Source organism: Pseudanabaena sp. UWO310, assembly GCF_006861605.1.
In the GTDB taxonomy this organism is placed as follows: domain Bacteria; phylum Cyanobacteriota; class Cyanobacteriia; order Pseudanabaenales; family Pseudanabaenaceae; genus Pseudanabaena.
In genome coordinates this window covers 57672-115342 of the sequence record NZ_SELU01000003.1, presented here as the reverse complement: position 1 = coordinate 115342, position 57671 = coordinate 57672, and the positions used below count along the sequence as shown (strand labels likewise).

53 protein-coding genes, 2 tRNA genes and 2 pseudogenes (2 of these 57 cut by a window edge) are annotated in these 57671 nt (G+C 43.3%); 26 read left to right on the top strand and 31 right to left on the bottom strand.

Annotated features, from left to right (window positions below; all coding sequences use genetic code 11):
- Positions 1-725: the 5' portion of a zinc-dependent alcohol dehydrogenase family protein gene (locus tag PseudUWO310_RS02235; RefSeq protein WP_142598636.1), read on the bottom strand. 280 nt of this gene lie to the left of the window's left edge; 725 of the gene's 1005 nt are visible here — the first part of the coding sequence; the start codon lies at positions 723-725; its stop codon lies off the left edge, out of view.
- Between the two features lie 317 nt (positions 726-1042).
- Positions 1043-1630: a hypothetical protein gene (locus tag PseudUWO310_RS02230; protein WP_142598633.1), complete on the bottom strand. Its 588-nt coding sequence runs from the start codon at positions 1628-1630 to the stop codon at positions 1043-1045.
- Between the two features lie 189 nt (positions 1631-1819).
- Between PseudUWO310_RS02230 and PseudUWO310_RS02225 the strand changes: the two genes are divergently transcribed.
- Complete coding sequence (locus PseudUWO310_RS02225; protein WP_223805500.1) at positions 1820-2272, top strand: single-stranded DNA-binding protein; 453 nt, start codon at positions 1820-1822, stop codon at positions 2270-2272.
- Positions 2273-2335: 63 nt separating this feature from the next.
- Here PseudUWO310_RS02225 and PseudUWO310_RS02220 read toward each other — a convergent pair.
- Positions 2336-2407: transfer RNA gene (locus PseudUWO310_RS02220), tRNA-Thr, on the bottom strand.
- Between the two features lie 107 nt (positions 2408-2514).
- On the opposite strand from PseudUWO310_RS02220, the gene PseudUWO310_RS02215 reads away from it, so the two are divergent.
- The gene (locus PseudUWO310_RS02215) at positions 2515-4191 is read left to right on the top strand and encodes an alpha/beta hydrolase (RefSeq protein WP_142598630.1); all 1677 of its coding nucleotides are present in this window, start codon (positions 2515-2517) and stop codon (positions 4189-4191) included.
- 143 nt (positions 4192-4334) lie between these two features.
- Here the strand turns inward: PseudUWO310_RS02215 and PseudUWO310_RS02210 are convergent, their stop codons facing one another.
- The 4 genes from PseudUWO310_RS02210 to PseudUWO310_RS02195 form a co-directional block, all read right to left on the bottom strand.
- Positions 4335-4709 carry a phasin family protein gene (locus tag PseudUWO310_RS02210; RefSeq protein ID WP_142598628.1) on the bottom strand — a complete coding sequence of 125 codons (375 nt, stop codon included), beginning with the start codon at positions 4707-4709 and terminating at the stop codon, positions 4335-4337.
- 347 nt (positions 4710-5056) lie between these two features.
- Complete coding sequence (nadB, locus tag PseudUWO310_RS02205) at positions 5057-6634, bottom strand: L-aspartate oxidase (RefSeq protein ID WP_142598626.1); 1578 nt, start codon at positions 6632-6634, stop codon at positions 5057-5059.
- 477 nt (positions 6635-7111) lie between these two features.
- The gene (locus PseudUWO310_RS02200) at positions 7112-8704 is read right to left on the bottom strand and encodes a hypothetical protein (protein WP_142598624.1); all 1593 of its coding nucleotides are present in this window, start codon (positions 8702-8704) and stop codon (positions 7112-7114) included.
- Between the two features lie 801 nt (positions 8705-9505).
- Positions 9506-9925 (bottom strand): Npun_F0494 family protein, encoded by a 420-nt coding sequence (locus tag PseudUWO310_RS02195; protein ID WP_142598622.1) that lies wholly within the window; start codon positions 9923-9925, stop codon positions 9506-9508.
- 518 nt (positions 9926-10443) lie between these two features.
- Between PseudUWO310_RS02195 and PseudUWO310_RS02190 the strand changes: the two genes are divergently transcribed.
- Positions 10444-11043, top strand: a complete 600-nt coding sequence (locus PseudUWO310_RS02190; protein WP_009627413.1) for a pentapeptide repeat-containing protein — start codon at positions 10444-10446, stop codon at positions 11041-11043.
- Between the two features lie 41 nt (positions 11044-11084).
- Here PseudUWO310_RS02190 and PseudUWO310_RS02185 read toward each other — a convergent pair whose 3' ends face one another.
- The 5 genes from PseudUWO310_RS02185 to PseudUWO310_RS02165 all read right to left on the bottom strand — a co-directional run bounded on the left by PseudUWO310_RS02185 (position 11085) and on the right by PseudUWO310_RS02165 (position 16790).
- Positions 11085-12434 (bottom strand): four-carbon acid sugar kinase family protein, encoded by a 1350-nt coding sequence (locus PseudUWO310_RS02185; RefSeq protein WP_142598620.1) that lies wholly within the window; start codon positions 12432-12434, stop codon positions 11085-11087.
- Positions 12435-12499: 65 nt separating this feature from the next.
- A complete protein-coding gene (locus PseudUWO310_RS02180) occupies positions 12500-13222 on the bottom strand; it encodes a hypothetical protein (RefSeq protein WP_142598617.1) in 723 nt (240 codons plus the stop codon).
- A 135-nt stretch (positions 13223-13357) separates the two neighbouring features.
- Complete coding sequence (locus PseudUWO310_RS02175) at positions 13358-14350, bottom strand: pentapeptide repeat-containing protein (protein WP_009627416.1); 993 nt, start codon at positions 14348-14350, stop codon at positions 13358-13360.
- A 27-nt stretch (positions 14351-14377) separates the two neighbouring features.
- On the bottom strand, positions 14378-15703 hold the full coding sequence (locus PseudUWO310_RS02170; RefSeq protein ID WP_142598615.1) for a sensor histidine kinase: 1326 nt from the start codon (positions 15701-15703) through the stop codon (positions 14378-14380).
- 193 nt (positions 15704-15896) lie between these two features.
- Positions 15897-16790 carry a ferredoxin--NADP(+) reductase gene (locus tag PseudUWO310_RS02165; RefSeq protein WP_142598613.1) on the bottom strand — a complete coding sequence of 298 codons (894 nt, stop codon included), beginning with the start codon at positions 16788-16790 and terminating at the stop codon, positions 15897-15899.
- 385 nt (positions 16791-17175) lie between these two features.
- On the opposite strand from PseudUWO310_RS02165, the gene ilvB reads away from it, so the two are divergent.
- From ilvB to PseudUWO310_RS02150, 3 genes are all read left to right on the top strand, one after another.
- Positions 17176-18933, top strand: a complete 1758-nt coding sequence (ilvB, locus tag PseudUWO310_RS02160; RefSeq protein ID WP_411729012.1) for a biosynthetic-type acetolactate synthase large subunit — start codon at positions 17176-17178, stop codon at positions 18931-18933.
- Positions 18934-19147: 214 nt separating this feature from the next.
- Positions 19148-19633, top strand: coding sequence for an RNA pyrophosphohydrolase (locus PseudUWO310_RS02155; protein WP_009627420.1), 486 nt, complete (start codon positions 19148-19150; stop codon positions 19631-19633).
- Between the two features lie 54 nt (positions 19634-19687).
- Positions 19688-20329 carry a hypothetical protein gene (locus tag PseudUWO310_RS02150; RefSeq protein WP_190315875.1) on the top strand — a complete coding sequence of 214 codons (642 nt, stop codon included), beginning with the start codon at positions 19688-19690 and terminating at the stop codon, positions 20327-20329.
- A gap of 66 nt (positions 20330-20395) precedes the next feature.
- On the opposite strand, the gene PseudUWO310_RS02145 is transcribed toward PseudUWO310_RS02150, so the two are convergent.
- From PseudUWO310_RS02145 to eis, 3 genes are all read right to left on the bottom strand, one after another.
- On the bottom strand, positions 20396-20935 hold the full coding sequence (locus PseudUWO310_RS02145) for a DJ-1 family glyoxalase III (RefSeq protein WP_142598609.1): 540 nt from the start codon (positions 20933-20935) through the stop codon (positions 20396-20398).
- Positions 20936-20952: 17 nt separating this feature from the next.
- Positions 20953-21360 (bottom strand): Fur family transcriptional regulator, encoded by a 408-nt coding sequence (locus PseudUWO310_RS02140; protein ID WP_142598607.1) that lies wholly within the window; start codon positions 21358-21360, stop codon positions 20953-20955.
- A gap of 352 nt (positions 21361-21712) precedes the next feature.
- Positions 21713-22939, bottom strand: a complete 1227-nt coding sequence (eis, locus tag PseudUWO310_RS02135) for an enhanced intracellular survival protein Eis (protein ID WP_142598605.1) — start codon at positions 22937-22939, stop codon at positions 21713-21715.
- A gap of 480 nt (positions 22940-23419) precedes the next feature.
- Between eis and psbE the strand changes: the two genes are divergently transcribed.
- The 5 genes from psbE to PseudUWO310_RS02110 all read left to right on the top strand — a co-directional run bounded on the left by psbE (position 23420) and on the right by PseudUWO310_RS02110 (position 24727).
- Complete coding sequence (gene psbE, locus PseudUWO310_RS02130; protein WP_009625495.1) at positions 23420-23662, top strand: cytochrome b559 subunit alpha; 243 nt, start codon at positions 23420-23422, stop codon at positions 23660-23662.
- 123 nt (positions 23663-23785) lie between these two features.
- Complete coding sequence (psbF, locus tag PseudUWO310_RS02125; protein WP_173400647.1) at positions 23786-23917, top strand: cytochrome b559 subunit beta; 132 nt, start codon at positions 23786-23788, stop codon at positions 23915-23917.
- Positions 23918-23973: 56 nt separating this feature from the next.
- A complete protein-coding gene (locus tag PseudUWO310_RS02120) occupies positions 23974-24090 on the top strand; it encodes a photosystem II reaction center protein L (RefSeq protein ID WP_071590099.1) in 117 nt (38 codons plus the stop codon).
- A gap of 111 nt (positions 24091-24201) precedes the next feature.
- Positions 24202-24321: a photosystem II reaction center protein J gene (locus tag PseudUWO310_RS02115; protein ID WP_009625496.1), complete on the top strand. Its 120-nt coding sequence runs from the start codon at positions 24202-24204 to the stop codon at positions 24319-24321.
- Positions 24322-24653: 332 nt separating this feature from the next.
- A tRNA-Pro gene (locus PseudUWO310_RS02110) sits at positions 24654-24727 on the top strand.
- Positions 24728-24771: 44 nt separating this feature from the next.
- Here PseudUWO310_RS02110 and PseudUWO310_RS02105 read toward each other — a convergent pair.
- The 4 genes from PseudUWO310_RS02105 to PseudUWO310_RS02090 all read right to left on the bottom strand — a co-directional run bounded on the left by PseudUWO310_RS02105 (position 24772) and on the right by PseudUWO310_RS02090 (position 27758).
- Positions 24772-25320 (bottom strand): rhodanese-like domain-containing protein, encoded by a 549-nt coding sequence (locus PseudUWO310_RS02105; protein ID WP_142598603.1) that lies wholly within the window; start codon positions 25318-25320, stop codon positions 24772-24774.
- Positions 25289-26023: a sterol desaturase family protein gene (locus PseudUWO310_RS02100; RefSeq protein WP_223805499.1), complete on the bottom strand. Its 735-nt coding sequence runs from the start codon at positions 26021-26023 to the stop codon at positions 25289-25291. The genes PseudUWO310_RS02105 and PseudUWO310_RS02100 overlap by 32 nt, the downstream gene beginning before the upstream one ends.
- Positions 26024-26119: 96 nt before the next feature.
- Positions 26120-27097 (bottom strand): pentapeptide repeat-containing protein, encoded by a 978-nt coding sequence (locus tag PseudUWO310_RS02095; RefSeq protein ID WP_142598601.1) that lies wholly within the window; start codon positions 27095-27097, stop codon positions 26120-26122.
- Positions 27098-27134: 37 nt separating this feature from the next.
- Positions 27135-27758, bottom strand: a complete 624-nt coding sequence (locus PseudUWO310_RS02090) for a type IV pilin-like G/H family protein (RefSeq protein ID WP_142598599.1) — start codon at positions 27756-27758, stop codon at positions 27135-27137.
- Between the two features lie 550 nt (positions 27759-28308).
- Between PseudUWO310_RS02090 and psbD the strand changes: the two genes are divergently transcribed.
- Complete coding sequence (psbD, locus tag PseudUWO310_RS02085; RefSeq protein WP_009627929.1) at positions 28309-29376, top strand: photosystem II D2 protein (photosystem q(a) protein); 1068 nt, start codon at positions 28309-28311, stop codon at positions 29374-29376.
- A 233-nt stretch (positions 29377-29609) separates the two neighbouring features.
- Positions 29610-31001, top strand: a complete 1392-nt coding sequence (gene psbC / locus PseudUWO310_RS02080) for a photosystem II reaction center protein CP43 (RefSeq protein WP_009627930.1) — start codon at positions 29610-29612, stop codon at positions 30999-31001.
- Positions 31002-31090: 89 nt separating this feature from the next.
- On the opposite strand, the gene PseudUWO310_RS02075 is transcribed toward psbC, so the two are convergent.
- Positions 31091-31390, bottom strand: coding sequence for a 30S ribosomal protein PSRP-3 (locus tag PseudUWO310_RS02075; RefSeq protein WP_009627931.1), 300 nt, complete (start codon positions 31388-31390; stop codon positions 31091-31093).
- A gap of 60 nt (positions 31391-31450) precedes the next feature.
- On the opposite strand from PseudUWO310_RS02075, the gene PseudUWO310_RS02070 reads away from it, so the two are divergent.
- From PseudUWO310_RS02070 to accD, 7 genes are all read left to right on the top strand, one after another.
- The gene (locus PseudUWO310_RS02070) at positions 31451-32266 is read left to right on the top strand and encodes a TIGR01548 family HAD-type hydrolase (protein WP_142598597.1); all 816 of its coding nucleotides are present in this window, start codon (positions 31451-31453) and stop codon (positions 32264-32266) included.
- 57 nt (positions 32267-32323) lie between these two features.
- Positions 32324-32665 carry an MgPME-cyclase complex family protein gene (locus PseudUWO310_RS02065; protein ID WP_142598595.1) on the top strand — a complete coding sequence of 114 codons (342 nt, stop codon included), beginning with the start codon at positions 32324-32326 and terminating at the stop codon, positions 32663-32665.
- Positions 32666-32953: 288 nt separating this feature from the next.
- Complete coding sequence (locus PseudUWO310_RS02060; protein WP_142598593.1) at positions 32954-33928, top strand: hypothetical protein; 975 nt, start codon at positions 32954-32956, stop codon at positions 33926-33928.
- The gene (locus tag PseudUWO310_RS02055; RefSeq protein WP_142598590.1) at positions 33925-35940 is read left to right on the top strand and encodes a pentapeptide repeat-containing protein; all 2016 of its coding nucleotides are present in this window, start codon (positions 33925-33927) and stop codon (positions 35938-35940) included. The genes PseudUWO310_RS02060 and PseudUWO310_RS02055 overlap by 4 nt, the downstream gene beginning before the upstream one ends.
- Positions 35941-36287: 347 nt before the next feature.
- Positions 36288-37046: a nucleotide exchange factor GrpE gene (grpE, locus tag PseudUWO310_RS02050; RefSeq protein ID WP_142598588.1), complete on the top strand. Its 759-nt coding sequence runs from the start codon at positions 36288-36290 to the stop codon at positions 37044-37046.
- Between the two features lie 116 nt (positions 37047-37162).
- The gene (gene dnaK, locus PseudUWO310_RS02045; RefSeq protein WP_142598586.1) at positions 37163-39028 is read left to right on the top strand and encodes a molecular chaperone DnaK; all 1866 of its coding nucleotides are present in this window, start codon (positions 37163-37165) and stop codon (positions 39026-39028) included.
- Between the two features lie 143 nt (positions 39029-39171).
- Positions 39172-40146, top strand: coding sequence for an acetyl-CoA carboxylase, carboxyltransferase subunit beta (gene accD, locus PseudUWO310_RS02040; protein ID WP_142598584.1), 975 nt, complete (start codon positions 39172-39174; stop codon positions 40144-40146).
- Here accD and PseudUWO310_RS02035 read toward each other — a convergent pair.
- Positions 40143-40529 (bottom strand): annotated as a pseudogene (locus PseudUWO310_RS02035) (hypothetical protein); the annotation flags it as partial. The gene accD and the pseudogene PseudUWO310_RS02035 overlap by 4 nt on opposite strands.
- Before the next feature lies 1 nt (position 40530).
- Between PseudUWO310_RS02035 and PseudUWO310_RS02030 the strand changes: the two are divergent.
- Positions 40531-40830, top strand: a pseudogene (locus tag PseudUWO310_RS02030) (TetR-like C-terminal domain-containing protein); the annotation flags it as partial.
- 26 nt (positions 40831-40856) lie between these two features.
- On the opposite strand, the gene PseudUWO310_RS02025 reads toward PseudUWO310_RS02030, so the two are convergent.
- Together PseudUWO310_RS02025 and nagA are read right to left on the bottom strand one after the other, a co-directional pair.
- Entirely contained in the window at positions 40857-41348 is a 492-nt protein-coding gene (locus PseudUWO310_RS02025; protein ID WP_142598580.1) for a DUF29 domain-containing protein, read from the bottom strand.
- 93 nt (positions 41349-41441) lie between these two features.
- Complete coding sequence (gene nagA, locus PseudUWO310_RS02020) at positions 41442-42515, bottom strand: N-acetylglucosamine-6-phosphate deacetylase (protein ID WP_142598578.1); 1074 nt, start codon at positions 42513-42515, stop codon at positions 41442-41444.
- Positions 42516-42648: 133 nt separating this feature from the next.
- Between nagA and PseudUWO310_RS02015 the strand changes: the two genes are divergently transcribed.
- Complete coding sequence (locus PseudUWO310_RS02015; RefSeq protein WP_142598575.1) at positions 42649-43233, top strand: Uma2 family endonuclease; 585 nt, start codon at positions 42649-42651, stop codon at positions 43231-43233.
- 130 nt (positions 43234-43363) lie between these two features.
- Here PseudUWO310_RS02015 and PseudUWO310_RS02010 read toward each other — a convergent pair whose 3' ends face one another.
- The 5 genes from PseudUWO310_RS02010 to PseudUWO310_RS01990 all read right to left on the bottom strand — a co-directional run bounded on the left by PseudUWO310_RS02010 (position 43364) and on the right by PseudUWO310_RS01990 (position 47558).
- Positions 43364-44659: a hypothetical protein gene (locus tag PseudUWO310_RS02010; protein ID WP_142598573.1), complete on the bottom strand. Its 1296-nt coding sequence runs from the start codon at positions 44657-44659 to the stop codon at positions 43364-43366.
- A gap of 22 nt (positions 44660-44681) precedes the next feature.
- Positions 44682-44954, bottom strand: coding sequence for a hypothetical protein (locus PseudUWO310_RS02005; protein WP_142598571.1), 273 nt, complete (start codon positions 44952-44954; stop codon positions 44682-44684).
- A gap of 176 nt (positions 44955-45130) precedes the next feature.
- Complete coding sequence (locus PseudUWO310_RS02000) at positions 45131-45883, bottom strand: DUF561 domain-containing protein (RefSeq protein WP_142598569.1); 753 nt, start codon at positions 45881-45883, stop codon at positions 45131-45133.
- 334 nt (positions 45884-46217) lie between these two features.
- On the bottom strand, positions 46218-47087 hold the full coding sequence (locus PseudUWO310_RS01995; RefSeq protein ID WP_142598567.1) for an aldose epimerase: 870 nt from the start codon (positions 47085-47087) through the stop codon (positions 46218-46220).
- A 48-nt stretch (positions 47088-47135) separates the two neighbouring features.
- Positions 47136-47558, bottom strand: a complete 423-nt coding sequence (locus PseudUWO310_RS01990; RefSeq protein WP_142598663.1) for a thiol-disulfide oxidoreductase DCC family protein — start codon at positions 47556-47558, stop codon at positions 47136-47138.
- Between the two features lie 7 nt (positions 47559-47565).
- On the opposite strand from PseudUWO310_RS01990, the gene PseudUWO310_RS01985 reads away from it, so the two are divergent.
- Entirely contained in the window at positions 47566-47952 is a 387-nt protein-coding gene (locus PseudUWO310_RS01985; RefSeq protein ID WP_142598565.1) for a GFA family protein, read from the top strand.
- 53 nt (positions 47953-48005) lie between these two features.
- Here PseudUWO310_RS01985 and PseudUWO310_RS01980 read toward each other — a convergent pair whose 3' ends face one another.
- Positions 48006-48359 carry a HesB/IscA family protein gene (locus PseudUWO310_RS01980; RefSeq protein WP_142598563.1) on the bottom strand — a complete coding sequence of 118 codons (354 nt, stop codon included), beginning with the start codon at positions 48357-48359 and terminating at the stop codon, positions 48006-48008.
- 39 nt (positions 48360-48398) lie between these two features.
- A complete protein-coding gene (locus PseudUWO310_RS01975) occupies positions 48399-48611 on the bottom strand; it encodes a hypothetical protein (RefSeq protein WP_009625423.1) in 213 nt (70 codons plus the stop codon).
- Positions 48612-48852: 241 nt separating this feature from the next.
- On the opposite strand from PseudUWO310_RS01975, the gene PseudUWO310_RS01970 reads away from it, so the two are divergent.
- The 3 genes from PseudUWO310_RS01970 (at position 48853) to PseudUWO310_RS01960 (ending at position 57293) form a co-directional block, all read left to right on the top strand.
- Positions 48853-50028, top strand: coding sequence for an LL-diaminopimelate aminotransferase (locus PseudUWO310_RS01970; RefSeq protein WP_142598561.1), 1176 nt, complete (start codon positions 48853-48855; stop codon positions 50026-50028).
- A 335-nt stretch (positions 50029-50363) separates the two neighbouring features.
- Entirely contained in the window at positions 50364-55208 is a 4845-nt protein-coding gene (locus PseudUWO310_RS01965; protein ID WP_142598560.1) for a pentapeptide repeat-containing protein, read from the top strand.
- Positions 55209-55637: 429 nt separating this feature from the next.
- Positions 55638-57293, top strand: a complete 1656-nt coding sequence (locus PseudUWO310_RS01960) for an ABC transporter substrate-binding protein (RefSeq protein WP_142598558.1) — start codon at positions 55638-55640, stop codon at positions 57291-57293.
- A gap of 273 nt (positions 57294-57566) precedes the next feature.
- Here the strand turns inward: PseudUWO310_RS01960 and PseudUWO310_RS01955 are convergent, their stop codons facing one another.
- A protein-coding gene (locus PseudUWO310_RS01955; protein WP_142598556.1) for a hypothetical protein crosses the window boundary here: on the bottom strand, positions 57567-57671 show its end. It continues 348 nt past the right edge of the window; the window shows 105 of its 453 coding nt (coding positions 349-453); its start codon lies beyond the right edge, outside the window; the stop codon is at positions 57567-57569.

Sequence of the window (57671 nt, the reverse complement as noted above, 5' to 3'; positions counted from 1 at the left end):
TCGCCACAGATTTTAACCGCAGGAAAGCTTTGCTCGATGACCTTTCCGCCAACCGTGTCAAAAACAATGTCTACGCCTTCACCCTTTGTCCAGTTGATGGCAGCTTCGACAAAATCAGTATCCTTATAAGCGATCGTTAAATCTGCCCCTAAGCCTCTAGCAAATCTCGCCTTCGCTTCCGAGCCAATAGTCGTACAGACCTTTGCTCCTCTCAACTTAGCCAGTTGAATGGCGACATGCCCGACACCGCCTGCACCTGCATGAATCAGGACATTGGGGCTGATGCTTGCTGATTGGAGATTAGCGCGATCGTACAGAGCTTCCCATGCGGTAAGTAGGACCAAAGGGACGGCAGCAGCTTCTTCAAAACTGAGAGACTTGGGCTTATGGGCGGCGAACTTTTCATCAATAGTGGTCAGTTCAGCATAGTTGCCTTGGTGTAATCCTAAGCCACCATTACAAAAATAAACTTGATCGCCTACTTTAAACTTGCTAACTTCAGAGCCGATCGCTTCGACAACACCCGCACCATCACAACCCAGAATTGCGGGTAGGCGATCGGGCTGGAATGTTCCTCGAACGCGGATTTTAGTATCAATGGGATTGATCCCTGCGGCTTTGAGTCTTACTAATATCTCGGTAGGGGATTGAATAGTCGGGTCGGGGATATCGGCTATTTGCAATACATCGGGATCACCAACTGCGGTCATCAAAATTGCTTTCATTTACTGCTTTCTCCTGATATATAGCACTTAACCCAATAGAGATTTGCGGCGCTTCGTGCCGCAAATCTCTATTGGGTTTGATGTTTGTCCTAACATTACTGACTATAGCTATAAATATGGCGAGATAAATATGGCGCTCCACGATGCACTTCGTCCAAGAATTATTATAGCTATAGCCAAATAAGTTAAGACATAAAACCCAGAAGAGTGTTGCGGCGCTTCGCGCCGCAACACTCTTCTGGGTTTTGTTTTTGTCCTAACATAACTGGCTACTGCTATATTTCTGAGGCGCTATCGGGTTATATCCTGCTATGGCATTATTGTGGGGGTGCAGCAGGTCTGGGGCTAACACTAGGAGAAGGGGGCTGACGAATGGCATTATTATCGCCAGTACGTGGGGCATTCTGTAAGGAACGAGTTTGCCAATCACCAAAAAATCGATTCATGGCGGCAAAGCCCAGAATTGCAGCTCCACTCATGATCACTAGTAACACGATGATCGTCGTCCAAGTCTCTACAATCTCCGCAATGCCATAACGGGTGCGATAGGGATCGATCTTGCACAGATTATCGCGATCGCGAGCTACTACGGGACGACGAAATCTTAAACGATGATCATCCAGCTTTTCTAACAAAATCCATCCAGCTTGGGACTCTTCTGCGCATACTTTACTCAAAACCTTCCGACTGCGAAAACCACCGCTATTAGTACGTAAGATTTTAAATTCCCAGCCCTTGGGCTGATCGCTAGATGTGTTGGACTCATAGCGAGTAAGGTTTTCTTCTTCCACTTCTTCCCGCCGCCTATTACCTTGTTTTGCTCGAAATATTCTGTCGATAATCACGGACTGAATCCCAACATCGAGGATGATAGCACTGATGATGATTGCATTAACGGTCAGCATGATGCTTGATTAATCCTATTAGCAGCATAGCAGCTTGATAATCAGCAAAAGTATACATGGTGATGTGGGCTATTGCGCTCAAGATTTTGCCTGAAATATTGATTTATCTTTCTCATGTTTTGGCGATCGTTTGGCGATCGCGTTATGATTACTAATACAGTAAAATCGTTAGCTTTTGATAAATCACCTATGAACTCTATTGTCCTGATGGCAGAAGTGCTAACCGATCCAGAGCTACGCCGCACACCCGATAATCAAAGCTCGATCGCTTCATTTCTCGTGCAGTTTGCGGGCGGACGTGCTGATGATCCTCCCTATCGTATCAAGGTTGTGGGCTGGAATAATTTAGCAGATGAAATTGTTGAGAAATACCATAAAGGCGACCAAGTTGTAGTTGAAGGTCGTCTTCGTATCGACACTGTCGATCGCGGTACTTATAAAGAGAAACGGACGGAATTATTGGCTCAACGCATTCATAGCTCTAGCGGTAGCACTACCCCTAGCATATCAGCCCCTCGTGTCGCTCCCATCACTGCCCCAAATAATGCCTCAAATAATGTCCCAAGTAATGTTGTACCAATGTCAACATCCTATGTACCTGTGGCAGCCGCAACTCCCGATTATGACGATATCCCATTTTAAATTCAGAAAAAAAGAAGATGCTATGCATCCTCTTTTTTCTGGTTTTTTCTGAATTTATCGTAAAGCCGATGATGAGATTTGAACTCACGGCCTGCTGATTACGAATCAGCTGCACTACCCCTGTGCTACATCGGCATAGTTTGCATAGATAGATGGTTTGAATACATCTTTTTTGCGAAAGCAATTATAGCATCATCGCACATTTTACAAAAAATAGAAAATTGCTAGCCAAGAGATCGATCGTGGATATTTCATCGTTGGGGTTTCGAGATCTAACTGCCGCGATCGCCTCTTGCGGGCTTGGCATAGCGATCGCCTTTTCGCATATCTTGCCATCTCCTGCCTATAGTGCCGAAAAAATTCGCTTCTGGTATTCCCCTGCTGGCGAATTTACTATATATATTGACGATTTGGAGAAGTTTGCCAAGGAAGGAAAACTCAGCAAGCGGTTGGGATTCTATCTCGATCGATTGCCAGAACCGCAAAAAGCTCAATTTCGTGAGGCCTTATCGACCCGCTACAACATCAGTCATGTTACGGCTTCTCAATTTACCTACTCTCTGATTGGCGAAATTTTAGTACGTCGCTTAGGCCGAATTTTACAGATAACTCCACAACAAAATGGATTTTATGCTTTGCGGGCGGCGTTGATTCTCTCTGCAAATAGTGAAGAGGGATTGAGTATTCTCAATATTTTAAAAAGATATCCCGTTCCGATTATTTATTTAGACTTGCCAAGCGGTTTGCAAGCCTATGCAGAATTCTCTCAGTTGACCTATAAAAAGGAATTAGCGATCGCCGCTATTCAACAACAAGCGATCGCGGAAACTAAGAACAACCAAAATGAGAATAAAACACTAACCAACATTAACGATCTGCGCCGATCGGGCAAAGTAGTCTGGACTAAGGAGCAGTTTAGCTATTTCCAAAGCGATCGCCATGTCCATATTCCCGTCGATCTGTATCTACCCCAAGGATTGAGCCATCCCGCTCCCTTAATCGTCATTTCCCACGGACTTGCCTCCAATCCCGATACTTTTCAATATTTATCACAACATCTCGCTTCCAATGGCTTCGCAGTCGCCGCTCTAGAGCATCCTAAAACTGGCAGTCGTGACTTTGCCGCTTTTCTGTCTGGTTTAAGTAACGCTCCACAACCAGAGGAAGCGATCCAACGTGCGCGAGATGTGAAGTATCTACTGGATGCTTTAGAACAGAAGGTCAAAACCGATGCTCAATGGCGCGATCGCTTCAATCCAGAGCAAGTGGGATTGATCGGGCATTCTCTTGGTGGCTATACGGTGCTAACGTTAGGTGGCGCTCAATTAAACTTCAATCAGATTAATCGAGAATGTAGTATCCCCGAGCCAAATATTTCTTCTTTTAATATCTCCAAGGTTCTGCAATGTCGCTTTAGCTCGTCAGATATCAGTAACTTTGACCTAAGCGATCCTCGCGTCAAAGCAATCTTAGCCATAAATCCTCTCGGTGGCAGCACGCTCTTAGGGAAAGAAGGAATGCAAAATATTAGGATTCCGACGGCTATTTTTGCTAGTGGCGATGATTTGTTTACCCCTGCGGTTCCCGAACAGTTTTTTCCCTTTGTATGGTTAACTACTCCTCAAAAATATTTAGTGACCTTTCCCAAAGGTACACATTTTTCTTTCCTAGAGAGAAGCGATCGCGGCGTTTTGGTAGTTCCTGAAGCTGTGCTAGGCGAGAAACCAGAGTTTACGCATCCCTATGCCAAAGCATTTAGTCTTGCCTTCTTTCAAACCCATCTCAATAATCATCCTGAGTTTGCAGCTTATCTGAATAATACCTATATCCAAGCGATCGCACCGTCACAATTTCCCGCTTCATTGACGAGTAACTTCTCAGAAGAGCAACTTCGTCAGTCGCTAGAATTAGCACCATAAACAATAAATGTTGCGCGGCTTTACCGCGCAACATTTATTGTTTATGGTAGAAGCGCTCAGGCAGTAAAATTTGCCGCCATTCTCTTCTTGGGATTTGTTTTTGTCCTAAAGCAAGTCTTAAGGCAAGTGACGACAGCATTTAACTATTTCTGCAACCGTCTTAGCTCATCCTGCAATGCTTGAACTCTATCTTTAAGTTCATCTACATTATTCGTAGTAGGGCTAGAGCTTTCGCTATCCTCATCGTCAATCGAGATCGTGCGGGGAGTGTCCTTACCACTGGGGCTTGACGAAGTCTGGGTTTCCCCAATTGGCTTTTGGGAGTTACGCACGAGGTCATCAACAAATTTCTTTGCTTCTTCGGTTGTCATCTCGCCACGCTCTACGAGATCGTCAGCTAATTTACCTGCCTGAGTGCGCAGTTCGCTGAGGGTTTCGCCTGCTTTTTCCCCAGCAACCGTTGCCAAGCCAAGTCCTAGATAAAATGCTTTTTGGACGATGCCACCAAATGGATTCATTGCCATTATTCCTAGAAATATTGAGTGACAGAAAAAATGATCTCTTGCGTTTATTTTAACTTCTACAGCCCTAAAGAAGAGATATTTTTTGCGATCGCGCTATTAGTCAAGTTTTTATAGCTGTCGCCAGTCTTGTTAGGACAAAATCAAACCCCAAAAAGAGGATTGCCGCGCAGAGCGCGGCAACCCTCTTTTGTTTACAGTCGACGGCAACTACACAAATCCCCAAAGGCTAATTATCAAGCTAAGTAGTTCAGCATAATTTAAAAAACCAGAAGCGAGTACCGCCCACGTAGCGGACGGTACTCGCTTCTGGTTTTTAAGTTTACTTATACCTAGCTACTTAATTACAAAATCGACGATCGCGAGATATCTTGTCCCGTAATGAGGGTATGCGATCGCCAAGAGGGATCGGTGTCGGGGAAGTCATCTCGATAATGAGCACCACGACTTTCCGTGCGAAACAGCGCCGATCGGATTAACAAATAGGCATAATCAGCAAGATTACGGGTTTCGATCCATAGGCGCGATGGTTCGGCAAGGTTGATTAATTCATCTTGCCATCTAGTAATTTCAGTCAAGGCAGTTTCCAACTCAGCTTGCACTCGACAAATTCCCGCCGCTTGCCAACTGAGGTTCTGAATTCCCCATTTAATATTTTGAATAGTTGTCGAATTCCCCCGATCGGCGAGTTGCGGGGCGATCGCTTTGGGCAATCCAAAAATTTGTGTGGGTTGAGCGCAAACCCTTTCTGCTAAACGTTCGCCAAAAACAAAACATTCTAAAAGCGAATTACTAGCCAAACGATTAGCTCCATGCACACCCGTACTAGCAGCTTCGCCCACCGCATATAATCCCTCAATGGAAGTAGCTCCATCGGCATCAACCACAATCCCACCCATACAATAATGGGCGGCAGGAGTTACGGGAATCGGAGTGGAGAAAATATCAATTTGCCACTGTTGACAAATTTTGATGATATTAGGAAAGCGATGGGAAATTGTGTGCTTCGGAATGGGTTGTAAATCTAGAAATACAGTTGGTTCTTTAGTTTGCTGGAGATGGCTAAAAATAGCGCGGCTAACTACATCTCTGGGGGCGAGTTCTCCTTTAGGATGATAATTAAAGGCAAATCGATCGCCAAGGCGATCAATTAAATGCGCTCCCTCTCCTCGCACAGCCTCACTGATTAAAAATCTCGGTGCATCGGGTAAAGCAAGGGCAGTGGGATGGAACTGCACGAATTCCATATCGCGAATTACAGCTCCCGCTCGCCACGCGATCGCTACTCCATCTCCCGTACTAGACGGAGGATTGGTATTTTGAGAAAAGACCTGAGCGCCTCCCCCAGCCGCCAACACCACGATGGGGGAAACTAAACAACCAATTTCCCGATCTCGATCCAGATAAAAAACACCACCACAGCGCCCCTTATCCATATGCAGATCCAAAACTAGGGTTTGACTCAAAACCTGAATTTGAGGATTTTGCAGTACAGCCGCCGCTAACTTTGATACCAAGGCTCGACCCGTTGTATCCGCAGAATGTAACACTCTCCGCCTTGAATGGGCAGCTTCTAGGGTTAAGGCCAAGCTGCCATCTTCAGCGCGATCAAAGTCAACCCCAAGAGCGATCAATTGTTGAATTTGTCGGGGTGCGGCATTCACTAAAATATCTACGGCTTCTGCTTCACACAGACCAACGCCAGCCTGTAGAGTATCTTTGCCGTGAAACTGAGGCGCATCATTTTTGTCGATAACCGCTGCTATTCCTCCTTGCGCCCAATCACTCGCAGAGGTTGATAGGTTATCTTTGGTCACTAACCCAATACGCCAGTTTGGTGCTAATTCGGTGATTCGGAGAGCAGTATATAGACCAGCAGCACCGCTGCCGACGATCAAAGCGTCAAACCTTGTTTGGTTCATCAAGTAAAGCCAAGTTGTCAGTATTTCGATAAGATTCGATATTAGATCAATTTGACACTCGCCACACCCAATTCCAGTATATAGCAACGTAAGGTTTGCTTAAGACATAAGCCCGAAGAGACAAGTGGCGGCGCAAAGCGCCGCCACTTGTCTCTTCGGGCTTATTTGCACTTTTTTGTTTGAATTTACAGCGCTTCGCGCTCAAACCCAAACCAAGGAAATTTTTGAAAGCGTTGCAAAGCAACGCTTTCAAAAATTTCCTTGTGGTTCGTTTGATCGATAATTGCTGTTAAGTAGCGAAGCATAAAAAGAGCGTACCGCCCGCCTAGCGAGTGGTACGCGCTCTAATTTGGTCTTTTAACTATGCTGAACTAAGTAGCTAGGCATAATTAAAATCCAGATTAAAAACCTGTGGCGCACGCTGCGCGTGCGCCACAGGTTTTTGGGTTTTATATTTAATTCCGCCTAGCTACTTACTTAGAAAAAGCTGGGAATACCGTTGGGACGTAGATCTTTGAAGTCTAAAATCTTACGAACCACATCGATGGTAGACTGCGAGTTCTCAATTGGAATTAAAGGTGATAGCTGTCCTGGAAGAACCTGCATTACAGGAGGCATATCCTTAGTAAATACACTAATCGTCCGATCGATCAGCGATCGCTCACCCTTCGCAAAAGCATTGGTATAGGTGCAATTATTGGTTGCTTGAGGTAGTCCTGCAACGTTAAATAACCCAATCGGAATACCCTGTGAAGTGGTCAAAAATCTCGCCACGCTCTCTGTGAGAATGCTCGTCGTCTGAATTTGCGTGAAATAGTCATAGACTTTAGTATTGCTGTCAATGAGACCGACACGCTGAGAGTCGATACCAGAGATAGTTCTTAAAGTTCCGTAAGCGGAGGGATCGCTGGGTAAAATCAGGCTAATAGCAGAAAAGTCTTTGAGTAGCTGAACTTCGCTATAGCCTAAAGGACGATTATTCACATCGAACAATCTGACAACTAAGCGATCGCCTGGATTTAAGCCACGGATAAAGGTAGCGCGTTGGTTAATTGTGAAGCGATAATCCCCTAAAAAGCGCTCTTCGAGGAATCCTTTAGGGCGCTTGGAACGGAGAGACAATCTGGCAATGACCTGAGATGTACTCGCGGGGTTTTGCAAAACGGCAAGGCTAAAATGTCCGCGATGGGGATTCTTCTTTGACATTTCCACACCGTCAGGCTGTTTTTCGTCGCGATCGCGATCTTTGCGATCGTCACCCTCATAGTCATCATCTTCATCGCCGCGATACTTTCTAGATTCAACGATCGGTTTCAACGGTTTGACCGAACTATCAGTCTGAACGTTAGTAGTCTGGACGATGGTAGTTTGACTGGATTGCGTATTGGTCGATTGAGAACTAGAGATTCCTAAATCGCGATCGGAAAGTCCCGAACCATTTACCGTATTGTAGGAGTTATTAGAGGAATTGCTCGAAGAAGTTACAACGGAAGTTACTCTTCCAGTATTAATTTCAGACAATCTCGTTGTGGTAATGGAAGAGAAAGACTTGATTTCTTCAATCTCAAATCTCGAATCCTTCACTCCATTAGGCAAGTCGTAGCGAACGCTAGTAATCGCCTTGAGATCGCCATTGTAAATATCATCAAGAGAGATCTTTTCGCTGAGTAAATTTAACGGAATTACTTCCACAGGAGCAATTTGCCGCCCTGAATTTTTGGAGAGGAGTCTTGCTCCTGAGTTGGTATAAACTTCGCGCCATTCCCCAGAGCGTCTTACATACAGTTGATAGACAGCATTCGCATAGGTTGTAGAAGGCTTATTAGCAATATCGAAGAGAATGCCAATACTAGAAAGATTGCCCGAATTATCAAGTAGGCGGAGTAACTGAACTCCCGTCTGCCAATCCTGTGGAACTTGGGCGATCGTTTGTGGAGTCAGTGGGTCAGCGATCGCTTCTAACGTAGAGAGAAAAGGAGTCGTAGTGAGGGTTGCAGCAATAATTGATAAAGAAGCCTTCTGAATTCTATTACTCAGTTGATTGCGAAAAATTTTACGGAAAATATTCATTATGATTTATTCCTAACTCAATTTACTACGTGATTTGTACTACGTGCTTTGTACTACGTGCTTTGTACTACGTGCTTTTATACTTAAGTAGCCAAGCATAAGTAAACTCAAGCCCTAGACGAGCGTAACGCCCGCTAAGCGGGCGTTACGCTCTCTGGTTTTGGGTCTTAACTATGCCGAACGACTTACGTGATTTGCTAGAGCCAACTTACAGTTACTGTCAACCACCCAAATTATCAGGAAAAGCTTAAAATTGTGGCAATGTAACAGTTCTAAGCCTTTTCTGTGATTCGGGTTGAAGAGCAAAGCTCTACAGGAATGCTGGATGAATGCTGGCGCGTATAGTTGCCATAGCCCTCAGCTATGGGACGATCTAATGAAGCTTTAGTTCCATTTTTTCTAAAAAACTCTCAAACCAATAATTTCTAAGTACCTCAGCACAATTAAAATTCAGAACTAAAACCTGCGGCGCACGCTGCGCGTGCGTCACAGGTTTTAGGGTTTTATATTTAATTCAGCCCACTAATACCAAAGCTCAAAATGGCATAGCCATTTTGAGCTTTGGTATTAAGTAGCTAGACCTAATTAAAAACCAAACCCAGAGAGCATACTGCCCGCGCAGCGGGCGGTATGCTCTCTGGGTTTTAAGTTTACTTATGCCTATCTACTTAGTTCTTTGATAGCTGTCGCCAAGTGTACTAGGACATAAAACCCAAGAATTAATTGGCGGCGCAAAGCGCCGCCAATTAATTCTTGGGTTTTGATTTGTCCTAATTCAAGTGACTATAGCTATAAAAGAGGCTACAGAAATCGAGATATTTGAATTTGCATCCAAAAATTTTGCAAGCGATCGCAAAAACTAGCGATCGGAAATTTTGGCTGTGCTTGCCACTTATCTAATAGAAAATGTCCCATCGGAGTCAACCGAAAACTATCAGTAATACCTTGACCATCAACCTCGCGCCGCAATATTCCAACTTGGATCAACCATAGCAAGGAATTCTCCGTAATGATTAGGTTGGTCTGATGCGTCAAATATTGGTTTTTAAGCCCCTCATGACCAGCGATCGCCCTAAGATTTACACCCTGTATAGCCATATCCGCAAACAATTTCACGGTAAAGGGGGCGCAACGTAACGCTATTTCGGCTCTTTGTACTATTTGGGGCGCATATTCAGCAAAATCTTTGCCATTGTTCCTATCGAGAATTTCAGTTGCCATAACGATAATTTAAGATTCTATATCTTTATATTTCAACATATTTCCATAGGGCTATATCTCAAAAATAATACTAGTAGCCCAGAGCCAAACTAGCATTATCTTCTTAACGCGATAAAAGATAGGCGCTATCCTTTATTAAAATCAAGATAATCTTAATTTATCTTGATTTAATTGTATCTATTAGGATCTTTTTTATCCTTCTTTTCGGAAGGATCTTTCTTGGGCTTTTTAGTCTCTTTATTGCCCTTTTGTTCTTTAGACATAATTTTCTCTATTGCTAATAAAAGTTGATAATAAATGACAATAAATATTTTTAAATGATATTTATTACTATTATTCTAACCCAATTACAAATAATCTGTGGGCTTTGGATCGCTCCCTGCAGTAAGCCTATCTTTGGGAGTTATTGTTAGCCCTATGCAATCCTATAGGGTGAAGTGCAATCTAAGGAGACTATTCTATATTTAAACCATTAGTTACTATCAGCAACTATATGTTCCAGCTAGTGAGCGATCGTCATGATGTCTACCCAAAATCCTAAAACTCACTCTCATCCAACTAATGCCCTTGCGATGGGAATGGCACTAAAAAAAATGTATGAGTTAGGTCGTAAAGATTTTGATTACGAAAATTTTTCTGGGCTGAAATTATCATGCTGCAAGCTATCAGCTATTAACCTGACCAGCTCAGACTTGCGAAATGCCGATCTTGACCTCACTGATCTAAGCGAAGCTGATTTGCGCGGGGCAAATTTAGAACAATCGACTTTAAGCTTTACGAACTTGACTAATGCCGATTTGAGCAATGCCAATTTAAGGGAGGCAAATCTGGGGGGAGCCGATTTAAGTGGCGCAATTCTAAGAGGGGCAAGTCTTCAAAACGCAAATTTACGGGGTGCGAATCTGAGCAACGCTCATCTTGAGTTTGCCAATCTGCAAGGAGCCGATCTGACGGGGGCAAATTGCTTTAGCTGCAATTTTAGTTACGCTAACCTGCAAAATGCTGATTTGACTGAAGCCAATTTAGACAATACAAACCTACTCAAAAGTGATTTCACTAATGCCTTACTTCTAGGAACCAGCTTAAACAATACGAGCCTAGAAGAGACAAATTTGTAAGTAATTGAGTAAATAAAATGAGTTTCTGACAATCTTCAGGCTCAGTTGTCTGCTTCAATCCCGATCGCGAGTCTGCTGTAAACCGTTGCTAAGGCATTGGCATCACCGACATTACCAGGGAATAGGATCACGGGAAGATCGGGGAAACGGGGATGATCGGCTGGAGTACGTACTACCGAACAACCCGCAAGAATCTGTCCCAATAGTCTTGCTGTAGGTAAATTTAAACCTTTGCTTAAAACATCGTTAGAAGTAATCCCCCCCTTACTAATTAAAAAGCCAATATCGGCGGGTAAATTCTGGACGATCGCCATTAATAGGGCTGAGACAGATTGCCCAAAAGCAAGGCGTGTTGCAATATCGGTAAATTCCAATTCTTTACGACTAGTAAATACTACGGCTGTTTTTCCAGATGCGTGAGCCTGCTGCACTTGCAATAGGGCTTCCTCTTGCAGTGTTTTTGCCTGAGTCGCGGCATCTTGTAACAGACGAGAGACATCAATCTCCACGGGGAAGGTATTGGGGGCTTTGAGTAGATTTTCGAGTTGTTCCGTTGTTTTTTTGACATGGGAACCAACGATCGCCACGCCTGCCTTGTGCGATCGCATATATTTTGACATGTCCTCAGCGGCGATCGGCTGCGGGGGCAACTTGGCAAGGGCTGTCAATAAACTTGCAGCACTGCGGAAAAGAAACCGTTTGCCCGTAGCGGCGATCGCCAAAACATCCGAGGCAAATTGATTGAGATCGGCTTGGTTTTCCGCATCAACCACACCGCATTGATTATCGGACAAACGCGCTAAACGTTGCCGAATGCCCGAACGAATATCCCCCAACAAAAAACGCTGTACATTTGCCGCAGGAATTTTTCCCTTAGTTTTTTCCTCAACATAATCAGGTAAATAACTATGTCGATAACCAAATACTGAATCCTTGGCAAATTCAGTTTCGTGGACTGGGGTCGGTACGCCATTGACAACTAAATAATGAATACTGGATTTCGTAAAGCGTCCACCTTCAAAAAATGCAGGCACTAAAAAATGTGCATCGAAATCACCTAGCTCTTCGGCGATCGCATCCGTCTCGACGGGATAATGTCCCCGCAGAGTCGAGTCGGAACGACTGACAATCAAAAATTCTTGAATACCTTCGGCAGCAAGGGCAGGCTTGAGATTGCGGCAAACTTCACGAGTCACCTTGGTGGCATCTTCGGCAGTAAGCGATCGGGTATTGGTCAATACAAACATAATCGGAGAAGCATCCGCTAAACCGATCCGCAAAGTATCCACATCCCATCTAGTCAGTAATAGACAGCTATGTACTGTTTGCGAACCTGTCGGATCGTCATCAAGCACAATAATTTTGGGTTGCCGAGAAGAAGTAGCTGCCATTGCTTTCTAGATAGCGTTTGTCTGATGAGTATACCAATCGCCAAGGCAATTTGTGACGATTCGCTTTAATAGAATGGTTTTAAAGCTTGCAAAATTACGGCTGACGCACGTTTCGCATCTTCAGGTTGATCGAGGGTTAGGCATACCTCAGCTAATCGTTTTTCTAGGGATTCAACGGTTTCGTAAGTTTGAAACAAAGTTTGGATCAAATCGTCAATGTCATAGGTATATAGGGCTGACCAGTCACGTTCTTGGGGACTAAAACGATAGTTTAGGGTTGAGAATAGTAAAATCTTGGCATGGAGAGGACTAATATTCCGCGATATATCCGCACGTAAATCGAACAGATTTGTTAAATGTTTCAGGTTATGCCGATGGGGAACCGTATCAAAGTCATTTTTTTCATGCGGATCGTGGCTAGATATCGACTGGCTAATAGGGACATTCGATACCTCTGGATTTAAAAAGCTATGGGGAAGTTTACCTTCATCACGCAAGGTATAGAGAAAGCCAAGGCTATCAATAATATTATCTGCCGCAAGCAGATAGTCTGATTGCTTACTCAGTTGTTTGACATGGCTATTTAGCTTGTGCTTGAGCATATTGAGATCGGGAAACAGGATCATCAATTCGCGCACAAGTTCACGTACATGCAACGCTTTAACTTCGTTGACATCATTTGACCAAGAATCATGACAGGTGAAGAGGATAAGTCGTTTGATGCGAAGTACATTGCTGTCTTGCTCCAAGCTATCTATAACTTCCTCTAGAAGACTTGAATCTTCCATATTTTTGTTAGGCGATGCAATGCTCAGTTGTCATATTGATTGATGAAGGCGGTATACGTCAAGGTAATACCAATGCTCAAAATGGCAACGCCATCAAGAATAGGACATTGCTAGAGCAATATCTCATGGGCTGAACTATGGATGGGATTTACCATCGGGCATAGTTGCCCCACTAAAGATTGTGCCAATGGTGCTAGCACCACTAAGCTCGGCTCGGGTCAAGATGGCATTGCTCAGATCGGCTCCATCCAGATTAGCCCTGACCAAATAAGCATCTACTAAACTGGCTTGACTGAGATTGGCTCGATCAAGAAGCGATCGCGATAAATCGCTGCCTGTAAGTATCGCTTGAATCAACCCTGCATTACTTAAAGTTGCCATACTGAGATTGGCTTTACTAAGATTTGCCCCAAATAAATTAGCAAGACGCAGATTCGCATTTTTGAGATCCGCCTTCATGAGGTTCGCCCCCTTGAGATTCACCTCGGTGAGATTGGCTTGACTAAGATTTACCTCCGTAAAAATAGTGCCAATAGCGATCGCCCCACTGAGATTTGCCCCTTGTAAATTCACCCTCGAAAGCGTTGCCTCGCTGAGATTTGCCCCAGATAAGTCTACCCCCGTAAGATCAGAACCACTGAGATTTGCCCCCCGCAAGTCCGCCTTACGTAAATTTGCACCGACCATGTTAGTAGGAGGATAACCCCGTTCCTCACGCATGAGCGCAGCGCTCAGGATCGCACAACGTAAATTTGCCCCGCGCAGATTGACACTTCGCAAATCAGCCTCACTCAGATTGGCATCCATTAAGTTGGCAAGGGAAAGATTTGCCCCAAATAGATTGACGCGCTGTAGCATGGCTCCATGTAAGTCCGCCTCCGTGAGGTTTGCACTCATCATGATCGCTTGGTTAAGAGTTGCGCCACCAAGTTTTGCACCTGATAAATTGGCATGATTAAAGGTGACTTTGTTTAAATAGGCAAAGACAAAATTGGTGCGCCTCAGGTCAGCCTTGGTCAAGTTAATACCGATTAGATCGCTATTAAATAAGTTGGCATTAGCGAGATTTAAACTAGCAAAGTCACGCCGACCAGAAGCATAGTCTTTCAGGAGTTTTTCTGCGCTCATGATTTAGTTAAATAAGTACTCTGAGCCTTACAAAGTGTTAGTAAAAGTATTAGTAACGGAATTCGTTTGTGTGGGAATTGAGATCGTAATCCATGCTCCTCCAGTTTCAGGATGATTTTTGGCATCGATCGCGCCATGGTGGAGGGTGACGATCTGACGCACGATCGCTAAACCTAAGCCACTGCCGCCGCGATCTAGTCCCGATCTCGTTCTCGATAGATCGATTTGATAAAAGCGATCAAAAATATAGGGTAAAGATTCTTCAGGAAAGCCGTCACCTGCGTCAATGGTTTCTATATGTAGAGTTGAGTCTACCACGCTAGTTTTGATTGTAATCGACTGAAGTGATGGACTATGTTTAATGCTGTTATCAAATAAGTTAAGCAAGAGTCGATAGATCCGCGACTCATCAAGTTGCCATGTTAATGACCTATCCCCAATATGGTTGAGCTTGACTTGCTTGCGATTTGCCAATGGCTCAAGGGTTGACCACACCGCCTGTATCAATGGGGATAACTCTACTTCCTTTAGGTTGAGGGGCGGCGCAATGCCGACATCCATCTGTCCAATTTCGAGAAGATCCTGTACGAGTTTTGTCATCCGCTCTACTTCCCCCAGCAGTCGCTCTACCCAAATTTTGGCGGAAGCATCGACACGAGATTCGATCGTCTCGGCAACCAAACGGATTGATGTCAGCGGCGTTTTTAATTCATGGGCAATATCCGATGTCCAACGATCGCGTTGTTGCGTGATGGCAATTGCCTCTTGGCGATCTTCCAAAAAAATTCCCACCTGACCGCGTCCCAGATAAATACTATGGGCACGAATTGGTCTGCCTATCTGTGGTACGGGATTAGCGGGATCGGGAATCGCTGGATGAAATACCCAATCAACTTGAGCACTGTGGTTTAGCGATCGCGTTTTCTCGACCAAATGATCGAGTTCGTAGGATCGGATTAGTTGTAATAAAAATGGTTTGCGAAGTAAGCCATGATGGTGATTGGCAATACCCATCATCGTGGCGGCTCTTTCATTGCATATTGCTAAGCGATTGTCTTGATCGACTTGGATATAGCCAATGGGAGCGACTTCCACAATTTTTGCCAATAGGCTTTCAACTTCATCGTCATCGGGGGCAATGCTCTCTGAGGGCTCCCGCTCAAGACGGCTATTTTGATGTAAGTTCTCCGCCCAAGATTTCAGGCTATGGATCGATCTGTTTTTAACACCATTGTGCGATCGCTTCCGAAATTTACGTTTATGTCTTTGTTTGGCATAATTCCAGCTTACCCAGCAAGCACTAGTGGCGATCGCACCAATCCCAATCCCTACGAGTAGCCAGAACAGTTCCATTTTTGTGGTTAAGAAATTATCAGTAAGCCCAAATTCCCAAAATATACTAATTTACCGAAATGAGACAACACTTCAATGAATTAAAAAACAAGCCCAGTAAGGTTTTACACCAATTCCCAAAACCAGAGAGCGTACCGCCCGCTACGCGGGCGGTACGCTCTTCTAGGTTTTAAGTTTAGCTATGCTTAGCTACTTAGTAAGTTTCAACATGCCAACGACCGTCTTTTTTGAGTTGCTTTTCAAAATCTTTCCAAACAACATCGCTCTTGGCTGCGGTCTTAGTCATGAACTCAGAAATGCCATCTTCCATACCACGGAGACCACACATATAGGTGTGGGTTGTGGGCTTTTGGAGTAGCTCCCATAACTCATCAGCATATTCAGCCATGCGGTTTTGGATGTACATCTTTTCACCGTTAGCATTTTTTTGTTCGCGGCTAATCGCCACATCGTAGCGGAAATGACGTTTATGTTTATAAGCCATCCACTCTAGATCGGGCTTATACAAAACTGTCGTATCGGTAGGTACGCCAAAAAAGAGCCAAGCTAAACCCTTGAACTGGTAATCGGGATGCTGTTCTTTAAACATGCGCCATAGGAAAGCCCGAAATGGGGCAATACCTGTACCTGTAGCAATCATGATGATTGTGGCATTGGGATCATCGGGTAACAGCATCTCCTTCCCAACTGGTCCCGTTAGCTTCACTTCTTCACCTGGCTTAAGATCGGTCAAAAAGTTAGAGCAGACTCCTTTGATGGTCTCACCTGCTTCATTTTGATACTCTAAACGCTTGACGCTTAAGGATAGGGTCTTACCATCAAGATCGTCACCGAGACGAGTTGAGGCGATCGAGTAGAGACGGAGTTTATTGGGCTTACCGTTTTTGTCTTCACCTGGAGGAATGACACCAATACTTTGACCTTCTAAGTAACGAAGATCGCCGCCAGAGATATCAATCTTTACATGACGTGTATCACCAACGGCTCCTGGTCTTACCAGTACATCATTGGAAATACATTTTGCTGTAAAGGGATTGGCTGGGCGGTAGATATTGACAGGAATATCTTTTTCTGAATTTGCACTCATGGGAAGTTATATGGACGGTATATGACAGAAGGACACGAAGTCATTATATTTTCAAATGCCACTTGTCGGTATTCTGTAACCTAAAGATCTCTTTAGTGGGGCAAATATTACATGTTTATTAATATTGTGCAGCCATGATACGGACTGGCTAAGACTTGCTAGAACTGATTGAGACATCACACATAGCAGCTTTGTGTCAGCTTGTCTATGTTATTATCGATACAATTGCTACAAAATATCAACTTAAGGTACTTGCTATAAACTACTTATTCGTAGTAGGGAGCGAAAAGTATCTGGAAATGCTTCAGCAGGTCTGGATCAAGGATTTGGCTTGGAACGCGAAAATTTTAGAGTTATTAAAGTTAGGAGTCTAGAGGAGGCTACTTTGCGTACAACGGGTGCATTTGCTCTCATCGATAGTGTGAGAAGGCAAGGAGTGAAACATATTTTTGGTTATCCTGGTGGAGCAATACTGCCAGTGTACGACGAAATCTATCAAGCCGAGGCAAGGGGCGAGATCAAGCATTACCTTGTCCGCCATGAGCAGGGCGCTGTCCATGCTGCCGATGGCTATGCTCGCGCAACTGGGCAGGTGGGAGTATGTGCGGCCACTTCTGGTCCTGGAGCCACTAATCTCGTCACTGGCATCGCCACAGCCCAAATGGATTCGATTCCTCTAGTGGTGATCACAGGACAAGTCCCTTCCTACGCAATTGGTACTGATGCCTTCCAAGAAACCGATATTTGGGGGATTACTTTACCCATCGTCAAGCATTCCTATGTGATTCGTAAGCCTGAAGACATCGCGCGGATCGTTGCTGAAGCTTTTTATATCGCAGGGACTGGTCGCCCAGGACCAGTATTAGTTGATATTCCTAAGGATATTGCTCAACAGGAGTTTGATTACAATCCTGATGTGCAGATCGATCTTCCTGGCTATCAGCCCAAGGTGAAAGGACATTTGCATCAGATTGCGGCGGCGATCGCCTTAATTCGCGAGTCTAAGCGACCCTTACTCTACGCGGGTGGTGGTGCGGTGCTTGCCGATGCCCATGCCGAGATTGCCGAATTAGCAAAGCGTTTCCAATTACCCGTAACCACAACCCTCATGGGTAAGGGGGCTTACGATGAAAACAATTACCTTTCTGTCGGGATGTTGGGGATGCATGGTACTGCCTATGCCAACTTTGCGGTTCAGGGATGCGATTTGCTGATCGCGATCGGGGCGAGATTTGACGATCGCGTTACGGGACGCTTAGATAAATTTGCCCCCGACGCTAAAGTCATTCACATTGACATCGATCCTGCGGAAGTTGGCAAAAATCGCAAACCCGATGTGCCCATCGTCGGCGACGTAAAGGAAGTACTCCAAGCCATGCTTGAAGCCACTAGTTACGAAGAAAATATACAAACCAAAGATTGGTTTATCCAAATCGATCAGTGGAAAGAGGACTATCCCCTTGAAGTCCCCACCTATGACAATGTGCTATCGCCCCAGCAAGTTATCTATGAATTTGGCAGACAAGCTCCCAATGCTTGTTTTACAACCGATGTCGGACAGCATCAAATGTGGGCAGCTCAACTGATTAAAACCGCTCCTCGCAAGTGGATCTCCAGTGCAGGGCTTGGCACGATGGGCTATGGAATGCCTGCGGCCATGGGGGCAAAGGTGGCTCTCCCCGAAGAACAAGTCATCTGTATTAGTGGTGATGCCAGCATTCAGATGAACATTCAGGAGCTGGGAACTTTGGCGCAGTACGGCATCAAGGTCAAAGTGATCGTCGTCAACAACGGTTGGCAAGGCATGGTACGCCAGTGGCAAGAGAGCTTTTATGACGAGCGCTATTCCTCTTCCAACATGGAAGTCGGTATGCCAGACTTTGTAAAACTTGCCGAAGCCTTTGGTATCAGAGGCGTAAAGGTAATTGAACCTAGCGATTTACAATCGGCAGTTGCGGAGATCCTTGCCTATGATGGTCCCGTATTTGCTGACTTTCGAGTTAAGCGCGATGAAAACTGTTATCCCATGGTTCCTCCTGGAGCTAGTAATGCGGAAATGGTCGGCTTGCAAACGCCTAAGAGCTCACCTATCAATCCCAAAATCTCCGAACCTGTCGCTCAATTAGAAAGAGCCTTGGTTTAAAGATCGGTTTAAAGAAAAGCGATGATGGCGCGACCGAAGCTGTAGCGATCGCTGCGCGTGCGCTACAGCTTTTGGGATTTTATATTTAATTGCACCTGTCTACTTAGCTGTCATCAGCGACCTTAGAGAAATCCCCTCGCTGAGCGAAGGGATTTCTCTTTTTGATGATAATTAGCGGCGGTGTTATGCTTTTGCTTTGTTTAAATAAAAAACTATGACACCAGAGAAGTCCTATCGCCCAAATGTGGGGATTATTGTTTTTAACCGTAAAGGTGAGGTGCTAGTCGGCGAGCGTTTAGGTGTACCCGATTCATGGCAATTTCCCCAAGGAGGAATTGATGATGGTGAAGATCCTCAAGTGGCAGCTTTGCGAGAACTTTACGAAGAAGTGGGTATTAACAATGCCGTATTAGCCTACGTGCATCCCGAATGGTTGTATTATGACTTTCCCCCAACCCTAAAATTATCTGGTAAATGGGCAAACTATTGTGGTCAAAGGCAACGTTGGTTTGCCTTCTATTGGGATCATCCCGCTTCTGAATGTCAGCTAGATGTTCACGATCGCGAGTTTCGGGTCGTCCAATTTATGGCGATCGAACAAACCTTAGAGTCGATTGTTAGATTTAAAAGAGAAGTTTATCAACAGGTAGTCAAGATTTTTACCCCTGTTATTCGCGATTACATAGGTAAATTACCCTAAATTCCAGTTATCAAGATATGCCCTATCCTCACAAATGCTTTAGGAGTGTAAATAGTGAACCGATCTAAATACTTAACTCTTCAACTTAGTATGGCTTGGCGCAGAATTGTCCTATCTTTCATTGCTTTGTTGGCTGTTGTGGGTCTACAACATTTTATAGCTGAGCCAAGTTTATCTGCTTCTGGCACGATATACCACAACGGCGCGATCGCTGCATCATCAGTCGTTAAAAGCGATACAAGAGATGGCTTTCAAATTGCGAAAGACATGATCTTAAAACCAGAAAAATTTCTAAACTATAATTCCCTATCCCCCAAAGAAAAAACTATTTATAACAATATTGCTTTTTTTGGAGGGATTTTCGGAATTATTAGTCATGTTTTTTTCTGCATTTGTATGATGCAAATTGGCTATAAGCTAAAAATTCCTTACATTTGGTTGGTATGGGTTCCCATCCCCATTTTCCAGATTTGGGCAACTTTTCGTTGTGCTGGGATTTCTTTATGGTGGCTAACTCTCGTCTTCATTCTTCCCTTTGTCAATTTATACCTTTGGCTTATTTCCTTGTTCCTCCTCGCAATTGCACCTTTTTTTACTACCCCAGCAAGGCTGGCTAAATCACCTCTTTTAGGATTATTAGCTTTTCTTCCTATAATTGGATTTTTTCTATACTATGGATTAATTGCCTTCACCTAATCAATTAATTAACAATTAGCCAACAATTAGCCAAAAGAGAGGTAAATTCTATCGCCCAAGCCAGAATTAAACCAGCATATCTTTAGCCAGCTTGTTAGCGATCGCTTCACCTCGCAAAACTTCAACTAATTTGAGAGCAAAGACCATAGCCGTTCCAGCCCCACGACTGGTGATCACATTGCCATCTACAACGACAGCATCTGTTAAATATTCGCCAACTTCTAATTGCTCTTGGACTGCGGGAAAGGATGTAGCGCGTTTACCCTTTAAGAGTCCTGCATCGGACAGAACCGTAGGAGCAGCACAGATAGCCGCCACGAGCTTATTTACCTTTGCTTGAGCCTTGAGGATGGCGGCGATGCGTGGATCCTCTCGTAAGCGGAAAGTACCAGCCCCACCAGCAAGGACGATCGCATCAAATTTACTCGGCTCGACTTTATCGAGAGTTGTATCCGCAATTATGGCGATCGCATGGGCTCCAATTACCGTTAATTGGTCTAAGCTCACCGTAATAACCTCTATATTGGCGCGACGCAACACATCAATAATGGTGACTGCTTCTATTTCTTCAAAGCCTGCAAATAGGGGAACGAGTACGCTAGACATAAGTTTCTAGATATGTTTTATAGATTAGCTGCTGTCTTTTGCTTGGGCTCTTGGCATTGAATGCACAATCCAAAAAATTCAAGGGTGTGATAGTAAATTTGAAAAGTATGCTTTTTGGCTAGTTGATTACCGAGATCGTGAATGGGGCAGCTATCAATGGGCAAGGATTTACCGCAATTTAGGCAATTGAGATGGTGTCTGTCTGTGGGTGTGACGCTATAAACGGTTTCACCATTGGGTAGGGTCAATGCTTTGATCAGCCCTTGCATTTTTAAAGTGTCGAGCGAACGATAGACCGTTGCCAGACCCACACTTTTTTCACTATTGCGTAATTCCGAGTGAATATCCTGCGCTGATATAGCGCGTTCGTGGTGTTGGAGGAGGTGGAGCACTCGTTCTTGACTGCGAGTGAGTTTTTCTTTCATGCTGTTAGATTTTGCCCAAGCAGATATTTTCTAAGTATAGCTAGCACTTGTAAGACGCTTCGCGTCGTCACTCGTCTTCTGCTTTTATACCAATTCCCAAAGGTGTGGCTACACTTTTGGGAATTAAAAACCAAACCCAGTAAGGTTTTGAGACCCCCAAAATGGCGTTGCTATTTTGGGAATTGGTATTATGTCCGCACAAGACTAGCGAAAGCTATAGGTTTCTAAGTAGTTCGGCATAATTAAAAAACAAAACCAGAGAGCATACCGCCCGCTGCGCGGGCGGTATGCTCTTCTCGGTTTTAAGTTTACTTATGCCTAGCTACTTACTTGAGAATTGTTTAGAACTTAATTAGAACTTAAAAGGATTATAAATCAGACATGGTGTAAAGCATTTTTCTAGTCGTTCTCTGGTTTTGGCGGAGATTTCCGTAATCCATTGTTTATGGATCGATTCGGCGATCGACTGCGTGCCATAGATCAAAGCTGAGATACCCGCAATTGTGGCGCAAAAATCGATCGCTAAATCCCAAACTTCACCGTTACCATAGCGTTTTACAGATAGGCTACCGCGATCGCAATGTACCCCAAATACGCCATCATTCCAATGGCAATGGGGATCGCTAATGGCAAAGGTAAATGGCTCGCAGGCGATCGGCAAACCATGTAAAGCACCCACGATATCGACCACTCTGACCATCCAAGGGGAAGTTATCGCAGCTTCGAGTCTGCCAGCGTCGCAAAGCCAACTATGAATATTGGTATTTAGCGGCAAGGGTATTTTCACTTGATGAATTTGATCGCGATGGCTAGCAAAGAAATGGAACAGCCGATCGCGGGATGCGAAATCCGTCCAAAATATTGATGAAATCTCGATCTGGCGATCGGCGATCGGCAAGTTTTCACCGCTATCAATGGCATAAATTGCCATAGCAACAGGCTGGCTATCGCGTTTTACCAACACACAAAGTTTTTGTCGATGTAAGTGCCACCATTGATCGTAGGTAAAATTCGTAATCGCAACCCCGTGACTATGGGGCAAAAGCAATGGCGATCGCAGGTTTTCGTAGAGGAAGTTAGATAAAATATCCTTGACTTCAGTCGCAGGAATGCGCTCACAGGTCAAGTGGGCAGAATTAGATGATTTTAAATAATGGGCTAAAGAAGCAATAGGAATCGTGATTTCGTGGGTGGGATTAGCGATCGCATAGCCTAGGGAAGCGTAGAAACTCTCCTTAAACGGAGCTAGCATACTCACGCAAATTCCTTGCATCCGCATCTCTAAAAAAGCACTTTTCATCAAAGCTTTGACACAGCCTTGATTGCGATATTCAGGATAGGTCCATACGCCACCGATGCCCCCCATCGCTTTAAGCCCACCCCTGATCGACTGTTGAAAACTGAAACATTGCAAAGCAGCGGCAATCTTGCCATCGATTTCTGCCACCAATACCTCTTCTGGATTAATAGCCGTCAAGTGCGATCGGGGGAGATCTTGATTCGTCCAACGAGAGTAGGCGTATAAATCCCCCTTGAGAATTTCCAATCGCTCGTTATTATTGATTTTACGGATTTTCATTAAAATTCTATGAAATTAAAAATTAAGAGCGCGAGAATTTTGGAAACCTGCTATCCATTAATACCAATTCACTGGAGTGAGTCAACACTTTAGTGAATCAAACAACAAACCCAGTAAGGTTTTGAGATTCCCAAAATGGCGTTGCCATTTTGGGAATTGGGATAAAAGGTAAGGATGGGCAGCTCTCCGCGCCATCCATCCTTACCGATCTAGTACTAAATAGCTGGGCATAATTAAAACCCAGAATCAAAACCTGTAGCGTACGCGCAGCTTGTGCTACAGGTTTTTGGGGTTTTATATTTAATTGCGCCTAGCTACTTACCAAAAATAAAAATTGATTTTGAGGAAAGTCCATTACAGGTAGGCTTTCCTTAAAATCAATTTTCCTAACTAGCAGAGTGGGATGGATGGCAAGTAGGTACAATAGTAAATTATTATTTAAGATAAAGATTTTAAACATCACACATTTAGAGGACTGTTATGGCAGGTACTACTGGAGAACGCCCATTTTCCGACATTATTACTAGCGTTCGTTATTGGCTAATCCATAGCCTTACAATCCCTGCACTGTTTTTGGCAGGTTGGCTATTTGTAAGCACAGGCTTAGCTTATGACGTATTTGGAACCCCACGCCCCAATGAGTACTACGGTCAAGATCGTCAGACCGCTCCTCTTGTCACCGATCGCTATAATCCCGCTAAAGATATCCAGTTGGGCAAATAACCCTTATTGATTAGTCTTTATTCGTTAGTTTTCCCGCTATTAACTAAAGCTCTAAATTAACGGTAATTCTGTCAAATTCGTCAAATTAACCCGCCCCATCAACGTATTTACTAATTAATAACTATGGCAAGCAACAACAACCAACCCGTTCAATATCCTGTATTCACCTTCCGTTGGCTAGCAGTCCACGGTTTGGGCGTTCCTACCGTATTTTTTATCGGTGCGATCGCAGCAATGCAGTTCATTAGCCGCTAATATTTCTTTTTCCGATATCATCCAGAAACAAACCCCAAAAATAAGACTACTTAACTATGGCTCCTAAAAATCCTAACAGCCAACCTGTAGAGTTGAATCGTACTTCTCTCTTCTTGGGACTATTGCTAATTTTCGTAACTGTTTTACTTTTTTCCAGCTATTTCTTCAACTAATTTCCTGTAGAGCCCGCTTAAAGGAATCTCAAGTTCTTGAATAATCTCTAATTTCTCCATTCAATTTGCAATTCATTTCATAAAAACTATTTTTATCTGGAGGTTTAATTCATGCTTCAAAATGGACGTATTCCACTTTGGTTAGTGGCAACTGTTGCTGGTACTGGCGTACTAGTTGTTGTCGGTCTATTCTTCTATGGTTCTTACGTTGGTCTTGGCTCTGCTAGCTAGATATCAAAGAAACAAAGAGGGGGCGCTTTACGCCCCCTCTTTGTTCTTTTTTATAGCTACAGTCCCTTAACCAAACCCCAAAGAAGAGTGGCGGCGCAAAGCGCCGCCACTCCTCTTTGGGGTTTTAGTACAGTTGACGGCAGCAATAATTGATATAGCTGTCGCCTGTACTAGGACATAAACCCCAAGAATTGACTGGCGGTGCAAAGCACCACCAGTCAATTCTTGGGGTTTGATTTGTCCTAATTCAAGTGACTGTAGCTATAAAATTGCAATCTCAAAAAATTATTTTGTAAATTTAGCCCACCATGTAGTATCATGGTTATTCGGAACGGGATGTAGCGCAGCTTGGTAGCGCGCCTGCTTTGGGAGCAGGATGCCGTAGGTTCGAATCCTATCATCCCGACTTAAAAAGAAAAAAATTTCAAAAGCGCCAAAGCTGGCGCTTTTTTATTTTGTAGCTAAAACTGACAAATCCTGCGATCGCCCAAATTGCTTGCGCCATGCCGTAATACCACCCGTCAGCGTTAATGCTTGATAGCCGCGATCGCGAAGTTGTTTGTTCGCCTTAATCGATCGCATTCCTGAAGTACAGTACAAAATCACCGTCGGCTTTTCTTGATGAGTTTTTTCATAAATCTGCAAGATCGCCTTCAGTTGCAGAATCCCTGAACCTGACTCAATATCTACCGATGGCACTAACTCGCTATTGCCAATCCGATCCTCTTGGTATTCTTCAGGCGATCGCACATCGATCAATATTACAGATTTTAGATTTCCACTGGCTAACTCTGCTACGGAAATTTGAGGCGTACTAAAACTTAGCAGGTAAACGGGCAAGCTCATGTGCTGCTGATAGGCAAGGATGCTCAAGGTTCCCGCGCCTGCTAAGAATACTGCACCCATTAAAGCTAGAGGAACTAAGTATCTAGGCTGAGATATAAATCCCTTAAAGCTGTCGATCGATTTATGGATCGATATGCGATCTGCTGGAGCCATGAGTTTCCTCTTTAGGTAGAAAGGGAGTAAATGGATAAATTAAATGCTTGAAATAATTAGTTTTAATATTCAGTTCCGTTCCATATTGCTTTGGCAAATTTTGATCGGGCATATACCAAGTGCCAAATATATAATCGATGATTGGTAACTGTACTGCCAAATTTTGAGTCTTTAATTGGGGATAGCGATCGTGATGCCAATGATGAAACTCTGGCGTAGCAATAATCCATTTTAAAATTGGAAATTTAATGCCAATATTCGTATGAATAAAAAAGGCGATCGCACTGGAAAAAACTGCATAAATTGCCAAAGCTTCAGTCGAAAATCCTAACCAATAGAGAGGAATCATTTGGCAAGATTTTGTTAAAATCTGCTCAAAAGGATGCACACGTACCGTTGCTAACCAATCCATATTCGTCGAGCTATGATGGATGGCGTGAAATCGCCATAACCAAGGCACAGTATGCAATAGCCGATGTACAAAATAAAAGGACAAATCGCCAATGAATATTGCGGCAGTTACTTGCAAAACAAGGGGCTGTTGACCGACAAATCGAGATAATATCGGTATTGCTCCTTGGCTCATCAATACAAATACAATTAATAATTTTGTTGTGCCATGACCAATAAAATAACCAGAAAAATAATAACAAAGATCGGTAAACCAACCTTCACGAAATAGTTTTTGGTGATGAACTGACAATACTTTTTCAATCGGTATGAATATAAAGATTAGGATTAGTATTCCTTTGATAACATCAGGTATTTCCATCATTCCAATCACTAATTCAGCGCATGGTTAAGTATTTACAGTCATTTTTTCGATCTCTGGATTGATTTCAGGATCTTTAGCGATCGCCTCATTTCCATCTGAAAAACCTTTAGGAAACTTGCAATTTTTAAAAGTTGCACCATACCAATCCACACCTTGCAGATTTGCATCTAAAAAATCACAATTTTCTAAATTTGCATTTACAAATCGCGCATTTTCTAAATTTGCGCCACGAAAAGAAGTCATTGCCGCCATTTTGACTTTTGTAAAATGGAGATTAAAAGCCTTGGTTGCCATAACAGCAGGCAAAAGTGCAAGTACGGCAAATAAGATTGCATAGTGAATTTCGTGATGTTCGAGCCAGCTATAGCCAGCCGAAATTGCAGACGAAACTCCCACCGCCATCCATACCATCCCCACTGCGATCGCCCCTTTTTGATAGCCCAGATATAGCCCAAACAGAGAAATCACAAACGCGGCAAACATCACGACTGGGGCGACTAGCGGCAAAGCAGTAGAGTTAATGGTCGCGATCACCATTAAGCCAATTAGCCCCATGTATATATAGAAGATCTTTCTTCGAGATATTGCGGCAGCCGTCGCAAAGGTAAATATCCAAACAAAAGGATTTGTCATCCACCCATAGGGATCTGCGACTTCAGTGCCACACCCAACTACAATAAGTTGCCCAAAAGCCCACGCAACTAATCCAAGGGGAATGCCCAAAATGATATGCAGTGACATTTGCATGATCTGCTTTTGGAAATTCTGCTTATCTCGACTGATCGCTGTTTCCGAGAAATCAGCACCCGCTAGATTTGCTCCCCGAAAATCACAACTTTTCAATCTTGAGCCTGTAAAGTAAGCTCTCTTTTTTTCGCCTTGACGAAATTCATGCTGAAACGATTGATTCTGAAAATTACGATAGCGATAATTTACATAGTCATCAATTACCAAGTCATCAATTACGAAGTCATCAATTACCAAGTCATCAATATTATCCATCGGTCAACCTCTTGGTTAAGTTAGTTTAGCGAGACAGCTAATTTAGCGCTACAGTTCCCTCAGCACAGGTTGGAGTCCCATTTTGGAGAAATGGATTGGGTAGCTTTTGCTGTACACCAGTTTGGGGAGATTCACAAAGAATAGTGACCGTAGTTAGCTCTTTTTCTGCCCTTGGTTGTGATGCTGATGTTTGATTTAGCTTTTGATTGGAGCCTTGATATGTTTGAGATTTTTCAGGTACCACAAATACTGCTCCGACAAAACTTTTTACCTTGTCATTTTTAGGAACTCCGTATTGATAAGTAACAAGATCAAAACTTTGTATCTCAAATTTAAAGTTAACAGTTTCTTCTTGCATTCCCAGTTCTAAAGCAGGAAGCGATCGCCCAAAGGCTTGTTTTTCAGTCCAAAATGCCTGTTGCGCTCTATTCATACTACCTACATAAGTTCTGCCCTCAGAACTCTTAGCCTTATTGCCACAGCCACTAAAAGAGGGTAATACCAAAGCAATTAGCCCAAAACCCATCGAGCTATAAATGATCGAACGCAAAATCCATCGCCTAGCTTTTTTGGGCTTGGGTGGGGGAGCTGCATCTTGTGGCAGCTCAGCGACCAGATCATGATCAAGTTCTGGCTGGTTAAGTTCAACTTGTCTAGTCATGACTATTACCTGTGGCTGCAAATTGCTGTTTCAATAATATTGCACTGCTTTTTAAGATAAAGATGCGATCGCGATCGCCTATTTTGAGGAGAAGCATGAAAAATCTTTTGCTAATGCCTATAAGTACAAATACTTAGACTATTAATATGAAGATCGAAGTAGCTAGGCGCAATTAAATATAAAAACCCAAAGGCTGTAGCGCAAGCTGCGCGTGCGCTACAGCCTTTGATTTTGGGTTTTAATTTGCCCAGCTACTGAGATCAATCTTGTCTCCTCAAAGCATTTTGAGAATGACTGGATTTAGTGCTGCTATATTGTTAATTAAATATACTAATTTACTAACTCCTACTCCTTTAGATGTAGGCAATAGGCTCCTTAACACTTTTTTAAGGTTTGTTATCGAATGTATATACCTTATAAATACGACTCAAAAGTTTACTCAGTAAAGCTTTGAATGTTTTAAGTATTTTGCAATAAGGCAAACGTAAAGATGTGTTAAGCTGATTTGAAATCCATATAAATACTCGTAGTTAAAGCAGGATTTAAGATTATGACCATTGCAATGGGCAGGTCGCAAGAAGTCGAAAGAGGATGGTTTGACATCGTCGACGACTGGCTAAAGCGCGACAGATTTGTATTTATTGGTTGGAGTGGCTTGTTGCTATTCCCCACCGCATTTTTATCTATTGGTGGCTGGTTTACAGGTATCACCTTTGTATCTTCTTGGTATACCCATGGTCTAGCTTCTAGCTTCCTCGAAGGATGCAACATCTTGACCGTAGCGGTATCTTCTCCAGCATTGAGCGTTGGTCACTCCCTGCTCTTGCTCTGGGGACCTGAAGCACAGGGCGATTTCACCCGCTGGTGTCAAATTGGCGGTTTGTGGACATTCCTCGCACTTCACGGCGCATTTGCATTGATTGGCTTCATGCTTCGTCAATTTGAAATTGCCCGTCTAGTCGGTATCCGTCCTTATAATGCGATCGCTTTCTCAGGTCCTATCGCCGTATTCGTATCCGTATTCTTGATGTACCCCTTGGGTCAATCTGGTTGGTTCTTCGGGCCTACCTTTGGCGTAGCTGGTATTTTCCGCTTCATCCTATTCCTTCAAGGTTTTCACAACTGGACACTAAACCCCTTCCACATGATGGGCGTAGCAGGTATCCTCGGTGGCGCATTGCTCTGTGCAATTCACGGTGCAACCGTTGAAAACACCTTGTTTGAAGATGGCGACGGTTCAAGCTCCAACACCTTCAAGGCTTTCAACCCAACCCAAGCTGAAGAAACCTACTCCATGGTTACCGCTAACCGCTTCTGGAGCCAAATTTTCGGTATTGCTTTCTCCAACAAGCGTTGGTTGCACTTCTTTATGCTATTCGTACCCGTAACTGGACTATGGTTCAGCAGCGTCGGTATCGTCGGTCTAGCATTGAACCTGCGTGCTTATGACTTTGTATCTCAAGAAGTCCGCGCCGCAGAAGATCCTGAATTTGAAACCTTCTACACCAAGAACCTACTCTTGAACGAAGGTATCCGTGCATGGATGGCTCCTCAAGACCAACCTGCTGAAAGATTCATCTTCCCTGAAGAAGTATTGCCTCGCGGTAACGCATTGTAAACTTCTTAACTTAAAAGATTTTGTACATTTTCTGAATCTGTACAAAATCTTTTAGTAACAACTTAGCTATCGGATATCAACGCAGTTGGGCTAGTTTTTAGATTATGATGATTCTCATCAAACCTCTAGACGTTAGCAGCTACAAAGCTGATTTCTGATAGCTAAAAAATTATTTGCACCATTCGCATTTTTTCACTTTAACCCTATAAAAAGTTTTCTGGAGATAACCTCTCGTGACGACGACCATTAACTTAAACTCGCTAGGAGTGGGCGGGCGTACACAAGATACATCAGGTTTTGCTTGGTGGTCTGGCAACGCACGACTCATTAACCTTTCTGGCAAACTGCTGGGCGCTCACGTAGCTCATGCTGGTTTGATTGTATTCTGGGCTGGCGCAATGACCTTGTTTGAAGTCGCCCACTTTGTTCCTGAAAAGCCAATGTACGAGCAAGGCTTTATCCTTCTACCTCACCTTGCGACCCAAGGCTGGGGCGTTGGCGCTGGCGGTGAAGTAGTTGATGTTTTTCCCTACTTTGTAGTTGGTGTTTTACACCTTATCTCTTCTGCTGTGCTTGGTTTCGGTGGTATCTACCATGCCCTACGCGGCCCTGAAGTTTTAGAAAACTATTCTTCCTTCTTTGGTTACGACTGGAAAGACAAAAACCAAATGACCAATATTATCGGGTATCACCTGATCCTATTGGGCTGCGGTGCTTTATTGCTCGTATTCAAGGCGATGTTCTTTGGTGGACTATACGACACATGGGCTCCTGGTGGTGGCGATGTTCGTGTTATTACCAACCCAACGATCAACCCTGTGGTTATCTTCGGCTATTTGCTTAATTCGCCCTTTGGTGGAGAAGGAAATATCGTTGGCGTTAACAACCTTGAAGACGTAGTTGGCGGACATATTTGGATCGGCTTGATTTGCATCAGTGGCGGTATCTGGCATATTCTCACTAAGCCTTTCGGCTGGGCAAGACGTGCGCTGGTTTGGTCTGGTGAAGCATATCTTTCTTACAGCCTTGGTGCATTGAGCTTGATGGCATTTATTGCTACTTGCTTCGTATGGTTTAACAATACTGTTTATCCTAGTGAGTTCTTCGGTCCTACTGGCGCTGAAGCTTCTCAGTCTCAAGCTTTCACCTATCTCGTCCGCGACCAAAAGTTGGGTGCAAATATTGCAACTTCTCAAGGTCCTACAGGGCTAGGTAAGTACTTGATGCGCTCTCCTTCGGGCGAAATCATCTTTGGTGGTGAAACCATGCGTTTCTGGGATTTCCGTGGTCCTTGGTTGGAGCCATTGCGTGGTCCTAATGGTCTAGATATCGACAAACTCAAGAATGACGTTCAGCCTTGGCAAGTGCGTCGTGCTGCTGAGTACATGACTCACGCTCCTTTGGGTTCTTTGAACTCAGTAGGTGGTGTTATCACTGAAATCAATGCAGTAAACTTCGTTTCTCCTCGTTCTTGGTTGTCTACTTCTCACTTCGTTTTATCCTTTATGTTCTTAGTTGGACACCTATGGCACGCTGGTCGCGCCCGCGCCGCTGTTGCTGGCTTTGAAAGAGGGATTGACCGTGAGACTGAAGCAGTTCTTTCGATGCCCGAACTTGACAAATAAAATTAATGGATATGTGAAATATCTATTGACATAAAAAAACAAAGGCGATGAATATCATCGCCTTTGTTTTTTTGATTTTGGGATAATTACTAGTTACTACCAGTAAATATGACATCAGGGAATTTACCTTGAGCCTCTGTCATGGGGCGATTTTTGCCTTCTTGCTGCCAGTAATTAATTACTTCAGTTGCCTTATTTAAAATCTCGATCCGATCTTGATCGGCAATCCAAGGCTTACTTTCCATTTCTGATTTAAGTTGATCCCAAGCATCATCACGGGGCCAGAAGAAATACTTGGTGAGAGGGCTGAAACCTTTGCCAACGACTTGATCGACGGCAAGGGCTACATTATTCTCTAACCATAAGATTTTTAGAATAAACTGTGACAATGCTACCTACCTCCAAGAAAATTTAAATTACATATTAAAGTAGCGATCTTGCACTATAACATGATTGAAACATCTAAAGTTGATTTAAAACTATCAAATAAAAGTATTTTTGTGTTTGATATTGATGGCGTAATACGCGATGTCTCTGGCTCGTATCGTCGAGCTTTAGCGGATACGGTCGAGCATTTTGTTAAAACTTTGACAAATTCAGATTATCGTCCTACCCCTGAAGAAATCGATGATTTAAAGGCTGAGGGGCTTTGGAATAATGACTGGGAAGCTTCACAGGAAATGATCGCGAGATATTTGCATCGCTTAGGGAAGGAAATCCCGATCGCCTATGAAGCGATCGTGAACTTTTTCCAGAGTCGTTATCGGGGGCTGAATTCTGATTGGTCTGATGGCTATATTGCCACGGAACCTCTGATTGCGACTTCTGCATATTTTCAAGAGTTAACGATCGCAGGGATTGGCTGGGGTTTTTTTAGTGGCGCAACGCGGGCTTCAGCAAGTTATGTATTGCAACGCTTGGGAATCGATCTACCCATATTGATCGCGATGGAAGATGCTGCGGGTAAGCCTGACCCAACGGGGCTGTTATTAGCCACGAAGCAAATTGAACAAAAGCAAGGGGGGATTGCCAAGACTATTGTTTATGTGGGGGACACCGTTGCAGATATGCTGACGGTAGTGAAGGCGAGAGACTTTGATCCTAGTTATCAATATGTTGCGGTTGGGGTCATTCCTCCCCATGTCACCCCAGATTTACGCGATCGCTATGCCTCTTTACTCAAGGAAAATGGAGCCGATCTAGTTTTAAATAGCGTTTTAGAACTCACGCCCCAGCTTAATCTATTGCAAAGTTCTGTAAGTTAAATTAGCGTTAACATAGATCTGGCTTTACAAGCTATTACCTTGTTAAGAAAAAAATTTATGTCAGAGTCCCAACAATATTATTTCGTGGCTGCTAGCCGTAAGTATTTGTGTGAAGACGAAGGAAAACCTTTGGGTGAAACACTATCGGAACGTCGGCGCAATTTTGAAGCCCGCAATAAGGAAATTAACTTTTGGTTAATCGAGCAGCCTGCTTTTTTAGAAGCCCCTGAGATGGCGGGTATTAAAAAGCAAATTCCCCAACCTGCGGCGGCGATCATTACCACCGATCCAAATACAATGCGCTGGCTGAAATTGAGACTTGAGTTTGTGGTGACTGGTGAATTTACAGCTCCGAGTGCTTCGATCCCACAACCGTTAGCATCTTTAGCGCTCGCCTAAGTAGCACCCTAAAAGCTGTGGCGCACGCTGCGCGTGCGCCACAGCTTTTTAATCTGGATTTTAATTATAGCTATAGTCAGTAAACCCAATAGAGAGTTGCGGCGCTTCGCGCCGCAACTCTCTATTGGGTTTGATGTCCTGACTTAAGTGAATATAGCTATATATGAGCCTATGATGCCTTTTCTTTTGGGTTAATGTGCTAAGGTGTGACCTTGAACTTACTGATCGAGTTGTTGATCGAGTTATCGATCAAGTTGCTGATCGCAAATAATATTGTGTCTAGATATTGTGTTTAGATCTTTTCGCACTAATCCTCTCTTGGGAGCACATCCTCAATATGGGTATGCAAGTTTGGGCTTTAAAGATATTTCCGTAAATGCTCAAAAATATGGCGATCGCAGTTTATACACTTCATCCCTTAAACGATCTCCAAGTAACCCATCTCCGAGTAAAGAAAAGGATTTAGAAAAAGATCTAGAAAGCAATCTAGAAAATAACGTCCATTGCAATTTGATTCAGGGTTTCTCTGTCCAAAAAGCAGGCAATAACCCTACTGAATGTGAAGACATTTGGCATTTTGCGAAATGTAACGCCAGAGTATCGATCGCATTATCCGATGGGGCGACTGAATCTTCCTTTGCGAGGGAATGGGCAAAAGAATTGGTTACAGCTTTTGTAGATCGTCCTTGCCCTTGGCAGGAGATTTATGGCTGTGCGGCTAATTGGCTATTGCCATTGCAAACAAATTGGCAGCAATGGCTAGCCCATCAGAATTTATCTTGGTTTGCTAAACGCAAGGCAGGATCAGGAGCCTTTGCGACTTTTTTGAGCTTAGAAGTTTTTACTAACTTGAGCTGGAAATCCCTTGCCGTGGGTGATTCCTGTTTATTTATCGTACGCGATCGCCTTTTGCATAAAAGCTTCCCGCTGCAAAATAGTCAAGAATTTAGTAATTGTCCCAAATTAATTGGTACTCACGGACAAGCCGCAAATATGCACATATCCCAAATACAGGGAGAGGCGAAAATTGGCGATCGCTTTTATCTGACCACCGATGCGATCGCTTGCTGGATTTTGAAGCAAATAGAAGCAAATCAAGATCCTTGGGTAAAATTAGAGGAGATCGATTCGCAAGCCTCCTTTGCCGAGTGGGTGAACGAACTGCGCGATCGGCGTGACATCGCCAATGACGATACCACCTTGCTATGTCTACAGATTCAGGAAACTTACGCCGCTCCTATGCCTCAAAATTGTGAGTCATGACAATTCAAACTTGGCCGTTAAATATTGACTTTACGATCGCGGTGCAAAATCCCCAACTTTGTTTTGCCGATCCCGAACTCAAACAAGCCAGCACTACGAAAAATTCGCGGGGAAGAGTATTGCTCTGGTCGGGAAACTTCGCCACAGTTTATAAGCTTACCAAAGGGAATCGGGCTTGGGCAGTGCGTTGCTTCACACGCATTCCGCAATCGGACGTGCAGCAACGTTACAGATTGATCGGTGACTATCTCAGCCAGCACCAAATCCCTTACTTAGTTGACTTTGAATTTCTCACTCAAGGCATTCTGGTGAAAGGCGAATGGTATCCAATCCTGAAAATGGATTGGGTCGATGGCTCGGAACTAGATCGCTACATCGGTGAATATATTGACGACTCCCAAGTACTCCTGCGCCTAGAGCGTCAATTAAAACAATTACAAAAGGATCTGCAACAAGTGGGCATCGCCCATGGGGATTTGCAGCATGGCAATATTATGGTAGATGCGCGGGGGGAACTCAAACTAGTGGACTATGACGGGATGTACGTTCCTGCCTTGCGAGGCGCACCACCCCTTGAGGTGGGGCATCCTAATTATCAGCCGCCAACGCGATCGCTCCATGATTTCGGCGATCGCCTTGATGAATTTTCCTTTGAGGTAATTTCACTATCTCTTCGCGCCCTAGCCAGTCAGCCCAATCTTTGGGAAACCTTCCATGAAGATAACAAAAATTTAATTTTTAGGCAAAATGACTTTCAGGAACCTGAATTATCGCCAGTTTTTCAATCGATCGCCAATATTCCCGATGATGAAACTCGCGAGCTATGCGATCGCCTCATCCGTCGATGTCGCAGCGAGGATCGCGACAAAGAACGCAGCAGTAAAGATAAAGACCGCAGTAAAGATCGGCAAGATTACCAATCAACAAGCCATATAAAAAAGCCCCAATCTCGCAGGTTTTTATGGGTAGGTTTGGCTTTGCTAGCGATGACAGGTTTGGGGCTGTGGTTCATCAAAAAAAGTCCATCCCCACCAATTGCGATAACTGCACCGAGCAATGCCCCCTTAAGTTCCCTTAAACCCACCAGTTCCCCCACAATCAGCAATTCCCCAACGCCTACCAATTCCCCAACGCCCACCAATTCCCCAACGCCGATCGCTTCACCTAGCACCAAATTAACCCCCATTACCGCAGCAACATTACAAGCGAAATATGCCGAAGGTCAGCGAGATTTCCACTCTATTCAGTTGATCGGCGGACAGAGCGATCGCTTACAAGGTCAAGACTTTAGCAATATTAATCTCAGTGGCTCAGTCCTCGAACGGGTCGATCTTCGCCAAGTTATTCTGAAAAACGCAAATTTAAATGGCGTAAAGATCGTTAAGGTCGATTTACGAGGCGGGGATTTAAGTAACGCCAGTGCCATTGATGCCAACCTATCTTTTTCTAACCTCACTGAAGCGAATTTATCTCAGGCAAATTTGTTGCGGGTCAATTTATTTCAGGCTAAGTTAGGCTCGGCTAATTTGCAAAAAGCGGAACTAATGAAAACTAACTTGAGTGAAGCCGATCTCAATTCGGCTAACCTCAAAGGGGCTAATTTGGTATTAACAAACCTCCGCAAAGCCAATCTCGTTAAGGCAAATCTTAGCGACAGCAATTTAAGTGCGGCTAACCTGAATGATGCAATTTTAGAAGGCGCTGACCTATCTGCTGCTGACTTGCGATCGGCTGAGCTAAATTTAACCAATCTCTCCAACGCCAATCTCAGCTCTGCCAATCTAACAGCCGCAAAATTAGTTTTGATCGAGTTTGCTGGCGCAAATCTCAACGGTGCAAATTTTCGCAATGCGATCGTTGAAAATATTGGCAGTATTGAATCTGCTGATTTTACTAATGCAGTTAACCTCGATCCGATCGTCCGCAAATATTTTTGCTCCTTAGCTTCTGGCAATGTAGCCGACAGTGGTAATTCCACCAAATCAACGCTTAATTGCTTGCCTTCCCTTTGAAATTTGCCAGCAATTTTTTGCAGAAAGGACGACAGAGATTTAAATAATAATGGTCAGCGCTTCGCGCTGACCATCATTAGGAAAAGCTGCTTTACAGTACGGGCTACATACATTAACCGCATGGCGATCGCGGTTAGTGCGATCGCATTCCGACAAGTTTAGGAATCTAAAATAAAAACAATATCTTAAGTAACACGCTAGGCTGAGAAAATTATTAAGGTCTATACGTGGACTCAGATAAAGAGTAAAATCGAAATGACTGACAAAAAACGTCAGAATTGACACTTAAATTTTAACTCTTAGCAATTTACTGCTAGTCTAAAAAGCGCTAAAAGAGTATCACCGTAATGATCGAAGAAGAAAACCAACTAAATTCTGATGACCTCATTGATGAAGATGATGAGGTTCTTGAGTCACGGCTGCAACAACTGGCAACCGAAGAGTTAAATCAAGACTCAAGTCCCGAAGTATCTCAAACAGAAGTTAGTCCTGCTTCTGCGGCAGCTAGCGAAACAAAGTCTGAAGCAAGCAAAGCAAATGCGGCGGCAGCAGCCACGCTAGAAAAAATTAATAACTTAATTGCCGAATCAACATCTCTAAGAGAGCAACTAGACGATCGCAAGCAACAGTACTTGCGTCTATATGCTGACTTCGAGAATTTTCGTAAGCGCACAGAGCGCGATAAAGAAGAGCAAGAAGGCACGATTACAGGTAAAATTCTCAAGAAAATCTTGCCAGTAGTCGATGATTTCGAGAGGGCACAATTGCAGATTTCACCTAAAACTGACGGTGAAGCCTCAATTCATAAAAGCTACCAGTCGGTATATAAGCAATTGCTTAAGTGCCTCAAGGAAACTGGTGTGGCAAGAATGGAATGTATCGGACAAGATTTCGATCCCAATTTCCACGAAGCTATCATGCAGGAGCCATCCCCTGACTACGAAGAGGGATTAATTACTGAAGAGTTACGTCCTGGATATTTAGTCAGCGACGATCGCGTTTTGCGTCATGCTCTTGTCAAAGTTTCTTCGGGCAAAATTGGCGGTGATGGCAATCCAGCATCCGCAGATAATGCTTCCGAAAATGCATCTAGTGAAGCTAACTAGATTAAATATTTCAAGATGCGATCGCCATTGCATCTTGAAAGGCATTCTTAGGGTACATTATTCAGAAATTCATTAAGCTAGACTTTTAAAAAAGCTTTGTAACGGAACTGACGATTATGTCGAAAGTAATTGGGATCGACCTTGGTACGACAAACAGTTGTGTTTCGGTTTTAGAGGGTGGTAAACCCGTTGTCATCTCCAGTGCTGAGGGTGGACGCACCACTCCCAGTATTGTTGCCTTTGTCAAAGATAGCAACGAGCGCATTGTAGGACAGGTAGCGAAGCGACAATCTGTTACCAACTCCGTAAATACGGTCTATAGTATTAAGCGTTTCATTGGACGCGGCTGGGGCGAGACCGAAGAGGAGCGTCGGCGGGTTCCCTATAAGGCAGTCAAAGGTAAAGATGAAACTGTCGATGTCCAAATTGGCGAAAAGACCTATACCCCTCAAGAAATTTCGGCAATGATCCTGCAAAAGTTAAAGCAGGATGCAGAAAACTATCTGGGCGAAGAAGTGACTCAGGCGGTCATTACCGTTCCTGCATACTTCACCGATACTCAGCGTCAGGCAACAAAAGATGCTGGGGCAATTTCGGGGATGGAAGTATTGCGGATTGTCAATGAGCCTACCGCCGCCGCCCTTGCCTATGGTTTAGACAAACAAGATCAAGATCAAATTGTTTTAGTATTTGACCTTGGTGGCGGTACGTTTGATGTGTCCGTACTGCAACTAGGCGATGGTATTTTTGAAGTCAAAGCAACTTCTGGCAATAATCACCTTGGGGGTGATGACTTTGACGCAGCGATCGTTGACTGGCTATTGGCTGATTTCAAACAAAAAGAAGGGATTGATTTAGCTGCCGATAAGACCGCCTTACAGCGACTCAAGGAAGCCGCCGAAAAAGCCAAGATCGAACTTTCTAGCGCCCCTTCCACCTTAATCAGCTTGCCATTTATTGCCGCTGATGCTAGCGGTCCCAAGACAATTGAGCTAGATTTCACCCGCTCTAAGTTTGATGAAATTACCGCGCCTCTTGTCAAAGCCACCCTCGAACCTACTGCCCAAGCTTTGAAAGATGCAGGGCTATTGCCTAAGGAAATCAACCGCATTATTTTGGTTGGTGGTTCCACCCGCATTCCTTCAGTACAGGAAGCCATATCGAAATTTTTCGATGGTAAAAAGCCAGACCAATCCGTTAATCCCGATGAAGCCGTAGCGATCGGAGCCGCCGTTCAAGCTGGCATTCTCGGTGGTGAAGTCAAGGATTTACTGTTATTAGATGTAATTCCCCTGTCGATCGGGTTGGAAACACAAGGTGGCGTATTTACCAAGAACCTAGAACGCAATACCACCATCCCTACAAGTAAGTCTCAGATTTTCTCTACAGCCGTTGACAACCAATCAGCGGTAGAAATCCACGTCCTTCAAGGCGAACGAGCCATGGCAAAAGATAATAAAAGCCTTGGTAAGTTTGAGTTAGAAGGTATTCGCCCTGCGCCAAGGGGAATTCCTCAGATTGAAGTTTCCTTTGATATCGATGCTAATGGCATCCTTAAGGTATCTGCCCGCGATATTGATACTGGGGTCGAGCAGAGTATCAGTATCACTAACACTGGTGGCTTAAGCCCTAGTGAAATTGAGAGAATGCGGATGGAGGCTGAAGTCTATTCCGAAGAAGATGAAGCTCGTCGCGAGCTTGCCAATATGCGCAACCAATCTTCTAACCTCATTCGTACTGTCGAAGAAATTCTTAGAGACAATGGTCCTACCGTAATTAGTCAAAGTATGCGTGAGACTCCACTCAAAAATGTGGAAACCCTCAAAAATCTCTACGAATCTGAAGATGCTACCTACGAGGATCTGCAAATTGCCATTAAACCTTTACAGCAATCATTGTTTGAATTAACTCAAGCCGTTGAAAAATACTCTCAAGTCGAGCGGGTTAAGCAAAAGCCTAGCAGTAGTGACACCTTAGAATAAAGCAGAAGGGAGATGTTCGGCATCCCCTCTGTTTTACTGAGAGCGCAAAGCACTGTATGATGACAGAGTTATCCTCGTATTTTTAGCTACAGTTGTTATTGCTATTAATGACTGTAAGCTTGTTCTGTAAACCGTGAGCCGCTATGTCACTGTTTGATTGGTTTGCCGAAACGCGTTCGCGCGCAAGTGAAGCATATCGCCGCAAAAGTCCTAATCTCAATCAAGACTCTCAAGAACGCGAAATTCCTGATGGGTTGTGGCACAAATGTTCTAGTTGTGGTGCTTTGACCTACGTTAAGGACTTAAAGACCAATTTGATGGTTTGTCCCGAATGCGGTCATCACAATCAAGTTAATGCCTACGAGCGCATAGCTCAGTTGATCGATGCGGGGACATGGCAAGAGATGGATGCGGATTTAACTTCCTGCGATCCGCTAGGATTTAAAGATCGTAAGCCCTATATTGATCGCATCAAAGAATATCGCCAAAAAACAGGCTTAAGTGATGGGGTGATCACTGGCACTGGCAAGATCGATGGTTGTGATGCAGCCCTTGCGGTGATGGATTTCCGCTTTATGGGCGGCAGTATGGGTTCAGTTGTCGGCGAAAAGATTACCCGTATGCTGGAAACTGCGACAGCAAAGCGTTATCCTGCTTTGATCTTTTGCGCTTCTGGTGGGGCGCGGATGCAAGAAGGAATTTTGAGCTTAATGCAAATGGCAAAGACTTCGGCGGCTCTTGAGCGTCATCGTCAGGCTAATTTGCTGTATATTCCCATTTTGACTAATCCCACAACGGGCGGCGTAACCGCAAGTTTTGCGATGCTTGGGGATTTGATTTTAGCTGAGCCAAAAGCTTTGATCGGTTTTACGGGACGACGGGTCATCGAGCAAACCCTTAAGCAAAAAATTCCTGAAGGTTTTCAATCATCCGAATATTTGCTCGATCATGGGTTTGTGGATGCGGTTGTTCCTAGAACTAAGCTCAAGCAAAGTCTTGCGATGATTTTAAAAATGCACCAACCACAAACAGATATTAATAGCGATCGCCATCTTAATGGTGCTGTTAAGTCTGGAGTTGATATTGTGTCTGAGGCAAGCTTAGCTTCTGAAATTTAATGAATGAGTGGCAGCAGATCGAACTCTTGTCGGATATCGAGAAGTGTTCGATCAAGTAAGGGCTGAAATTCAAAAAAAGGCAATCGTTTATTACGTTTACGAATTTTAGACCAAATTGAAATTAATTCTGGGATAAGTGGTGGTAGAACTTTCAAAATATTGCCATACAGCCAAAGCACACCATGCTCTTGAATCATATCGTCGTACATCACATCGACAGCAGGAGTTTTTCGCATTTCACGGAATTTTTGAAAAGTACATTCACTTGTCCACCAAAATAAAGGCAATATCTTTAGCTCATCATACATACCAGTGTCACAGCCATAAATGACATGACCGACATCATGGGCAAGCAAAATTTTGGCAAATTCAGGTGGCTGACTAAATGCTGCTCAAATTTCTCTAAATCCATTGGGACGACAAACTGTTTCCATGATTATTAGCAGTGCATCCAGCAATTCAGAATTTGATCAGATTTATTGTCAAAAGTACTTACAACCACGCCGAGAAGCTTTTGACATTGTTATCAAAAGGGCGAAATCTAGGCATGAAGTTTCGCAAGATTTAGATTCAGAATTAGTTTTCGATACGATGAGTGGAATTATGCTTTACGCGATGATATTTCCACCCACCACAGAATCTTGGGAAGAATATGTTCGCCGCGCCCTGAGATTGATTTTTTGAGTTTGATATTGAATTAATTTATATTCTTATGGAGCAGGGAAATAGTCTTCGTCCAAGACTTGATCGGTTGTAAATGGACACTCTATAGGAAAAATATTTGGCGACAGTTCTGTTTCAACTACTGCGAGTTGTCTTGCATCTAGATAGACATCAGTAAACTCCTGTAGGAAATATCTTCTCAGGCTAGGACTATTTTTAAAAGCTTTACGAATTCTTTGACGATGTTCAATTATAGTATAGCGCCAACTATTAGTTCTTTTATCGGCTTGGTATTTATATTTGAGTAAGTGCATGAGAATAATTTTGAGATTACTTTCTAGCGCTTGTTTTTGGCTATTACCCATGTCTGCAATTTCTTCGAGCAAATTCTCTAAGTCCAAATCTCTAAGGTTTCCTTCATGCAATAGCAATAAAGCCCTCTCGATCCACAAGCAAAAATCCTGTTCATAGAGAGCATTATGAGTTATTTCTGGTTGAGTTTTTTGCTGAGTTTGGGTTTGGTCAGTGGCGATCACCATATCTGTTTGCTAGCTTTTTTTGCCTATATTATTAGTGATTCAATTATAACTAATTGTATCTGAGATAGTTTTAGATACTGAAATTTAGCTATATCAATTAACTTCGCAACCGAATCCTCTCGTAGTCGATTGAAAGTCTAGTGGAGCAAAAAATTCCATAGCATAATCTGACATAGCACAAGAGAACGAGTAACTGCACCAAGTGAGCCGCTGAGGAGCATTTTGATCGATTTCAAAATTCATGGCAAGGCGTGGAGCTTCGATCGCTAATTTAATAGCATTTTCTGGCTCACAAACTCCCCACTCGATCAGATTATTGACTGCCTTGATTAAGGGCATGGTCGTGCCTGAAAGCGTGCCATCGGGTAATCTCGCTGTACCGTTTTGAATCGTAATTTGGCGATCGTCCCAAGGATAAGTGCCATCGGGCAAACCAAGGGGCGCAAGGGCATCACTGACCAAAAAAATTTGTTTTTTCGTCCGATAGAGCAGTTGGATCATTTCGGGCGAAACATGAACGCCATCGGCGATTAATCCACACCAAACCCGATCGCTTAATATTGCTGCGCCCAATAGCCCCACATCACGATGATGCAAACTCGGCATGGCATTAAAGGCATGGGTGACCATCGTGGCTCCTTGGGCGATCGCCATTCGCGTTTGTTCGGCATTTGCTGTGGAGTGACCTAAGCTCACAATAATATGGCGATCGCATAAATATTGAATCGTTTCCCCCGATGGATCGAGTTCGGGCGCGAGGGTAACTAATTTAATAATGTCAGCGTAATCACCTAATACCTGCCGTAATGTATCGAGATTAAGCGGTAATAGATGTTGTTGGGGATGTGCGCCTCGCTTGTCGGGATGTAGAAAAGGTCCTTCGAGATGGACTCCTAAAATTTTGGCCTCGTGAGGATCGGGATTTTGCTTTTGATGGGCGATCGCTTCGGCTAGGAAAAAAAGCGATCGATGTATTTGTTCGATGGATGTAGTAACAAGGGTAGGCAAAAATCCATCTAGTCCCTGTTGATAGAGAAATCGACAAATTTCTGGTAACTTAGCAGCGCGATCGCGATTTAGATCATTAAAAGGAATTCCTAATGCTCCATTAATTTGAAGGTCAATTGCGCCTTGGGTAGAACAGATAATTTTACGTAAACCTGTCATGATTTCTCGCGATCGCTAATTATTTTCATCGAACTAAGAACGTGCGCCCCTTCGGGACGCACTCTCTTAGAATTACTATAGGCTGAGTTATGATGATCGTAAATATCACTCCAACCTACCTAATTCTAAGCTTATGACAGTTCAATTGCTTACGCAAAACCAGAATAAGTTGGCGAATAAGTTCCTATTGACAACCCAGCAATATCATCTCATGCACGAAGTTGGTGTTTTCCAAGAAGGCGATCGCATTGAGCTAATTAACGGAGAAATTCAAACTATGTCCCCAATTGGCAGAAAACACGCTACCTGTGTTGCTCGACTGAATGCAATATTTACTAATCGTCTTTTTGGCAAGGCTATCATCTGGCCGCAAAACTCAATTCGTCTAAATGATAACTCTGAGCCGCAGCCAGATATTGCCATCTTGAAATTTCGTGATGATTTTTATGAAGAGGGATTACCAACGCCAGAGGATATTTTGTTAATTATCGAGGTTGCTGATAGTTCCATTGATTACGATCGCGAAGTCAAAGCTCCTCTATACTCGGCGGCAGGGATTCCTGAAATGTGGTTGTTTGATGTGAATAAAAAAGCGATCGAAGGATATTCGCAACCATCGGCAAATGGATATAAGTTAATTAGACGTTATGATGAGAATGATACTCTATCAATTATTGCTTTTCCTGATGTGACTTTCAATTGGAATGAACTGTTTTAAAAAGATTAATCTCTTAAACTTAGAAATCTCTGTGTTCATAAAATATTATTTTCTATTGCTTAAACTCCCTAACTCCCTTACCTTCTTAACTTGGTATGCTAGTTAAACAAAAAAATTTAGAACAAATAATTCACGAATTTTCAAGATGAGATTGATGAACATAAAGCTCACAAGTTACTCTGCGAATGCAATAGCTAACATATTCACGTAAATTTAGCAGTGGTAAAGTTACCATAGGAGAGCGATTACGATTTTTGGTAGAAAAATCCAGCTGTGGTACAGTTTGTCCATAGTAAGATCTTGAAGATAATAATCGACCTGTATGAAGATACTGTGATCTGTCATCATATGTATCCTTAACAAATTTTGCTACATTCAATCCATGATGTCTTTCTACAAGCTCTTTAACACGAGCAGATATCCGAAATTGCACTTGGTTGCATGTAGGACATGTAGATGGATTTGGTGATCCAACCAAAGAAAGGACTTCAAGGGATGAAATATAGTGAACCATTGCTATTTCAGACAATGATTGTGACTGCCCCATAATGTAAGACTGTTCTTCCAAAAAACGTGCTGCATGAAAGTGATGACAAGCATCTAAAATTTTCTGTTTATCCTTATCTATATTATCTTGAACTATATTATTGATTAGCCTCAAGCATTCTTCATTAAGAACGAGTTTACGCTCAACAAATGGGTAACCATCAATCCAATCTTGTTCAAGTGGAGGATTAGCTATTTGAAAAGTGCTTGAAAATGGTGGACAGGGGTTAGTTATTTTATCTATCTCAAAAAATAAGTTTGTAAATGCTGAAAGAGTATCTAAAATAGCAGGAGCATAAAGTAAAAACTGATTATTAGCATCTACAGCGTCAAAGGCACGAACTCTAATCAGCAAATCTGTCTCACGGAAATCACTCCATAAAGACCAATTATCATTGAGAAAATGAAAAAAATCCGCCTTACGTTTATTTTTTTTGAAAAGAGAAAAGAAGTCGAATCTATAACTATCACGAATAAGAAGGCGAACCGTGTCTGATCCTAGATTATTTTGAAATAAGAAGCGGTACGCAATTAGAATGTTAGCAGCGATAGATATGTCCGATTCATTAGAAGCTTCAGCAATTCTGACACAATTTTCAAATCTGCTAATAGGTAAGTCATTATTATCAACATCGTCAAAAATAATAGATTCAATAACACCTCGTCTTTTATATGTGACACTAATACGGATTTTAGAAGGTAATGCAAGATCAGCATAGCCAAAGTGAATAATGAGATAATCTCGATCTTTGCTTGGGATATATTGCCAAGATAGTTTGCCAAATTCTAAACGCAATGCAGCCCAAAGTGCGCGAAGAAACCGATTGCTTGCAATTTCATCAGATAGCTTTTTTATTAGTGGTATCGCTATACTTGTCATTAGGTAATTGTTATCGACATGTTTATACTTCTATATCTAAATGAATACTCCAACCACGAATTGGATTAACTTCATTTGCTAAAATCTCTTCATCTCTTTCTGAGATATCCTTTTCATTGGAAGTACCCAAACCTGCAATTGACAGTAAAAAACTGTTGTGAGGCAGATCTACTCTTGTCTCAACAGTCTTGTAGCGAAGATAGCCGATAAAAGTAACAAGCTCAGGGAAAGAATCCTCTGGCAAGTTATTAATTAACTCAATAATCTGCTGTCGCGTTGGAGTTAGAGTATTCATAAGCAAAATATGAAAGATGCTCCTTATATTTTAGCTACAAGATTAGGCGATCGCACTTTTAGCTAGCTGATTTCATGAGGAAGGCGATCGCTTTGAACCTTTAGAAAACTCATAGCGATCGCCTTTCAGTTTATAGATTTTGCTAATTTGCTAACGCGAAATCAAGCAAATATTGATTACACAATTGCTTGGTTTGCAACATTGCTATTGATTGATTCTTTCAGAGCGCGAACAGTCGCAATCATGGAAACCACATCATTTAATTGGTTAACAGCAGAACCAACACCAACACCCGACGCACCAGCAGCGATCGCCATTGGTGCAGTGATATTACTCAAACCAGAAGCGCACATTACGGGAATAGAAACGGCACGGCTAATCGCATGGGCAGCGGCAAGGGTAGGCGATGCTTTTTCGATCGCACCGAGTACACCTGCATGGGTTGGAGCGGAACTCGTACCACCTTCAGTTTGGATGATGTCAGCTCCAATTGCTTCTAGTCTCTCCGCGAGGGTAACTTGCTCATCAAGGGGCAAAGTGTGAGGAACCGTGACGGAAATTGCAGTATGAGGCAACAATGCTCTGGTTTCTTGGGTAAGAGCAATAATTTCATCGGTGGTGAATACACGACCTTGAGCGTAGAAGCTGTCGTAGTTACCAATTTCTACGAGATCTGCGCCATTAGCAACGGCTTCTACTAACTTGCTAGATTCCACTGCGGAAACACAAATAGGTAAAGAGCAATTAGCCTTAGCGATCGCAATGAGTTCAGCATCAGCAGCAATGTCAACGAATGTTGCGCCACCGCGATCGGCTGCTTGCACGACCATTTTCACGGAGTCGCGATCGAAGTTTTGCAAGCCACTAATGATTTTTAGAGCGCTACGGCGGCTGAAAGCATTTGCCAAGGTAATAGGTAAACGTGACATAATCTGTGTCATCCTAGATAGACTAAATATTTAGATGTACGACTACTTTAACGCGATTTTGGGTAAAACCCAAAGAGTACAGGTCTGCATATCCTACTCTTTGGGCTTCTATAGCTACAGTCACTTGAATGAGGACAAATCAAACCCCAAGAATTGAGTGGCGGCGCGAAGCGCCGCCACTCAATTCTTGGGGTTTATGTCCTAAAAACCATAACAACATAAAAAGCCAAAAGATGAATGGCGGCGCAAAGCGCCGCCATTCATCTTGGCTTTTATGTCCTGATACAGTTGATAGCAGCTAAATAGAGCCGCTACACAATGCCAAAATCGACATTTAAAAGAACTCTGCGGTGATACTCACAACAGCTTTACAACTAGCATTAGGTTCTAGAACAGTTAAATATTCTTTAGTATTAAGAGCATTACGAGTTGCACTCCAAGGCTCTAGGCAATAGAAGTCCTTGCCCTTAACTGTCCAAAAGACAAGATAGGTATAGAAATCATCGTAATCGATCGCAATTTTGAGATTGCGATCACGATCGATAATTGAGGTTGAGCGGCTAGAGAGATTACCAAATACGGAATCAATCTCATCTTGATCGAAGTCAAACTTACCATCAAAGGCAAAGTTCTCTTTGGTGCGATTATCTTCATAGCGAACTGAAGGAATATGAGCTTCGATTTGATTTTTGTCGCCACAGAGAAAATAGGGATGGAAGCCAGAGGAGAAAGGCATCGGTGTCGAAGAGAGGTTTTTGTACTCCTGATGAATCTCTAAGGTATTTCCCTTTAGCACATAGGTAAAGGCTAAATGAAAGTCAAATGGATAGACAGCCTTAGTTTTTTCGTTACTAACTAGCTCAATCGTTACACTTGCTGCGTCATCGGTCTGCTGCCCTACAGCGCTCCAAGCAGATTCACGGGCAAATCCATGCTGTTTGATCTTGTAGTCTATGCCGTCAATATCATAGGTATCATTGGGCAAATTACCACAGAGAGGGAATAAGATGGGATTTCCGCCTCTAACACTCAAATCAGGATGGGTAAATCGCTCAGTGTCAAGATAGAAAACCTCTTGTCCATTGATCCGCCAGCTTGTCACAATGCCACCGCGCTCTGGCACAACTTCTATTTGAGAACCTGTGCTCTCATCAGACAAGACATAGGTTTTGTATTGCTTTTGCTCGATAGAAACTGTATACACAAAATTTGCCTTGTAACATTTCAGAAATAATTATATAGCAAAGGAGAATTATGGTTCGTTCCTATCTGTTTTTTTGACCGCACATCCAAAGGGATAAGCTGTGTAATAGGTGCGATCGCGTTTGCCAAACAATTCATATCGAGTATCGCGAACTTGGATATATACTGAATCCCCCAGATTTTTTAGGGGTGACATTGCGCGATATGCCCCAACGAAAGCCTTCCCCAAGGGTAACAGTCGTACAATTTCTTCAGCCGCATCACTGCCTTGCCATCTATGGGTCGGTTCCGTGAGATCGATGAGGATCATTCCCATTTCACAATCGGCAGGGGTGACATTTAACTGTTGTAAGTTTTCTTCATCCTGCATCGGCACATAGCCGAACAATCTACCCCGATCAAACTTCGATAAAAGTCTAACAAAGCTAACACAAAGATTACAATTACCATCATAGATTACGGCGTAGGACATAGACATAATGACTATTACTTTGGCTCTTGGTGGTTGCCACTGTGGAGCAGTGAGATTTCGCGTGGCGATACGTAAATATGAGGCGATCGATTGTAATTGTTCGATCTGCCAAAAGAAAGGAATCCTGCATTTGATCGTACCACCTGAAGATTTTGAGTTGCTACAGGGTGAGGATAATCTAGAGACCTATAGCTTTAATACAGGTATTGCGAAGCATAATTTCTGTAAAACTTGCGGCATTCATCCCTTTTACCGTCCGCGATCGCATCCTCAGGATTACGACATTAATATTCGCTGCTTAGATGGTGATGCCATGGAGAAGTTTACCATTCAATATTTTGACGGAAAACATTGGGAAGATAACGTTTCGCAGATTCGAGCATCAGTTAGTTAAAGAATAAAAAATGGGAAGTGCTTGGCACTTCCCATTTTTTATTATTGATCTAGTTAGCTACAGGCGACAGGTGCGCCCAATTCTTTGGGGGTAGCAAAGGAAGTACCACAACTGCAAGACTTGCTCGCGTTAGGATTGCGGAAACGGAATCCTCCTCCAAGCAAATCTTCGGTGTAGTCAAGTTCTAGTCCTTGCAACTGGGGCAAATTGCTATTGTTAATCACAATTTTTACACCATTGCATTCGTATTGATTGTCATCCGCTTCAAGTTGATCGGCAAAATCCATCAAATAAGATAAGCCCGAGCAGCCACCTTGCTTAATGCCTAAACGCAGAGGTGCAGAGGTAGCGCGTTGGCTTTGGAGGTTTCTTACGCGAGCGATCGCTGCGTCAGTCAATGTAATCATGCGAAATTTTCCTATATACGAATCGTGCTAATGGCAATCTTAGTCTTCTAATAGGACAAGCGCAATACTAGCGAGGGAGACATTTGTATAGCCAGCCACCTTGACTGCTTTGTAAAGGGGCTTAGTAAGAGGAAATTTATGTACGCCCAGCAATCGCACACCCTGATCTAGCAATAGTCCAGACTTAAAGTGAAAATTGCGATGTAACTTTATCGCTTTAGCAAGCTTAGATTTAGCTTTGCAGCAAACCATGGGTTTTCTCCAAATAATTTTGACAGCTATCTCTATGTTATCGCAAGTACTAAAAAGTGTGGGGTAGTGTGGGAGGCGTAGTTATACCAATTCACGAAAGTGTGACAACACTTTCGTGAATTGGTATAACGTTGGTTGAGCGGAATCGAAGCAATGTGGTGGGACATTTTTGATCCGCAAGAGCCTTAGCGTAAAATTATCTGTATCTTCATCGACCTTTTATCTGTTTATCTACTAAATTATGCAATTTGCCGATCGCCTCAAGCCTCTACAATTTAATGTCTTTGCCGATATGGATCGGGCTAAAAGTGAGGTCAGAGCCACAGGAATGACCGTCATCGATCTATCCCTTGGTTCCTCCGATCTACCGACAGAGCCATTTATTTTAGAAGCGATCGCCAAATCTTTAAACGATCCCCATACCCATGGCTATTCTCTATTTGGAAGTACCTTAGACTTTAGGGAAGCAGTAGCCGCATGGATAAAACAGCGCTTTAGCCTCACAATCGATCCAGAAACAGAAGTATTACCTCTCATTGGCTCACAGGAAGGTACAGCCCATTTACCCCTTGCGATCCTCAATCCTAATGATTTTGCACTTCTGCAAGATCCTGGCTATCCATCCCACTATGGCGGAATTCATCTAGCAGGTGGGCGCGTTTATGGAATGCCCCTATTAGCGGAAAACAACTTTTTACCAGTATTTGCCGATATCCCCGCCGCAGTCCTCAGTCAAGCCAAAATGATGGTGTTAAGCTATCCCCACAATCCCACCACCGCTACCGCCACGCTGGAATTCTTGCAATCAGCAGTTCAGTTTTGTCAAGCGCATAATCTCGTATTAGTGCATGACTTCCCTTATCTCGATCTGATTTTTGATGGTTCAAAGCCACCCTCAATCTTGCAAGCCGATCGCGATCGCTGCGTTAGCATCGAATTTTTTACCATGTCCAAATCCTACAATATGGGCGGATTTCGGGTAGGCTTTGCCGTCGGTAATCGCGACCTAATTCAAGCTTTGCGCCAAGTTAAAGCGGCGGTAGATTTCAATCAATATCAGGGGATCATGCGTGGTGCGATCGAGGCTTTGGCAAGCGATCGCGTATCGATTGATCGTGTAGTTAGCGCATTTCAAGAGCGGCGCGATGCGATGATTGATTCGCTCAAGGCGATCGGCTGGGCAATTCCCACACCTAAGGCAACCATGTATCTTTGGGCAAAATTACCCGATCGCTATGCCCATGATTCAGTTAAATTTTGTCTAGATCTAATTAGCTCGACTGGCATAGCCCTATCTCCGGGCAAGGGTTTTGGTCAGCATGGTGAGGGTTATGTCAGATTTGCCTTAGTCCATCCACCAGAGATTTTGCGAGAAGCTGCCCAAAGAATCGGTACATTCTTACAGCTTCAAAAATAAAATTGGAATGAAAACATTCTGCATAATTCTAATGGCGACAGATGTAGTATTACTTCCACTTTTGTAGGCTTTATTTGTTAAGATTAGCTTAAACCTTGTATACATTGAAATCACTACAGCTTGCCAAAGACTAAAATAAATCGCTTAATACCACTAGCCGATTGAAATTTGTCGATGAAAGTCGCTATTGTTAAAGTCACATTTACAATCCCATTTGTATTGTTGTAAAGCTATAATTTGCAGCGATTGATATGGTAGATAAACTACGATCTTAAGGTAGCAAGCGCCAAGTGGTGCAAGTCAGAACATAATGCTGAGGATTTGAGGATTGATTCATGGCTTCCAACAAAAACAACCCAATCAAAGGTCAAGGTGTTAACGAACCAGATAAAAAGCAATCGCTCCAATCTGATGCTGCTGATGTCGATTGGATGATTATATCGGATCTCAGTACGCGAATTGGCGGAGCTCCTCAGCAAAAGGTAGAAGTAAATCAAACCACCCCATCCTCACAATCATCGAGCGCCCAAACGACTGAGAACGATCTTGAGGATCTTGAGTGGCTGCGATCGCTTGGTTTGGATGAGCCAATTGAGCGATCGTCCTCCCAAAGAAATACATCCTCAAATAGTTACGCTAACAAACCTCAGGCAAAAGAGTCTGATAGCGATCTTGGGAATATCGATTGGTTAATTGTGACCGATCTCAAGACCAGAATGGATGAGCCTGAGCATAAGCCCCAAGCTGATTCTACAAATCCCAGCATAGATCCAGTAAAAACAACGCTTCAGCCCTTACAGGATATAAACATTGGTCTTGATGACGATTTCGGATTAGATGAATTAGATGAATTAGACTTTTTGGGAAATGCAGATCTTGCCGAGCTAGATTCTCTAGGACTTAACGCTTCAGACTCCTTTAGCCTAGATTCCCTCCAAAGTATTGGTGACGAAGAAGGCAAGATCTCTGGATTAGCAGAGTTATTAGAAGATAGTGATGGCTCAAGTTTTGATTTAAGTGCTGAAGAAAATAATCCTGATTGGGATAGTATCTCAGATTTATTAGAAGAGAATTTCGAGGATATCCCTAGTCAACCTAGCCTTGATATCGCCAGTGAATATTCAGTAACGGATGACCAAGACCTCAACATTTTCGGAACTGACGGCAACAATACTGAAGATTACTATGCAAACAGTGATGCAAACAGTGAGTTAAATTTAAATCCTGATTTACCATCCAATCACCCCTACAATGATTATAGTAATGAATTTCAAGATGATTTAAATCTCTCTGATGATTTAAATCTCTCCGATGAATTTCAAGATGATTTATTACCTGATGATTTAAATCTCTCTGATGATTTAAATCTCTCCGATGAATTTCAAGATAATTTATTACCCGATGATTTAGAAATTCCTGAAGATCTATCTGCCCAATTTCCAGAGAATCTGCTCATTGAAGATCTATCAATGGGTAACGATTTTCAAGGCGAATTTCCATCAAGCCAGTCTATAGATCAAGATCCACAAAACCTATCTCTAGGAGAAGAAGTGAGCGCTCTCTCTCCAGACATGGCTAGCAATCTAGACGATGGATTCGGCTCAGGGCAATCCTTAGAAGCTCTAGATGCTAGCATGACTGAAGACGAGATCTGGTCGAGCAACCCATCAGATCCAATGACTGTTTATGAATCCACAGCGATTGACAATGCTTTTGATAATACTTTTGACGATGCCTTTACCAGTGATTGGGGACAGGGAGTAGCACCAGAACTCGACAATGATGCGGTTTGGGATAGCTCTCCTAATGTAGCTGCCGCTGCAATTTCGGACACATCCATAAACAATGCCTTTGGCACATTTGACGATTGGCAGAACTTGCCATCATCAGACCCAAGTGACTTGGAAGAGAATGCTGGATTTGATTTTAACGCTCCCATTCCCCACCTTACCGATATTGACAATGAATTTGCTCCCGAATCGAATTTAGGCTCTGAATCAGCCCCCGAATTCCAATTTGAAGAATCTTTTGAACAGAGCGATCTGGGTGATCAGAGCGATCTGGGTGATCAGAGTAATCTGAGTAATGATTATTTAGAATCTGCAATTGAAAACGAGGCAAACTGGAATGTAGAATTTGCCAATGACACAATTGGTAATGAGTCAGATTGGAATGCTCCAGTAGAAAATGCCTTAGAAAGTGCCTTAGCAGATCCTGAAAATCAACTTATTGATAGTATTGAAAATGATGCTGACTGGAGTGCCACTCTTGAAGCCGCGATCGATACTGGCAATGATGCTTGGCAAGAGGATCTAGTGGATGACTATTTGCCACCGATCAAAGAAACCTCAGAGATTTTTAACGATGCATTGTTAGGTACTGTTGATAGCGATTTCTCAGAAAAGTCACTTAATCCCTATACCCTAATCCAAAGCGACAGCATGGCGGAGGCTGTTAATTTAGAAGTTCCATCGGTTGCCTATGATCAGTTTGTCGCTCCATTAGAAGCAACAGCACTAGATAATTCCCTAGATAACTCTGACCAAAACTTCGATCGCCAATTTACTGATTTTAATGAATTTGCCGATCGCTTCGATCAGTTCGATCAGATTGATGAAGATATCAGTGCTGAATTTGAAAATAATGCTTTAAGCCTCTCCGAACCATCTCCCCCACCCTTGTCAGATTGGGAAAATAACAATCCACCTAACAACGAACAAATTACTGATTCCTACTATGCAGATGACGACTTTGCTAATTATAACGAACAAATTACTGATTCCTATTATACAGATGACGACTTTGCTAATAATGTTGATAATGTCAGTGCCGATAGTTTTTCTGCCGCAATACCATCAAGACAGTTCGAGGATTATGACTTAGGAAGTGAGAATAGCAATGAAAAGATTTCTGAATCACTAATAGCCGAAAGAGCTAATGATTTAGAGAGTATGCTAGATGAAAATTTTGATTTAGCTTCCTTTGATGAGGATAGTTTGCCCGAAATCCCTATGGCTGAATTTGGTCTTGGCACTGTTCCCACAACACTCACCCCCAATCGCACCAACTCTCCATACTCAGAAGATTCCTTTACCAAATCATCGACATTTCCCCCTCCTCCTTCCCACAGTTCTGTCAGTATACTTCCTACAGATCCCTTTGAAGATGCTTTATTAAGTGAAAGTATTTTAGACAGCGATTTAATTAGTGGTAGCTATGAAGTAGATTTGCATGAAGAGGCTATGGCTAACGACTTACTCAATGGCTTTACTTCGCCATCAGGGGTATTTGAGGAGCCCGTCTCAACTCCAGAGAGGGTTCCTTCGCCACCTGTAAATTTTGGAGCACCCTCAAATTTCAATCTAGGTGCGGGTGATAGTGACTTTTTAGACGATTTCGACTTAGATAGTATCGATCCTACGGGTGGCGACTTTGATTCTAGTTTTCGCACTTCGTCAATATCTACGGGGCTAACGCCACCCATGCCTGCGCCAAAGTCAGTTGCGCCCATGCCTGCACCAATGCCTCCAAATCTTCCCCCTCTGGCAAAGCAAGAACCCACTTCTCCATCTCTCAATAATCCACCTCCACCACCTTTTTTACCACCCTTACCGCCAAAAAGAAATCCCCATCAGGGTGTTAATCCTAAAACTCCCTCAGCAGCCAATACCAGTCTTCCCCTACCTCCTACTAATCCTAGTCGAATGGCTAAGAAAAAGGAAGAAGATGACTTCGATCGCTTTCATGCTCAGCCAAATCCGCAAAGTCGCAAACCAATCAATTCCATTGATGAAAGTTGGTCAGAGTTATTAGATGCTGATACCGTGCTATCTGGCGGAAGACCGACGACTGGCTCTTCTTACTCAGATACCAGCGGCAAGATGTCTTCGAGTGGAGGAAACTCGATGGGGAACCCCTCCTATGGTAGAGATAGAAACTCGGCTCATCCATCTAAGCGTAAAGATACTAGCTTGCCCGATTTTAATGACCTTGGGCTAGAAATCCATGACGACAATACTGATTGGTCTGGGTTACTAGATAGCGGCGATCTGTCAGATAACATCACCACGATCGGACCTCAAGGTACGCAAATGCCTTCCCGTAGCCGAAACCTACCCATATCTTCGCCTCGCACCGATGCAACAGGGGTAAGTGAGACGCGAGAAATCCCCCGCGATCGCCGTAAACCAGCCGCAAATTTTGGTGATTCGACACAGGCTCGTATGGGTACGCCTCCCGATCAAATTGATTTCAATCGATTTACTGAGGAGAATTACGGAGCTTATGGCTATGAGCCACCCGCACCGCCGCCACCCCATAAGCCTGCTCCGAGTAAACCTAAAATGTCGATGCCGAGTGTTAGCTTGGAATCGTTATGGCAGGATTATCTTAAAATCCCTACGATTGGGTTAGGTGCGATCGCTGTAGTGTTTTTAATCTATGGTTTAGTCAATAGACCCATCTTCGACTTAGGTTTACGATGGGGGCTATTCAAGGATGCAAAAGGCAAAGACTTCACTAATGCGGACTTTAAGGGAGCCAAACTGGATAATGTCGATTTCAGTAAAGCGACTCTCACAGGGGCAAAAATGCAAGATGCCAGTCTTGTTGGCGCAAATTTCCAAGAGGCAAACCTCGATGGCGTGAATTTCACTAATGCCAACTTAAATAGAGCCAGATTAATCCAATCCAGCATAATTTGGTCGGAATTCAAAAATGCTCAAATGGTTCTTGTGGATTTGGGAGGCTCCGATTTAACTCGTTCTAATTTTATTGGCGCTAAAATGGAGGGTGCTAACCTCAAGAATTCTAAAATTGGCGCTCAAGGCACGGAAAAGGCGACAAGATTTAGCCCCACCGTTCTTTTAGCTTGGCAAATCGTTAACGATCCTCGCGAAGGTCGAAATCTGGCAGAGCAAGATCTATCTGGGTTGAATTTGAGCTTTACAAGTCTTAAACGAGCTAACCTTTCTAACGTTAAGCTCAACTACACAGACATGACTAATACCGATCTGAGTGGAGCTAATCTCACTAGTGGTCAAGTAAATGGAGCCAACTGGAGTGGTGCGAAGCTGAATGGAATTAATCTAACGGGTGTTACTTTTGACAAGGCAAAACTTCCCAAAACCGATGAAGAGACAGTTTGTCCTAATGGAAAGAAGGGTCCCTGTAGCTTCTAAGGAAAGTCTTAATAGGTGAAGTTTTGCCACAAATAACCTTAAAAATCTAGAGGCTTTATCGCTTGCAATGCAAGCGACAAAGCCTCTAGATTTTCTCCTATACCAATTCACGAAAGTGTTGTCACACTTTTGTGAATTAAAAACTAAACCTATAGCTGCCGCCAGTTTTGTTAGGACAAAATCAAAACCCCAAAGAGAGTTGCCGCGCTCCGCGCGGCAACTCTCTTTGGGGTTGGCGACAGCTATAGTTATACCAATTCACGCAAGTGTGACAACACTTTTATGAATTAAAAACTAAACTCAGTAAGGTTTTGAGATTTCCAAAATGGCGTTGCCATTTTGGAAATTGGTATAACTACAAAATCGAACCGACATTGTGAGAAGATTTAGCAGTTAGAAATACAGTTATGTTTTCGGCTAAACAGATCAATGAGATATTTGCTGCGTCGCTTGTTTACTTGGGTTGCGATCGCTCTGATTACAGTAACATCCCTATTTGCCTGTACCAATGGCAAAATCATCAATAACCGCAACAGATTAGGAATAAGCGATCGCACTGACGAACGTATCGTTATCGGTACGACTAGCAAAATCCGTACCCTCGATCCTGCCGATGCCAACGAGTTTTTTATTAGTAATATCTTTTACAACACCCTCGAACGCCTTTACACCTACAAAGAAGGCTCTAACGAGATCGTACCCCAACTGGCGGCAGATATGCCAAAAGTTAGCGATGATGGCTTAATTTATACCGTACCAGTAAAAACGGGGATCAAATTCCACGATCGCACTAATTTTAATGCCTATACAATGAAATTTGCTTTGGAACGTTTCATGAACTCCAAAGGAACGCCAGCCTATATCTTGGGAGATGTTATCGAGGCAATCTCCGCTCCGAACGAAACAGAATTGATTTTCAAGCTCAAGGAACCTCTCCAGTTTTTCCCAAAATTCTTAGCCTTCACAGGTGCAGCCGCGATCTCACCACAGGTTTACAAACATATCAAAGATGAGAAAACGGGCAAACTCTTGTTCTTACCCGATAAATTGGTCGGAACTGGTCCCTATCAAGTAACACAATTTGTTGAAGGTAGTTACTTACGCTTAGATGCATTTCCTGATTACTGGGGCAAGAAACCCGTAAATAGAGGTATTGACATTCAGTTTTTCTCTTCTAATGCCAACTTACTCAATGCTTTTAAGACGGGTGCGATTGACATCGCTTTTCAAACACTCACACCAACTCAGGTTAAGAATATTGAATCCAATGCAAAAGCCAATGGCTGGACGATCGCTTCTGGTCAAGGAGCCACTATTCTTTACATGGTACTAAATACCCAGCAATCTCCACTCAATGATGTACGGGTGCGTCAAGCCCTAGCCGCAGCGATCGATCGCCCCCTATTAGAATCACGCATATTTTTCAATCAGCGATCGCCTTTGTACAGTCTGATTCCCAGTGCCTTTGGCGAATCTAAGCCCGTATTCGAGCAAAAATATGGTGATAATAATGGGAAACTGGCTCGACAGTTACTGGAAACCGCAGGGTATTCCGATGAAAAACCTGCGCAAATTACAATTTGGTATTCCCCAAAATATGGAGGCAATGGCGATCTCATTGCCAGCACTTTACGTGCTTCAATTCAAAAAAATGTTGGCAAAATCATCCAAATTAAAACCGAACGGGTCGAAAACACCGTAGGCTACGCTTTCTTAGACAAGGGAGTTTACCCAGCATACTTACTCGATTGGGTACCTGATATTCTCGATCCCGATAACTACATCAAACCCTTTTTAGAATGTGAAGAAGCTGAAGGCGATCGTTGCAAAAAAGGTGGTAGCCAGTTTCAAGGCTCGTTTTACAATAATCCCCTAATCAACGATCTGATCGCCAAGGAGAGAAAAGAGCGAGATAGCGTTAAGCGATCGCAACTACTCCAAAAAATCCAAGAGATTTCAGCGCAAGATGTGCCATTCATTCCGCTATGGCAAAACAAAGAATATGCGTTTGCTCAAAAAGGAGTAGATGGAGTAAAGATCGAACCAAACCAGCAACTTCCCTATTGGAATATTTCTAAGCAATAATCTAATACCAATTCCCAAAATGGCGTTGCCATTTTGGGAATCTCAAAACCTTACTGGGTTTGGTTTTTAATTCACGAAAGTGTCGTCACACTTTTGTGAATTGGTATAAGGGACTTGCCACCAAGAAATAGAGGTGCGGGGCTTTGCCCCGCACCTCTATTTCTTGGATGGGATTGGTCATAGCATCTTATGGCTTCTGATGTAAAACTAGAAATTAGCCCCCTCGTTGAAATCAACAAGCTCGGAATGCGATCAATTAGTTCATTGATTTGTTCATTGATTAGTTTCGCTGATCGTCAGTTGGTAAGAGCTAGACTCTCCATTCATAGTACCAACCCAGATCTCATATTTTCCTGCCATCCAAGCACCTGATAATTC

Bases quoted from the DNA above. Each gene is read 5' to 3' on its own strand.
- PseudUWO310_RS02230 (WP_142598633.1), bottom strand. From the start codon at position 1,630: ATGCTGACCGTTAATGCAATCATCATCAGTGCTATCATCCTCGATGTT.
- PseudUWO310_RS02225 (WP_223805500.1), top strand. From the start codon at position 1,820: ATGAACTCTATTGTCCTGATGGCAGAAGTGCTAACCGATCCAGAGCTA.
- PseudUWO310_RS02210 (WP_142598628.1), bottom strand. From the start codon at position 4,709: ATGAATCCATTTGGTGGCATCGTCCAAAAAGCATTTTATCTAGGACTT.
- nadB (WP_142598626.1), bottom strand. From the start codon at position 6,634: ATGAACCAAACAAGGTTTGACGCTTTGATCGTCGGCAGCGGTGCTGCT.
- PseudUWO310_RS02200 (WP_142598624.1), bottom strand. From the start codon at position 8,704: ATGAATATTTTCCGTAAAATTTTTCGCAATCAACTGAGTAATAGAATT.
- PseudUWO310_RS02195 (WP_142598622.1), bottom strand. From the start codon at position 9,925: ATGGCAACTGAAATTCTCGATAGGAACAATGGCAAAGATTTTGCTGAA.
- PseudUWO310_RS02190 (WP_009627413.1), top strand. From the start codon at position 10,444: ATGATGTCTACCCAAAATCCTAAAACTCACTCTCATCCAACTAATGCC.
- PseudUWO310_RS02185 (WP_142598620.1), bottom strand. From the start codon at position 12,434: ATGGCAGCTACTTCTTCTCGGCAACCCAAAATTATTGTGCTTGATGAC.
- PseudUWO310_RS02180 (WP_142598617.1), bottom strand. From the start codon at position 13,222: ATGGAAGATTCAAGTCTTCTAGAGGAAGTTATAGATAGCTTGGAGCAA.
- PseudUWO310_RS02175 (WP_009627416.1), bottom strand. From the start codon at position 14,350: ATGAGCGCAGAAAAACTCCTGAAAGACTATGCTTCTGGTCGGCGTGAC.
- PseudUWO310_RS02170 (WP_142598615.1), bottom strand. From the start codon at position 15,703: ATGGAACTGTTCTGGCTACTCGTAGGGATTGGGATTGGTGCGATCGCC.
- PseudUWO310_RS02165 (WP_142598613.1), bottom strand. From the start codon at position 16,790: ATGAGTGCAAATTCAGAAAAAGATATTCCTGTCAATATCTACCGCCCA.
- PseudUWO310_RS02155 (WP_009627420.1), top strand. From the start codon at position 19,148: ATGACACCAGAGAAGTCCTATCGCCCAAATGTGGGGATTATTGTTTTT.
- PseudUWO310_RS02145 (WP_142598609.1), bottom strand. From the start codon at position 20,935: ATGTCTAGCGTACTCGTTCCCCTATTTGCAGGCTTTGAAGAAATAGAA.
- PseudUWO310_RS02140 (WP_142598607.1), bottom strand. From the start codon at position 21,360: ATGAAAGAAAAACTCACTCGCAGTCAAGAACGAGTGCTCCACCTCCTC.
- eis (WP_142598605.1), bottom strand. From the start codon at position 22,939: ATGAAAATCCGTAAAATCAATAATAACGAGCGATTGGAAATTCTCAAG.
- psbE (WP_009625495.1), top strand. From the start codon at position 23,420: ATGGCAGGTACTACTGGAGAACGCCCATTTTCCGACATTATTACTAGC.
- psbF (WP_173400647.1), top strand. From the start codon at position 23,786: ATGGCAAGCAACAACAACCAACCCGTTCAATATCCTGTATTCACCTTC.
- PseudUWO310_RS02120 (WP_071590099.1), top strand. From the start codon at position 23,974: ATGGCTCCTAAAAATCCTAACAGCCAACCTGTAGAGTTGAATCGTACT.
- PseudUWO310_RS02115 (WP_009625496.1), top strand. From the start codon at position 24,202: ATGCTTCAAAATGGACGTATTCCACTTTGGTTAGTGGCAACTGTTGCT.
- PseudUWO310_RS02105 (WP_142598603.1), bottom strand. From the start codon at position 25,320: ATGGCTCCAGCAGATCGCATATCGATCCATAAATCGATCGACAGCTTT.
- PseudUWO310_RS02095 (WP_142598601.1), bottom strand. From the start codon at position 27,097: ATGGATAATATTGATGACTTGGTAATTGATGACTTCGTAATTGATGAC.
- PseudUWO310_RS02090 (WP_142598599.1), bottom strand. From the start codon at position 27,758: ATGACTAGACAAGTTGAACTTAACCAGCCAGAACTTGATCATGATCTG.
- psbD (WP_009627929.1), top strand. From the start codon at position 28,309: ATGACCATTGCAATGGGCAGGTCGCAAGAAGTCGAAAGAGGATGGTTT.
- PseudUWO310_RS02070 (WP_142598597.1), top strand. From the start codon at position 31,451: ATGATTGAAACATCTAAAGTTGATTTAAAACTATCAAATAAAAGTATT.
- PseudUWO310_RS02065 (WP_142598595.1), top strand. From the start codon at position 32,324: ATGTCAGAGTCCCAACAATATTATTTCGTGGCTGCTAGCCGTAAGTAT.
- PseudUWO310_RS02055 (WP_142598590.1), top strand. From the start codon at position 33,925: ATGACAATTCAAACTTGGCCGTTAAATATTGACTTTACGATCGCGGTG.
- grpE (WP_142598588.1), top strand. From the start codon at position 36,288: ATGATCGAAGAAGAAAACCAACTAAATTCTGATGACCTCATTGATGAA.
- dnaK (WP_142598586.1), top strand. From the start codon at position 37,163: ATGTCGAAAGTAATTGGGATCGACCTTGGTACGACAAACAGTTGTGTT.
- accD (WP_142598584.1), top strand. From the start codon at position 39,172: ATGTCACTGTTTGATTGGTTTGCCGAAACGCGTTCGCGCGCAAGTGAA.
- PseudUWO310_RS02025 (WP_142598580.1), bottom strand. From the start codon at position 41,348: ATGGTGATCGCCACTGACCAAACCCAAACTCAGCAAAAAACTCAACCA.
- nagA (WP_142598578.1), bottom strand. From the start codon at position 42,515: ATGACAGGTTTACGTAAAATTATCTGTTCTACCCAAGGCGCAATTGAC.
- PseudUWO310_RS02015 (WP_142598575.1), top strand. From the start codon at position 42,649: ATGACAGTTCAATTGCTTACGCAAAACCAGAATAAGTTGGCGAATAAG.
- PseudUWO310_RS02010 (WP_142598573.1), bottom strand. From the start codon at position 44,659: ATGACAAGTATAGCGATACCACTAATAAAAAAGCTATCTGATGAAATT.
- PseudUWO310_RS02005 (WP_142598571.1), bottom strand. From the start codon at position 44,954: ATGAATACTCTAACTCCAACGCGACAGCAGATTATTGAGTTAATTAAT.
- PseudUWO310_RS02000 (WP_142598569.1), bottom strand. From the start codon at position 45,883: ATGTCACGTTTACCTATTACCTTGGCAAATGCTTTCAGCCGCCGTAGC.
- PseudUWO310_RS01990 (WP_142598663.1), bottom strand. From the start codon at position 47,558: ATGTCCTACGCCGTAATCTATGATGGTAATTGTAATCTTTGTGTTAGC.
- PseudUWO310_RS01985 (WP_142598565.1), top strand. From the start codon at position 47,566: ATGACTATTACTTTGGCTCTTGGTGGTTGCCACTGTGGAGCAGTGAGA.
- PseudUWO310_RS01980 (WP_142598563.1), bottom strand. From the start codon at position 48,359: ATGATTACATTGACTGACGCAGCGATCGCTCGCGTAAGAAACCTCCAA.
- PseudUWO310_RS01975 (WP_009625423.1), bottom strand. From the start codon at position 48,611: ATGGTTTGCTGCAAAGCTAAATCTAAGCTTGCTAAAGCGATAAAGTTA.
- PseudUWO310_RS01970 (WP_142598561.1), top strand. From the start codon at position 48,853: ATGCAATTTGCCGATCGCCTCAAGCCTCTACAATTTAATGTCTTTGCC.
- PseudUWO310_RS01965 (WP_142598560.1), top strand. From the start codon at position 50,364: ATGGCTTCCAACAAAAACAACCCAATCAAAGGTCAAGGTGTTAACGAA.
- PseudUWO310_RS01960 (WP_142598558.1), top strand. From the start codon at position 55,638: ATGAGATATTTGCTGCGTCGCTTGTTTACTTGGGTTGCGATCGCTCTG.